This window comes from Brachymonas sp. KE5, from assembly GCF_057773645.1.
Genome location: NZ_CM173463.1, coordinates 1,470,973 through 1,527,432, shown reverse-complemented (window position 1 = coordinate 1,527,432; position 56,460 = coordinate 1,470,973). Strand labels below are relative to the sequence as shown.

50 protein-coding genes and 4 tRNA genes (2 of these 54 cut by a window edge) are annotated in these 56,460 nt (G+C 64.0%); 31 read left to right on the top strand and 23 right to left on the bottom strand.

From position 1 onward, the window contains the following. Positions 1 to 1,191 carry the 3' portion of a bifunctional phosphopantothenoylcysteine decarboxylase/phosphopantothenate--cysteine ligase CoaBC gene (coaBC, locus tag ACX36O_RS07200; protein ID WP_488360234.1) on the top strand. It extends 69 nt beyond the left edge of the window, so the window shows 1,191 of its 1,260 coding nt (coding positions 70-1,260); its start codon lies beyond the left edge, outside the window; the stop codon is at positions 1,189 to 1,191. Positions 1,192 to 1,229: 38 nt separating this feature from the next. Here coaBC and earP read toward each other — a convergent pair whose 3' ends face one another. After that, positions 1,230 to 2,459 (bottom strand): elongation factor P maturation arginine rhamnosyltransferase EarP, encoded by a 1,230-nt coding sequence (gene earP / locus ACX36O_RS07195; RefSeq protein ID WP_488359556.1) that lies wholly within the window; start codon positions 2,457 to 2,459, stop codon positions 1,230 to 1,232. Positions 2,460 to 2,515: 56 nt separating this feature from the next. On the opposite strand from earP, the gene uvrC reads away from it, so the two are divergent. After that, the gene (gene uvrC, locus ACX36O_RS07190) at positions 2,516 to 4,732 is read left to right on the top strand and encodes an excinuclease ABC subunit UvrC (protein WP_371686675.1); all 2,217 of its coding nucleotides are present in this window, start codon (positions 2,516 to 2,518) and stop codon (positions 4,730 to 4,732) included. A 147-nt stretch (positions 4,733 to 4,879) separates the two neighbouring features. Here uvrC and ACX36O_RS07185 read toward each other — a convergent pair. From ACX36O_RS07185 to ACX36O_RS07140, 10 genes are all read right to left on the bottom strand, one after another. Next, positions 4,880 to 4,955 (bottom strand) — tRNA-His (locus tag ACX36O_RS07185). A 52-nt stretch (positions 4,956 to 5,007) separates the two neighbouring features. Beyond that, on the bottom strand, positions 5,008 to 6,948 hold the full coding sequence (locus ACX36O_RS07180; protein WP_488359555.1) for a SurA N-terminal domain-containing protein: 1,941 nt from the start codon (positions 6,946 to 6,948) through the stop codon (positions 5,008 to 5,010). Positions 6,949 to 7,027: 79 nt separating this feature from the next. Next, positions 7,028 to 7,103 (bottom strand) — tRNA-Val (locus ACX36O_RS07175). Positions 7,104 to 7,117: 14 nt separating this feature from the next. Next, complete coding sequence (locus ACX36O_RS07170; RefSeq protein WP_371686676.1) at positions 7,118 to 7,390, bottom strand: HU family DNA-binding protein; 273 nt, start codon at positions 7,388 to 7,390, stop codon at positions 7,118 to 7,120. A gap of 291 nt (positions 7,391 to 7,681) precedes the next feature. Then, positions 7,682 to 8,779, bottom strand: a complete 1,098-nt coding sequence (locus ACX36O_RS07165) for a tartrate dehydrogenase (RefSeq protein ID WP_371686677.1) — start codon at positions 8,777 to 8,779, stop codon at positions 7,682 to 7,684. Next, positions 8,776 to 9,675, bottom strand: coding sequence for an alpha/beta fold hydrolase (locus tag ACX36O_RS07160; RefSeq protein ID WP_213360770.1), 900 nt, complete (start codon positions 9,673 to 9,675; stop codon positions 8,776 to 8,778). The genes ACX36O_RS07165 and ACX36O_RS07160 overlap by 4 nt, the downstream gene beginning before the upstream one ends. A gap of 69 nt (positions 9,676 to 9,744) precedes the next feature. After that, positions 9,745 to 10,311, bottom strand: coding sequence for a CDP-diacylglycerol--glycerol-3-phosphate 3-phosphatidyltransferase (pgsA, locus tag ACX36O_RS07155; protein ID WP_213360768.1), 567 nt, complete (start codon positions 10,309 to 10,311; stop codon positions 9,745 to 9,747). Between the two features lie 102 nt (positions 10,312 to 10,413). Continuing rightward, positions 10,414 to 11,427 carry a P1 family peptidase gene (locus ACX36O_RS07150; RefSeq protein ID WP_213360766.1) on the bottom strand — a complete coding sequence of 338 codons (1,014 nt, stop codon included), beginning with the start codon at positions 11,425 to 11,427 and terminating at the stop codon, positions 10,414 to 10,416. Beyond that, positions 11,424 to 12,044: an energy-coupling factor ABC transporter permease gene (locus tag ACX36O_RS07145; protein WP_213362684.1), complete on the bottom strand. Its 621-nt coding sequence runs from the start codon at positions 12,042 to 12,044 to the stop codon at positions 11,424 to 11,426. The genes ACX36O_RS07150 and ACX36O_RS07145 overlap by 4 nt, the downstream gene beginning before the upstream one ends. A gap of 83 nt (positions 12,045 to 12,127) precedes the next feature. Then, positions 12,128 to 12,646: a hemerythrin domain-containing protein gene (locus tag ACX36O_RS07140; RefSeq protein WP_371686680.1), complete on the bottom strand. Its 519-nt coding sequence runs from the start codon at positions 12,644 to 12,646 to the stop codon at positions 12,128 to 12,130. Between the two features lie 168 nt (positions 12,647 to 12,814). Between ACX36O_RS07140 and ACX36O_RS07135 the strand changes: the two genes are divergently transcribed. Next, on the top strand, positions 12,815 to 13,270 hold the full coding sequence (locus tag ACX36O_RS07135) for a universal stress protein (RefSeq protein WP_213360762.1): 456 nt from the start codon (positions 12,815 to 12,817) through the stop codon (positions 13,268 to 13,270). 66 nt (positions 13,271 to 13,336) lie between these two features. Further along, positions 13,337 to 13,412: transfer RNA gene (locus ACX36O_RS07130), tRNA-Gly, on the top strand. 64 nt (positions 13,413 to 13,476) lie between these two features. On the opposite strand, the gene alkB is transcribed toward ACX36O_RS07130, so the two are convergent. Next, on the bottom strand, positions 13,477 to 14,130 hold the full coding sequence (gene alkB, locus ACX36O_RS07125) for a DNA oxidative demethylase AlkB (protein ID WP_213362683.1): 654 nt from the start codon (positions 14,128 to 14,130) through the stop codon (positions 13,477 to 13,479). Between the two features lie 87 nt (positions 14,131 to 14,217). Here alkB and ACX36O_RS07120 point away from each other — a divergent pair, with 87 nt between their 5' ends. Next, positions 14,218 to 16,074 carry a choice-of-anchor I family protein gene (locus ACX36O_RS07120; protein WP_371686682.1) on the top strand — a complete coding sequence of 619 codons (1,857 nt, stop codon included), beginning with the start codon at positions 14,218 to 14,220 and terminating at the stop codon, positions 16,072 to 16,074. 91 nt (positions 16,075 to 16,165) lie between these two features. Here ACX36O_RS07120 and ACX36O_RS07115 read toward each other — a convergent pair whose 3' ends face one another. The 5 genes from ACX36O_RS07115 to ACX36O_RS07095 all read right to left on the bottom strand — a co-directional run bounded on the left by ACX36O_RS07115 (position 16,166) and on the right by ACX36O_RS07095 (position 19,913). After that, positions 16,166 to 17,311, bottom strand: a complete 1,146-nt coding sequence (locus ACX36O_RS07115; protein ID WP_488359554.1) for a glycosyltransferase — start codon at positions 17,309 to 17,311, stop codon at positions 16,166 to 16,168. After that, on the bottom strand, positions 17,312 to 18,097 hold the full coding sequence (locus ACX36O_RS07110; RefSeq protein WP_371686685.1) for a UDP-2,3-diacylglucosamine diphosphatase: 786 nt from the start codon (positions 18,095 to 18,097) through the stop codon (positions 17,312 to 17,314). It abuts the gene before it with no gap. 199 nt (positions 18,098 to 18,296) lie between these two features. Then, positions 18,297 to 18,387: transfer RNA gene (locus ACX36O_RS07105), tRNA-Ser, on the bottom strand. Between the two features lie 71 nt (positions 18,388 to 18,458). After that, positions 18,459 to 19,373, bottom strand: coding sequence for an SPFH domain-containing protein (locus ACX36O_RS07100; protein WP_213360757.1), 915 nt, complete (start codon positions 19,371 to 19,373; stop codon positions 18,459 to 18,461). An 87-nt stretch (positions 19,374 to 19,460) separates the two neighbouring features. After that, on the bottom strand, positions 19,461 to 19,913 hold the full coding sequence (locus ACX36O_RS07095) for an NfeD family protein (RefSeq protein WP_213360756.1): 453 nt from the start codon (positions 19,911 to 19,913) through the stop codon (positions 19,461 to 19,463). Between the two features lie 195 nt (positions 19,914 to 20,108). Between ACX36O_RS07095 and ACX36O_RS07090 the strand changes: the two genes are divergently transcribed. Further along, on the top strand, positions 20,109 to 22,490 hold the full coding sequence (locus ACX36O_RS07090) for an Orn/Lys/Arg family decarboxylase (protein ID WP_371686686.1): 2,382 nt from the start codon (positions 20,109 to 20,111) through the stop codon (positions 22,488 to 22,490). Between the two features lie 185 nt (positions 22,491 to 22,675). On the opposite strand, the gene fabI is transcribed toward ACX36O_RS07090, so the two are convergent. Beyond that, the gene (gene fabI / locus ACX36O_RS07085; protein ID WP_371686687.1) at positions 22,676 to 23,476 is read right to left on the bottom strand and encodes an enoyl-ACP reductase FabI; all 801 of its coding nucleotides are present in this window, start codon (positions 23,474 to 23,476) and stop codon (positions 22,676 to 22,678) included. A 405-nt stretch (positions 23,477 to 23,881) separates the two neighbouring features. Here fabI and rimP point away from each other — a divergent pair, with 405 nt between their 5' ends. The 9 genes from rimP (at position 23,882) to ACX36O_RS07040 (ending at position 35,898) form a co-directional block, all read left to right on the top strand. After that, positions 23,882 to 24,499 (top strand): ribosome maturation factor RimP, encoded by a 618-nt coding sequence (gene rimP / locus ACX36O_RS07080; protein ID WP_371686688.1) that lies wholly within the window; start codon positions 23,882 to 23,884, stop codon positions 24,497 to 24,499. Between the two features lie 6 nt (positions 24,500 to 24,505). Then, entirely contained in the window at positions 24,506 to 25,993 is a 1,488-nt protein-coding gene (gene nusA, locus ACX36O_RS07075; RefSeq protein ID WP_371686689.1) for a transcription termination factor NusA, read from the top strand. A 20-nt stretch (positions 25,994 to 26,013) separates the two neighbouring features. Next, positions 26,014 to 28,971 carry a translation initiation factor IF-2 gene (infB, locus tag ACX36O_RS07070; RefSeq protein ID WP_371686690.1) on the top strand — a complete coding sequence of 986 codons (2,958 nt, stop codon included), beginning with the start codon at positions 26,014 to 26,016 and terminating at the stop codon, positions 28,969 to 28,971. Continuing rightward, a complete protein-coding gene (gene rbfA, locus ACX36O_RS07065; RefSeq protein WP_213360752.1) occupies positions 28,972 to 29,343 on the top strand; it encodes a 30S ribosome-binding factor RbfA in 372 nt (123 codons plus the stop codon). A 3-nt stretch (positions 29,344 to 29,346) separates the two neighbouring features. After that, the gene (gene truB, locus ACX36O_RS07060; protein WP_488359553.1) at positions 29,347 to 30,351 is read left to right on the top strand and encodes a tRNA pseudouridine(55) synthase TruB; all 1,005 of its coding nucleotides are present in this window, start codon (positions 29,347 to 29,349) and stop codon (positions 30,349 to 30,351) included. A 49-nt stretch (positions 30,352 to 30,400) separates the two neighbouring features. Then, on the top strand, positions 30,401 to 32,233 hold the full coding sequence (gene typA, locus ACX36O_RS07055; protein ID WP_091814674.1) for a translational GTPase TypA: 1,833 nt from the start codon (positions 30,401 to 30,403) through the stop codon (positions 32,231 to 32,233). A 129-nt stretch (positions 32,234 to 32,362) separates the two neighbouring features. Then, positions 32,363 to 33,337, top strand: a complete 975-nt coding sequence (locus ACX36O_RS07050; protein WP_091815543.1) for a DMT family transporter — start codon at positions 32,363 to 32,365, stop codon at positions 33,335 to 33,337. Then, on the top strand, positions 33,334 to 34,464 hold the full coding sequence (locus ACX36O_RS07045) for an enoyl-CoA hydratase/isomerase family protein (protein ID WP_091814677.1): 1,131 nt from the start codon (positions 33,334 to 33,336) through the stop codon (positions 34,462 to 34,464). Before ACX36O_RS07050 ends, ACX36O_RS07045 begins: the two co-directional genes overlap by 4 nt. 63 nt (positions 34,465 to 34,527) lie before the next feature. After that, on the top strand, positions 34,528 to 35,898 hold the full coding sequence (locus tag ACX36O_RS07040; RefSeq protein ID WP_371686693.1) for a TrpB-like pyridoxal phosphate-dependent enzyme: 1,371 nt from the start codon (positions 34,528 to 34,530) through the stop codon (positions 35,896 to 35,898). A 98-nt stretch (positions 35,899 to 35,996) separates the two neighbouring features. Here the strand turns inward: ACX36O_RS07040 and smpB are convergent, their stop codons facing one another. Beyond that, a complete protein-coding gene (gene smpB / locus ACX36O_RS07035; RefSeq protein WP_091814683.1) occupies positions 35,997 to 36,476 on the bottom strand; it encodes an SsrA-binding protein SmpB in 480 nt (159 codons plus the stop codon). 205 nt (positions 36,477 to 36,681) lie between these two features. On the opposite strand from smpB, the gene ACX36O_RS07030 reads away from it, so the two are divergent. From ACX36O_RS07030 to ACX36O_RS07000, 7 genes are all read left to right on the top strand, one after another. Further along, positions 36,682 to 37,122: a type II toxin-antitoxin system RatA family toxin gene (locus tag ACX36O_RS07030; protein ID WP_091814685.1), complete on the top strand. Its 441-nt coding sequence runs from the start codon at positions 36,682 to 36,684 to the stop codon at positions 37,120 to 37,122. Next, a complete protein-coding gene (locus ACX36O_RS07025) occupies positions 37,115 to 37,474 on the top strand; it encodes an RnfH family protein (RefSeq protein ID WP_091814688.1) in 360 nt (119 codons plus the stop codon). Before ACX36O_RS07030 ends, ACX36O_RS07025 begins: the two co-directional genes overlap by 8 nt. A gap of 37 nt (positions 37,475 to 37,511) precedes the next feature. Next, positions 37,512 to 37,859 carry a hypothetical protein gene (locus tag ACX36O_RS07020; RefSeq protein ID WP_371686694.1) on the top strand — a complete coding sequence of 116 codons (348 nt, stop codon included), beginning with the start codon at positions 37,512 to 37,514 and terminating at the stop codon, positions 37,857 to 37,859. 128 nt (positions 37,860 to 37,987) lie between these two features. After that, positions 37,988 to 39,457: an IMP dehydrogenase gene (gene guaB, locus ACX36O_RS07015; protein WP_371686695.1), complete on the top strand. Its 1,470-nt coding sequence runs from the start codon at positions 37,988 to 37,990 to the stop codon at positions 39,455 to 39,457. Positions 39,458 to 39,535: 78 nt separating this feature from the next. Beyond that, positions 39,536 to 41,155, top strand: coding sequence for a glutamine-hydrolyzing GMP synthase (guaA, locus tag ACX36O_RS07010; RefSeq protein ID WP_213360748.1), 1,620 nt, complete (start codon positions 39,536 to 39,538; stop codon positions 41,153 to 41,155). A gap of 137 nt (positions 41,156 to 41,292) precedes the next feature. Further along, a complete protein-coding gene (locus ACX36O_RS07005; protein WP_213362682.1) occupies positions 41,293 to 41,556 on the top strand; it encodes a helix-turn-helix domain-containing protein in 264 nt (87 codons plus the stop codon). A gap of 1 nt (position 41,557) precedes the next feature. Continuing rightward, positions 41,558 to 42,898: a type II toxin-antitoxin system HipA family toxin gene (locus ACX36O_RS07000; RefSeq protein WP_371686696.1), complete on the top strand. Its 1,341-nt coding sequence runs from the start codon at positions 41,558 to 41,560 to the stop codon at positions 42,896 to 42,898. Between the two features lie 100 nt (positions 42,899 to 42,998). On the opposite strand, the gene ACX36O_RS06995 is transcribed toward ACX36O_RS07000, so the two are convergent. After that, positions 42,999 to 43,205, bottom strand: coding sequence for a hypothetical protein (locus tag ACX36O_RS06995; protein ID WP_213360746.1), 207 nt, complete (start codon positions 43,203 to 43,205; stop codon positions 42,999 to 43,001). A 283-nt stretch (positions 43,206 to 43,488) separates the two neighbouring features. Between ACX36O_RS06995 and tadA the strand changes: the two genes are divergently transcribed. Beyond that, the gene (gene tadA / locus ACX36O_RS06990) at positions 43,489 to 44,883 is read left to right on the top strand and encodes a tRNA adenosine(34) deaminase TadA (RefSeq protein ID WP_371698567.1); all 1,395 of its coding nucleotides are present in this window, start codon (positions 43,489 to 43,491) and stop codon (positions 44,881 to 44,883) included. Positions 44,884 to 44,885: 2 nt separating this feature from the next. Continuing rightward, positions 44,886 to 45,818: an LD-carboxypeptidase gene (locus tag ACX36O_RS06985; protein WP_371686697.1), complete on the top strand. Its 933-nt coding sequence runs from the start codon at positions 44,886 to 44,888 to the stop codon at positions 45,816 to 45,818. A gap of 84 nt (positions 45,819 to 45,902) precedes the next feature. Here ACX36O_RS06985 and ACX36O_RS06980 read toward each other — a convergent pair whose 3' ends face one another. Then, positions 45,903 to 46,538: a riboflavin synthase gene (locus tag ACX36O_RS06980; RefSeq protein WP_371686698.1), complete on the bottom strand. Its 636-nt coding sequence runs from the start codon at positions 46,536 to 46,538 to the stop codon at positions 45,903 to 45,905. A 64-nt stretch (positions 46,539 to 46,602) separates the two neighbouring features. On the opposite strand from ACX36O_RS06980, the gene ACX36O_RS06975 reads away from it, so the two are divergent. From ACX36O_RS06975 to ACX36O_RS06965, 3 genes are read left to right on the top strand one after another with little or no spacing between them, the layout of a single operon-like run. Beyond that, positions 46,603 to 47,994 carry a paraquat-inducible protein A gene (locus tag ACX36O_RS06975; protein WP_213360742.1) on the top strand — a complete coding sequence of 464 codons (1,392 nt, stop codon included), beginning with the start codon at positions 46,603 to 46,605 and terminating at the stop codon, positions 47,992 to 47,994. Between the two features lie 32 nt (positions 47,995 to 48,026). Beyond that, the gene (locus tag ACX36O_RS06970) at positions 48,027 to 49,901 is read left to right on the top strand and encodes a PqiB family protein (protein ID WP_213360741.1); all 1,875 of its coding nucleotides are present in this window, start codon (positions 48,027 to 48,029) and stop codon (positions 49,899 to 49,901) included. A gap of 9 nt (positions 49,902 to 49,910) precedes the next feature. Then, a complete protein-coding gene (locus tag ACX36O_RS06965; RefSeq protein ID WP_488359552.1) occupies positions 49,911 to 50,639 on the top strand; it encodes a PqiC family protein in 729 nt (242 codons plus the stop codon). Positions 50,640 to 50,695: 56 nt separating this feature from the next. Here ACX36O_RS06965 and ACX36O_RS06960 read toward each other — a convergent pair whose 3' ends face one another. Together ACX36O_RS06960 and hemH are read right to left on the bottom strand one after the other, a co-directional pair. Next, on the bottom strand, positions 50,696 to 51,559 hold the full coding sequence (locus tag ACX36O_RS06960; protein ID WP_488359551.1) for a YdcF family protein: 864 nt from the start codon (positions 51,557 to 51,559) through the stop codon (positions 50,696 to 50,698). Then, on the bottom strand, positions 51,556 to 52,665 hold the full coding sequence (gene hemH, locus ACX36O_RS06955; RefSeq protein ID WP_371686700.1) for a ferrochelatase: 1,110 nt from the start codon (positions 52,663 to 52,665) through the stop codon (positions 51,556 to 51,558). The genes ACX36O_RS06960 and hemH overlap by 4 nt, the downstream gene beginning before the upstream one ends. 201 nt (positions 52,666 to 52,866) lie before the next feature. On the opposite strand from hemH, the gene hfq reads away from it, so the two are divergent. The 4 genes from hfq to hflC all read left to right on the top strand — a co-directional run. Continuing rightward, positions 52,867 to 53,127 (top strand): RNA chaperone Hfq, encoded by a 261-nt coding sequence (gene hfq / locus ACX36O_RS06950; protein ID WP_213360738.1) that lies wholly within the window; start codon positions 52,867 to 52,869, stop codon positions 53,125 to 53,127. Between the two features lie 63 nt (positions 53,128 to 53,190). Then, positions 53,191 to 54,387, top strand: coding sequence for a GTPase HflX (gene hflX, locus ACX36O_RS06945; protein WP_371698944.1), 1,197 nt, complete (start codon positions 53,191 to 53,193; stop codon positions 54,385 to 54,387). Positions 54,388 to 54,661: 274 nt separating this feature from the next. Beyond that, on the top strand, positions 54,662 to 55,981 hold the full coding sequence (hflK, locus tag ACX36O_RS06940) for an FtsH protease activity modulator HflK (RefSeq protein ID WP_371687068.1): 1,320 nt from the start codon (positions 54,662 to 54,664) through the stop codon (positions 55,979 to 55,981). A gap of 45 nt (positions 55,982 to 56,026) precedes the next feature. Beyond that, a protein-coding gene (gene hflC / locus ACX36O_RS06935) for a protease modulator HflC (protein ID WP_213360735.1) crosses the window boundary here: on the top strand, positions 56,027 to 56,460 show its beginning. It continues 469 nt past the right edge of the window; 434 of the gene's 903 nt are visible here — the first part of the coding sequence; it begins with the start codon at positions 56,027 to 56,029; its stop codon lies beyond the right edge, outside the window.

Genomic DNA, 56,460 nt, shown 5'->3' with positions numbered 1-56,460 from the left:
GGGCTGACCGGCGGCGTGGCCTGCTACAAATCGGCCGAGCTGTGCCGCCTGCTGATCAAGAGCGGCGCTACCGTGCAGGTGATGATGACCGAGGCAGCCTGCCAGTTCATCACGCCGGTCACCATGCAGGCGCTGTCCGGCCGGCCGGTGGTGCTGAGCCAGTGGGACGCGCGCAGCCCGGACAACATGCCGCATATCCGGATGGGCCGCGAGGCTGACATGATCGTGCTGGCCCCCTGCAGTGCCGATTTCATTGCCCGGCTGGCGCAGGGCAGGGCGGACGAACTGGTGAGCCTGACCTGTCTGGCGCGCCCGGCAGGCAAGCCGCTGCTGGTGGCGCCGGCCATGAATCGCGAGATGTGGGCGCATCCGGCCACGCAGCGCAATCTGGCGCAGATCATGCAGGATGGCGCGCAGGTGCTGGGCGTGGGCCATGGCGAGCAGGCCTGTGGCGAGGTGGGCGATGGCCGCATGCTCGAGCCGCAGCAACTGCACGACCTGATCGTGGCCAGCTTTGCGCCCAAGGTGCTGGCGGGGCAGAACGTGCTGGTCACTGCGGGACCGACCTTCGAGGCCATTGATCCGGTCCGCGGCATTACCAACCATTCCAGCGGCAAGATGGGCTTTGCCATTGCGCGTGCCGCACAGGAGGCGGGTGCCAGGGTCATGCTGGTGGCCGGGCCGGTGCATCTGCCGACGCCGCAGGGCGTGAGCCGCATCGATGTGCAGTCGGCCCAGCAGATGCTGGAGGCGGTGCAGCGTGTGTTGCCGGAATATGGCGTGTTTGTCGCAACCGCAGCGGTGGCCGACTGGCGCACGGCCAATGTGTCGGAGCAGAAGCTCAAGAAGGACGGCAGCGGCCAGCCGCCGGCCCTGCAATTTGTCGAAAACCCCGACATCCTGGCGATAGTGGCACGCACCCCGCAGGCGCAAGCCGGCACGCTGTACTGCGTGGGCTTTGCGGCCGAAAGCCACGATCTGGAGGCCAATGCCCAGGCCAAGCGCCTGCGCAAGCAGGTGCCGCTGCTGGTGGGCAATATCGGGCCGGCCACTTTCGGCAAGGATGACAATGCCTTGCTGCTGGTGGACGAGCAGGGCACAACCGAACTGCCGCATGCCAGCAAGCGCGTGCTGGCGCAGCAACTGGTGGCGGAGATCGCGCGCCGCCTGCCGGATACGCTGCGGGCCTGAGCAAGCCCCAGCCGGAGGGGCTGTCTGTACTGCCTGGCTTATGCCGGCGCAGTGCCTGTGAGTGCGGTGGCGCAAGTCTTCCCGGCCAGTGACAGCACTTGACTCACCAGATCGTCCTGCTCCATCAGGCGGGTACGTGCGGCCTGCACGCAGGATTGCCAATCCAGAAGACGCGCCGGAACGAGTGCCGGCAACGGCCCCTCGGTGATGCCGTTCCAGATCCGGTGAAATTCGCGGAGATCGTCCGGCGCCTGCAGCCAGTCCAGAAACGCCTCCAGCTTGGCATGGTGCGCATCGTCGTCCTGCGGGTAGATGTGCCAGACAAAGGGCTGGCCCGCCCACAGCGCGCGCACCAGCGAATCTTCGCCGCGGACGCAGTTGACATGGCTGCTCCACAGCACTTCGTCAAATCCGCTCTGGTCCAGCCAGGGCAGGGGAGTGAGCCGGCACTGGCCATGGTGTTCGGGCAGTGTGCTGGTACCCAGGATGCGCAGCAGTTCCTGATGGCTACGGCCTTGGAATACCAGCAAGGTGCTCGGGCGTTCGGCAAGCTGTGCGAGCAGCGCCGGCAAGGGCTGTGGCTCGTAGCAGAACAGGCTGACGACCAGAGGCTCGGCTTCGGCTCCCGGCTTCGTGGCGGCCGCCGGATCATGAGCGACAGGCGTGGCACTTTCACCGGTCAAGGCCTCGAGAAACCGGGAGGCCGGGAACCGCTGCTGTCGCTGCGGCAGGGCCATTTCGCGCAACAGGCCGCCTGTGTCAGCGGTAAAGCCGGGGTAGAAGAATTGCTTGACCAAACCCGCAGCGGGCCCCTGCATGACGGGCGAAGGCAGGCCATGGCAGCGCGCCACGTAGGCCTCTGCCGAGAGGTATTCCAGATTCAGCCATAGCCCTGTTCGCTCAGGGGCGGACGAAGCATGCGAGGCGGCCCACCAGGCCTGAACGCTGTCCTCCAGTGTGCAGCCAAAGGCTTCGATCAGCACGTCGCCAGCCCTGTCCGGCAGCTCTTGGGCGTTCAGCGGCGCTTGCCAGCGGCGTATGTCCACGCCGGCTGCCCCTTGCGGCGCCATCCAATGCAGGCACTCCGGCTGGTCGATCCACAGGCGCACGCGTTGCCCGCGCTCCGCCAGCCCGGCCGCCAGCCGCCAGCAGACGCCGGCGTCGCCGTAGTTGTCGATCACGGTGCAGAAAATGTCCCATTGCCAGGACCGAAAATCCGCACACTCTCGGATGCAGGACGGTAGGGGAATGAAAGCCGGAAATCGCATGCCCTGCATTGTCCCTGATTGCATCGTCGGTGTTGCCGCCTTCTACAATCCAGAACATGCCGCGACGATCCTCTGCACCGCCCTCCGAAGCTCCCGAATTGCCTGCGCCGAACCGCGTGCCGCAAGTCGAAGAGGTGTTGGCGGGCGCATCCGAAGGAGCGCATGGAGCGGATCAGGTGCAGGAGCAAGAACAGGCGCCGGCCCCCTCCCGCCACTCCGCCGAACTGCTCGCCCAGGTCGCCGCCTTGCCGTCGCTGCCCGGCGTGTACCGTTACTTCGATGCCGATGACCAGGTGCTCTATGTCGGCAAGGCCGTGCATCTCAAACGGCGCGTGTCCAGCTACTTCCAGAAGGACCATGGCGGCACGCGCATCGGCTTCATGGTCGGCAAGATTGCCCGGCTGGAAGTGACCGTGGTGCGCTCCGAAGCCGAGGCCCTCATCCTCGAGAACAACCTGATCAAGACGCTCAAGCCGCGCTACAACATCCTGTTCCGCGACGACAAGAGCTATCCCTACCTGAAACTCACGGCCGTCACTGCCACGCCGCGCGCCGACGACTCCCCGCAGCCCGGCGACTACCCGCGCATGGCCTATTACCGCGGCGCCACTGACCGCAAGCACAGCTACTTCGGCCCGTACCCGAACGCCTGGGCGGTGAAGGAAACCATCCAGCTGATGCAGAAGGTGTTCCGCCTGCGTACCTGCGAGGACTCGGTGTTTGCCAACCGCACGCGGCCCTGCCTGCTGTACCAGATCAAGCGCTGCAGCGGCCCCTGCGTGGGCCTGATCACGCCGGAAGACTACGCCCAGGACGTGGCCCATGCGCGCGATTTTCTCGACGGCGCCACCGACAGCGTGATGAAGAAGCTGCAGAAGCGGATGATGGCCCATTCCGAACGGCTGGAATTCGAGCAGGCCGGCGAAGTGCGCGACCAGCTGGCGGCGCTCAGCCGCATCCTGCACCAGCAGGCGGTGGAGTCCACCTCGTCCGACAAGGATGTGGACGTGCTGGCGATTCGCCTGCAGGGCGGCAAGGCCTGTGTCAACCTGGCCATGGTGCGAGGCGGGCGTCATCTGGGCGACAAGCCGCATTTTCCGTCACAGCTCGATGACGCCGCCAAGCTGGTGGAACTGGAAGCGCAGGAGGGCGCCCAACAGCCCGAGCACCGGCTGGAGCAGGCCGTGCTGGAGGCCTTCGTTGCGCAACACTACCTGGGGGCCGACATGCCGCCGGTGCTGGTCACGAACGTCCCTTTGTCGCCGGCACTGGTCGAGGCCCTGGCAACACAGGCCGGCCACAAGGTTACCGCCATCCACCAGCCACGCGAGCATCGCCGCGTCTGGCTGCAGATGGCCGAACAGAACGCGGCGCTGCAACTGGCCCGCCTGCTGGCCGAAGAAGGCTCGCAGAAGGCGCGAACCCGGGCTTTGGCCGACGCGCTGGGACTGGAGACCGAGCAACTGGACACGTTGCGCATCGAATGCTTCGATATTTCGCATACGGCGGGCGAGGCAACGCAGGCTTCGTGCGTGGTGTTCGAGCAGCACGCCATGCAGTCCGGCCAGTACCGTCGCTTCACCATCCAGGGCATCACGCCGGGCGACGATTACGCTGCCATGCGCCAAGTGCTGCTGCGCCGCTATGGCAAGCTGGCCGAGCAGATGCGGGAGCTGGGCGGGCAGGAGCAATTGCCTTCAGACGGAGAAGTCGCTGCAGACAATGTGGGCGCAGAGATTGCGCTGGATTCAGCTGCAAGTCCGGAAACGGCGGCAGCGGCCCCTGCAAATGCCGGGGCCGGTAGTACGTCCCGCTCTGCGCTGCGCTGGCCCGACATCGTGCTGATCGACGGTGGCAAAGGCCAGGTGGCGGTTGCGCGCGAGGTGTTCCAGGAACTGGGCATCGAACTGTCCCGCATTGTCGGTGTGGAAAAGGGGGAGGGACGCAAGGTCGGCCTGGAAGAACTGGTGTTTGCCGATGGCCGCGACAAGGTCTGGCTGGGCAAGGACTCGGCCGCGCTGATGCTCGTGGCGCAGATACGGGATGAAGCGCACCGGTTTGCCATTACCGGCATGCGTGCCCGCCGGGCCAAGGTACGCACGGGTGGCAGCCGGCTGGAAGACATTCCCGGTATCGGCCCCAAGCGCCGTGCACGCCTGCTGCAGCGCTTTGGCGGTGTGGCGGGGGTGGCGCGAGCCTCCGAGGCAGATCTGGCGAGCGTCGAGGGGATTTCCGAGGAGCTGGCAGGTCAGATTTACCGGGCATTGCATTGAGGGGAGCCGGCTGGACGTGGTCGGCGCGGCGGCGTTGGCGATCGGATTTAGCCAAAACGGCAAAGCAGGGCGGCCGGCCAACCGGATTCAAGCCATCCTGAAAAAGAAAAAGCCTTGCAACTCATTGAATTGCAAGGCTTTTTTATCTGGGGTGGCTGATGGGGCTCGAACCCACGACAACAGGAATCACAATCCTGGACTCTACCAACTGAGCTACAGCCACCAGAAAGAAAGAATTATAGCCTGATTTTTACCAGTTTCCAAAATTTTTGCGATCAGGCAGCAGATGCTGCACTTGCCGGTTTGGCGGCAGGCTTCTGCACCTTGTATTCCACCTTGAGCAGCTTCTTCAGCGACTCGTAGTAGGCCAGCAGTTCCACTTCGTTCTGGGCCTGGGCCACCTGCGGGTATTGTTGCTTCTGCAGCTCGGCCATGCCGCCCTCCGGTGCCAGCACCTTGTTCACACGCACCACAGCGTAGCCCTGCTTGCCCAGGTCAGCTCCTTCGAATCCGGGCAGCTTGGCGCGGTCTGCACGCAGGGCGGCTGTTACCACGGCAGACGGCTGGTTGGTGGTCATCACGCGGGCGACGGTCAGCGTTTCGCCGCCGGCAGCAGCCTGCGCCGGATTGGCGCGCCATTCCTTCAGCTTTGCTTCGCCAGCGGCCTTGGCCAGTTCGGCAGACCTGGTCTGCACAAAGGCCTGGGTGACCTGCGGCTTGATCTCTGTCAGCGGCTTGGTCTGTGCCGGTGCATAGCTCAGGATGCGGCCCACGGCCATCTGGTTGGGGCCGATCTCGATGGCGTTGGTATTGCTCTTCTTGCTCAGGGACTCGGGCGCGAACACGGCCTGCAGGAAGCGCGTGTTGGCCAGTGCGCCCTCGGCGCCGGCAGCGGGAGCGCGGCCAATGCCGGAAGCGGTGTGCACCTGCAGGCCCAGCTTGTCGGCAATGGGCTTGAGTGCCTGCGGATCCTTGAACACGCCGTCGGACAGTTCTTCGGCGGCTTCGGCGAACTTCTGCTGTGCCTGCTGCTTGCGCAGTTCGGCTTCGATTTCGGCCTTGTGGCTTTCGAAATCACCTGCCGCACCGCCCTGGATGCCGGTCAGCTGGATGATGTGGTAGCCAAAGTCGGATTCCACCACACCGCTGATCTCTCCCTGCTTGAGGGCGAAGACGGCGTCGGAGAAGGGCTTGACCATGGCCTGGCGATCGAAGAAACCCAGGTCGCCACCGTTCACAGCGGAACCGGTGTCCTGCGAGTATTTCTTCGCCAGTTCGGCAAATGCTGCGGGATTCTTGCGCACTTCGGCCAGCACTTCCTCGGCCTTCTTGCGTGCGGCGGCACGGGCTGCCGGGTCGACAGCCGCATTGGCTTCGATCAGGATGTGGCTGGCACGGCGCTGTTCGGCCTGGCCCAGGCGATCCTTGTTCTGTTCGTAATAGGTGCGCAGGTCGCCTTCGGCAATGGTCATGCGCTTTTCGACGGCGGGCAGGTCGAGCACCACGTATTCGATGCTGGCCTGTTCGGCCGTCTTGAACTGCGCCGCATGCTGCGTGTAGTAGGCTTGCAGGGCGGCATCATCCACTTTCACCTGGGCGGCAAAGTCGGCCGGGTTGAAGCGCGTTACCTGGATCTCGCGGCGCTCGAAGAATGGGCGCATCACCAGATCGGCAGAAGCCGCCGGAATCCAGCCACCGGCGTTGACGGCGCCCAGCACCACCTGGCGCTGCGCCAGTTGCGCACGCGTCATCGCTTCGTAGCCCTGCGGGGTCATGCCCTGGCGCTCCAGCAGTTCCTTGTAGCGGGCATCATCCAGCTTGCCATCGGGGCCACGCAGCGCAGCGATGGCGGGATCGGCCATCAGTTCCTTGGCCAGGCGCTGGTCGCTCACGTAGAGCTTGAGCTTGTTGGCGGCGCCGGCCAGCACGCGCTGCTGGATCATGCGTTCAAGCGTGGCGAACTTGGCTTCGGGCGAATCCAGCAGGGCTGGGTCGATGCCGGGGTTGGCGGCACGCAGCTGCTCGGCCTCGCGGCGGTGCTGTTCGTCCCATTCGCCCTGGGTGATCTTGTTGCCATCGACCAATGCCACGGCGGCATGGCTGGCATCGTTCATGCGCTGGTAGTTTTCGATGCCGAAGAACACGAAGGAGGGAATGATGAGCGCGAACAGCAGGATCATCATCCACTTGTTGTGCTTGCGAATCGTTTCAAACATGCATTGAATCCTGCGTTTTGGGTGTGTGGGGCAATAAAAAAGGCGAACCGATGTTCGCCTTTTTTTACATTCAGATGGATGGTGGGTGCTGACGGGGTCGAACCGCCGACCTACGCCTTGTAAGGGCGCCGCTCTACCAACTGAGCTAAGCACCCCATCTGAAAACCGATCAATTCAGGGCGTCTTTCAGGCCTTTACCGGGACGGAATTTCGGAATTCTAGCAGCTTTAATGTCGATTTCTTCGCCGGTGCGAGGATTGCGACCCGTACGAGCAGCGCGCTTGCCGACGGCAAACGTGCCAAAGCCCACCAGCGACACTGTGCCGCCCTTTTTCAGGGTGGTGGTCACTGCGCCGATGGCAGCGTCCAGCGCGCGCGTGGCAGCAGCCTTGGAGATGTCGGCATTTTTGGCAATGTGCTCGATCAGTTCGGTCTTGTTCACAAAAATCCCCTTGTGTTCTTTGTTGCCCGTCGGGTGCTTCCGGCAAGGGAGGCACCGCGGGAAAGTCGGCTAGTATAGCAACGAAACCGGTACTTCCGAGGGCGCGTTGCGCACAGGCAAGGGCGGCTGGGCGAACCGCTTGCCGGCTTGTGCCAGCGCTCGGCAGTATGACGCATTGTAGCCGGCTTTCTGCCTCTCTCCGGGCCGGGCTGGCAGGGGGTTGCGACATGCCTGTGACAAACGCACGGACAGCTTGACGCAAGTCAATCTTACGCTCCCGATAAACCGTCTTCAGCCACGCTCCAGCTGTTCCGCGATGCTGCGCCCCAGGTCGCCGGTACGGGCATTGCCGCCCAGATCAGGCGTGCGTGGCGCCCCGCTGTCCGGCTGCAGCACCGCTTCGATGGCGCGCACGATGGCATCGTGTGCAGCGCGATAGCCGAGGAAATTCAGCATCATCGCCCCGGCCCAGATCTGGCCGATTGGATTGGCGATGCCGCGCCCTGCAATGTCCGGCGCCGAGCCGTGCACCGGCTCGAACAGCGAGGGAAGGCGCCGCGTGGGATTGAGGTTGGCGCTCGGTGCAATGCCGATGGTACCGGTGCAGGCCGGGCCCAGGTCACTCAGGATGTCGCCGAACAGGTTGCTTGCCACCACCACGTCGAAATAGTCCGGCCGCTGCACGAAGTGGGCGGTCAGGATGTCGATGTGGAACTTGTCCACCACCACTTCCGGATACTGCTTCGCCATGGCCGCCACGCGCTCGTCCCAGTAGGGCATGGTGATGGCAATGCCGTTGGACTTGGTGGCGCTGGTGAGGTGCTTCTTGGGGCGCGAAAGCGCCAGCTCGAAGGCGAAGCGCAGCACCCGGTCCACCCCCACACGCGTCATGACAGTTTCCTGCATCACCAGTTCGCGTTCGCTGCCCTCGAACATGCGCCCGCCGATGGCGGAATATTCCCCTTCGGTGTTTTCGCGCACGATCAGCATGTCGATCTCGCCGGGCTGGCGCGGGCTTCCATCCTTGCGCACCACGGGGGCGATCACGCCCGGCATCAGGCGGGCAGGGCGCAGGTTGATGTACTGGTCGAACTCCCGGCGGAACAGCAGCAGTGATTCCCACAGCGAGATGTGGTCCGGAATCTTCTCCGGCCAGCCAACAGCGCCAAAGAAGATCGCGTCATGCCGGCCGATCTGCTCCTTCCAGTCGTCCGGCAGCATGCGGCCGTGACGCTCGTAGTAATCCCAGCAGGCAAAGTCGAAATGGTCGAACGCCAGCGGGATGTCGAAACGGCGTGCTGCCACCTGCAGCACACGCAGGCCCTCGGGCATCACTTCCTGGCCGATGCCGTCGCCGGGAATCACGGCAATGCGGTGTGCCTTGCTCATGCGGAAGTCTCCAGAAAGAATGCGAGGGCTTCGTCCAGCAGGGGCTGCGGTGCCTCTTCGGGAATGTAGTGGCCGCTGGGCAGCGTGCCGTAGCTGACGTTTTCGGCGCGCTGCTGCCAGAGCGCCAGCACGTCGAAGCTGGGATGCACCACGCCTTGCGCACCGCACAGCACGCGCAGGGTTTGCGTGAGCTTGCGCCCTGCGGCCACGTCTTCGCGGTCATGCTCCAGGTCGATGCTGGCGGCGGCGCGGTAGTCTTCGCACATGGCGTGCACAAAGCCTTCCTGCAAGGCACAGCGCTCGTATTCGCGCAGGGCTTCGGGCGCAAAACCCTCCATGCCCGCGTGGCGACTGCCCATCACGCTGTGCAGATAGGCCACCGGATCGGCGCCGATCAGTGTTTCGGGCAAGGGCGCAGGCTGGATCAGGAAGAACCAGTGCCAGTAGGCACGCGCAAAGGCCTCTGTTGTGCCCTGGTACATGGCAAGCGTGGGCGCAATGTCCAGCAGCATCATGCGTTCGACTGCATGGGGGTGATCCACGCCCAGGCGATGCGCCACGCGTGCGCCGCGGTCGTGCGCCAGCACATGAAAGCGTCCGAAGCCGTGGTGCAGCATTACGGCCAGTACATCGAGCGCCATTTCGCGCTTGCTGTAGGGCAGGTGCTGGGCATCGGATGGCGGCTTGTCCGAATCGCCATAGCCGCGCAGGTCCATCAGCACCACGTGGAAATGCTGTGCCAGCGGAGCTGCGATCCGGTGCCAGATCGCATGGGTCTGCGGGTGGCCGTGCAGCAGTACCAGCGCGGGCGCATGGTCATCGCTGTGGCGGCGGATGCGGCTGTGCAGCCGCACGCCGCGGCGTGTCACATCAAAGCGGGTGAATCCTTCGAACATCTCCCCCTCCCGATGCGGCGGGACGGGTCCGGCCGCTGCAACTGGACGACGCGCCCGGCAGCGCGCCGCTTATTTCACCTTGGCGCGGATTTCGGGCAGCGCCTTCTGCAGGTAGTAGCCCATGGACCACACCGTGAGAATCACCGCAGCCCACAGCAGCCAGTAGCCCCACAGGCGCGTGTCGATCCTCTCGAGCAGCACGCCGTCGTACAGCAGGAACGGAATGGCCACCATCTGCACCGTGGTCTTGAGCTTGCCGATCATGTGCACGGCCACGCTGCGCGAAGCGCCGATCTGCGCCATCCATTCACGCAGCGCGGAGATGGCGATTTCGCGGCCGATAATGATGAGGGCGGCAAAGACGTCGGCACGGCCCAGGTGCACCAGGATCAGCATGCTTGCGCAGACTAGAAACTTGTCGGCGACCGGATCGAGAAAGGCACCGAAGGCCGACGTCTGGTTCAGGCGGCGGGCCAGAAAGCCGTCGAACCAGTCGGTGACGGCAGCCGCAATGAACAGGCCGGCGGCCAGCACGTTCTGTGCGCCCGGCGACAGAGGCAGATAGAACACCGCAACTAGCAGCGGTATGGCAACAATGCGCGCCCAGGTCAGGCTGGTGGGAAGATTGAGGAACATGCGGTATCAGGGTGGGGCAATGCAGACTGCCGTACTAGTTGCCGATTGTGTCACGGATTTGCGTGCGCCCCGGATGCACGGCAGCATTTGTCCCTTCGGCTCTTACACCGTCTGCCAGTCGCTGGCCGCCGGCAAGGCCAGATCCCCCACGTGCACCGTGCGCGCACTGCGCAGAGCCACCTGCACTGCTCGCTGAGTGGCTTCGGCGGCCATGGCGCCCAGGGTGATCATGTCGGGCGCCTGCTCCGCACCGGCAGCGCCGGTGGACAGAGCGAACAGGGTGTCCCCGTCCAGCATCGTATGCACCGGCGTGATGCAGCGCGCCAGGCCGTCATGCCCGGCCAGCGCCAGGCGTTGCAGTTGCGCCTTGTCCAGGCGTGCATCGGTGGCAATCACGCCGATGGTGGTATTGGTGCCGGGCAAGGCAAACTGCGGATGCTCTCCCTCCAGCAGGCTGCGCGTAGTGTCGCGCAGGGCACTGCCATCGGCCGTACGCGCGCCGGCCAGGATGCTGCCGTCCGGTGCCAGCACGTCGCCCACGGCGTTGACCGCCACCAGGGCGCCCACCGTCACGCCATGCACCGTCACACTGGCGGAGCCGATGCCGCCCTTCATGGCGCAACCATGGCCGAACAGCTTGCCCACCGTGGCACCGGCACCGGCGCCGACGTTGCCGGTCGCGCAGGGCGTGTTTCCGGCTGCCTGGCAGGCGGCACGCCCGGCTGCAGCGTCCGGCCGGATTGCCGCATCGCCCACGGTAAGGTCGAACAGCACTGCCGCCGGCACGATGGGGACACGGCCAACGCCGACATCCAGGCCGTAGCCCTGTTCTTCCAGCCATTCGGCCACTCCGGTGGCGGCTGCCAGTCCCCAGGCGCTGCCGCCGCTGAGCACGACGGCGTGCACCTGTTCCACCAGATTGCCGGGGCGCAGCAGATCGGTTTCGCGCGTGCCGGGCGCGGCGCCGCGCACATCCACGGCGGCGACCGCTCCTTGCGGCGTCAGCACCACGCTGCAACCCGTCGGGCGCAGATCCGAAGTGAAGTGCCCCACCTGCAATCCCCGCACCCGGGTGATGCAGCCAGTGTCAGGGAGGGTGGAGGCAGTGTGTGTCATTTGTGCAGATAGAGGTTGTCGGACCAGGTGGCCAGCCACTGGGGGCGGAAAGCAACGAAGATGGCACTGAACATGCCGGTCATGAAGGCTTCGCCCCAGGCCATCATCCAGTGCGCGGTAGTGACCAGGCCGGGCTCTATATTGGGGAGATCGGCACCCGCCCATTCGCCCAGCAGACTGGCGCCAAAAGTGCTCACTGCCGTCACGATGAAGCCGCGGCCCAGCGTATACACGAATACATGCGGGCCGATATAGCGCCGCAGCAGGGCTCCCAGCCACAGCGCAATGGTGGCGGGAAGCACGCCGATCCAGAAGGCGTTGGCGATCAGCGCTTCAACCGGAGCCGGGGCTACCAGGCCGGACAAGGCGGCAATCAGGCAGATCACCGGCACGGCCAGCGGCCAGCCCAGCATCAGCAGGATCAGGCAGGAGCCCGACAGGATCAGCGGGATCGGCATGCTGTGCATGCGCGGCAGCGCCCACAGCCACGGAAAGAACACCAGGCTGGCCAGCAGCGGAGTGGCCAGATTGCCTCCGCTCAGCATGCGCCAAGGACGCAGGCTGAAAGCCAGCGCCAAGGCCGCCAGCAGAGGCAGCCATTCCCAGTTGAGTTCCATCATGGCGTGGATGATACAGCGCGGCGCAGGCACGCAGCCTGCGCATCAGGGGCACAGCAATCTGGCCGGCAGGCGGCGGCGGGTCAGGCGCTGGCAGGAGTGGGGGCCGTGTCTGCGGCAGGCACGTTTTCGTCGGAACAGGTTTCGCCGCCGCAGCCATGGATCAGCTCGCCGGGCAACAGCTCGGGGTGGGCGATGCTGCCGCTGACCGGGTCGTAGCCCACGCGCTTGAGGTGCCAGGCCAGCGCGGCGTCCATGCTGTCGGCATGCTGCGGGAACCAGGTGGTCAGTTCGGCGGCCATCTGGCGCACGATGTTGCGGTGGCCTTGCTGGCCATAGCGCAGGCCGTCGCGCATCACGTCGAGCACCGCCTTGTGGTGCGTGGTGTGGCAGTTGCCGGCGGCAAAACGGGTTTCCACCATCCAGCGGTTTTCGTTGTCGAAGTGCACCTGGGTGTGATCGATCAGTTCTTCCCACTTGGCCAGCAGGGTGTCGTCGGGGGCCTGCTGCACCTCGGCCAGCAGATCCACGAATTCGATGTGGGTCTGGTCCATGGCGCCTACGCCCAGCGCCAGATCATCGCTCCATTGCAGTGTGCTCACATGCTTCTCCCTATGCATTCCGGATGTCAGTCGATAGTGTAATCACAGCGTTGTGCACGTCGCTTGATGCCGGTCAGGAACAGGGGGACGGCTGCGGTTACACTAGGCACAGAAACAACGCATTGGCTGGCTCTGTGCGCAGCCCTTCAACTATAGAGAGGAGTCAACATGTTCAAGCACATTCTTCTGCCGGTCGATGGTTCCAGCACTGCATCGCTGGCCGTTACCAAGGCTCTTGCCATGGCCAAGGCCTTCGGCAGCAAGGTGACGGCGCTCTACGTGCTCGATCCGTATCCCTTCGCCAGCGCAGGCCCCGACTTTGCCTTCGGCCAGGCCCAGTACCTGTCCGCAGTCAATACCGAAGCCGAGCAGGCCCTGAAGGAAGTGGCAGAAGCATTCGCAGCCGAAGGCGTGACGGTCGACACCGTGACGGTGGATGCCTACGCCGTGTGGAAGGGCATCATCGACACCTCCGACGAAGTCGGCGCCGACGTGATCGTGATGGGCTCGCATGGTCGCCGCGGCGTCGAGAAGCTGATGCTGGGCAGCGTGGCACAGCGCGTGGTTTCGCACGCCCACAACTCCGTGCTGATCGTTCACCACGGCGCCAAGGCCGCCGCCTGAGATTTTTCCGGAATTTTTTGCCTTGCTTGCAAAAATCGAAAAAATCAGCATACAATAGCGGCTTCCGCGGGAATAGCTCAGTTGGTAGAGCGCAACCTTGCCAAGGTTGAGGTCGCGAGTTCGAGCCTCGTTTCCCGCTCCATACAAGAAAAGCCAGTGCAAGCAATTGCACTGGCTTTTTGCTTTGTGGTCGGCAACAAAGGTGTTCAGAGCGCCTTGCGGAAGGTCAGGTTGAGCCGGCGCGCGCCGGTTTGCGGGTGCGGCTCGCCCCGCACGGCCAGCACGCCGTGGTAGCGCAGCCGGTCTGCGCCTCCCCACACCACCACATCGCCATGGTGCAGCAGCACGCGCTGCACGGGATCGCTGCGTCGCAGGCCGCCAAACTGGAAAGTGGCGCTCATGCCCAGCGAGACGGACACGATGGGCGCCTGCAGGTCGCGTTCGTCACGATCCTGGTGCAGGCCCATGCGCGCGCCCATCGGGTATTCGTTGATCAGGCAGACGTCGGGTTCGTAACCGGCAAAGCCGGCTGCCTGTGCGGCGGATTGCGCCAGCACTTTCCAGCTCTCAGGCAGCGCCGGCCAGGGATTTCCGCTGGCGGGATCGGTGGCGGTATACCGATAGCCGCGCGTGTCCGATGTCCAGCCTGCGGCACCCGCGTTACTGATGCCGACGGACATGGTTTTTCCTCCTGGAACCTGCATGCAGCGCGGAGGCGTTTGGGCATGCAGGCGGGCGATATCCCGCAGCAGTTGCTCGGCCTGCGGCAGCGCGAAGCCACGCAGCAGCACGGCCTGGGCCGCAAGCGGAATGCGCTCGGCAGCGTCGGCGGGCTCGAAAAGGTCGGCAGTGAAGGACATGGACGGAGAGATGTCACCGGACTGAAACATGGAGTGGTTACTGTATGTAACCATTCCCGAACTTCATCCAGCAAAGAGGTCATTTCAATGCAAGTACGCTCCATTGTCCAGGCGTTTTCCATCAGCGTGTTGTCTGCTGCAGCTCTTGTTGCCTGTGGCGGGGGAGGAGGTGTCGGTCCGGTCAAGCCGGCCGAGGAGGCAACGCCGGTCTCTTTCACGCTGGAGAAAATCGGTGGCTTCGAAACTGGGGTGTTCGGCAAGAGTGCGGCGGAAATTCCTGCCTATGATGCCGCCTCCAGGCGCGCGTTCGTGGTCAATGCGCAGTCCGGCAAGGTGGATGTGCTGGACCTGAGCAACCCTGCCAAGCCGAAGAAAGTGGGTGAACTGGCATCCGCAGCGGTACTGGCTGATTCCGAAATCAACAGCGTTGCAGTGCATGGCGGCATTGTTGCCGTAGCCATCCAGGCGCAGCCCAAGACGGAAGGCGGCCGCGTTGCGTTTTTCCGTGCTTCCGACCTGACGCTGCTCAGCCATGTTGCCGTTGGCGCGCAGCCCGACATGATCACATTTACGCCGGATGGACGTCGCGTACTCACGGCCAACGAAGCCGAACCCAGCAACGATTACCAGACCGATCCGGAAGGCTCGGTCAGCATCATCCATATCGACAACGTCCGGAATCCGGTCGTGCGCACCGCCGACTTCACTGCCTACAACGGGCGTGAAGATGAGCTGCGCGCCAAGGGTATCCGCATCTTCGGTCCTGGCGCCAATGCCGCCAGCGATTTCGAGCCCGAGTACATCGCCGTCTCCGCAGACGGCAAGACGGCCTGGGCCACCTTGCAGGAAAACAATGCCCTGGCCATCATCGACATCGATGCCGCCAAGGTGCGCGATGTGGTGCCGTTTGGCTACAAGGACCATGGTGCCGAGGGCAAGGGCCTGGATGCATCGGATGCCGACCTGAAGGCCGATATCCGCACCTGGCCGGGCGTGCTGGGCATGTATCTGCCCGATGCCATTGCCTCCTACAGTGCAGGTGGCAAGACCTATCTGGTGACCGCCAACGAAGGGGATGCCCGCGCCTGGGGCGAAGACGACGACGCCTACTGGACAGGGGATGCCGGCAAGGGGTTTGTGGAAGAATTCCGCGTCAAGCACCTGATCAATGCCAAGGGCTGGAGCGGCCGTGCCGGAGACGATTTGCCGCCGCAGCTCAATGCGCTGGCCAAGGGTGGTTTGCTCAATCCGGCTGTCTTCGGTTATTGCGGCGCCATCGCCGGCAATCCGGGTGCCTGCCGTGATGATGGCAACCTCGGCCGCCTGACGGTTACCTGGATCCAGGGTTACCAGAGGGGTGCCGATGGCAAGCCGGTGTATTACAACGCCAAAGGAGTGCAGGATCCGGCTGGCGATCGCCTGATGTACGACAAGCTGTACGCCTACGGTGCGCGCTCCTTCTCGATCTGGAATGACAAGGGCGAGCTCGTCTGGGATTCGGGCGACGCCATCGAGAAGTTCTTTGCCAGCGATGCCTGCAAGCTGGGGGCGGGGCGTACCGTCGCCTGCAAGGACTTTTTCAACTCCAACCACGAAGCAGGCAGTTCGATGGACAACCGCAGCGACAACAAGGGTCCGGAACCCGAGGGCGTGGTGGTTGGCAAGATCGGCACCAAGACCTTTGCCTTTGTCGGCCTTGAGCGCATGGGGGGTGTGCTGGCCTATGACATCACCAATCCGTCCGCGCCGACGTTTGTCGACTACCTGAATACGCGCGAGGACTGGACGACCAAGGATCCATCCACCGTGGCGGCAGGCGATCTGGGCCCGGAGGGCCTGGCATTCATCCCGGCAAAGCAGTCGCCCAATGGCAAGCCGCTGCTGCTGGTGGGCAATGAAGTGAGCGGCAGCACTACGGTGATGCAGCTCAACCTCAAGTATTGATGTTCTGATTGCGGGGGCGTGGGCGTTACGCCCTTGCTTCCGCGCTCTCGGGGTGCAGGGCGCTTCGTCTGCGAGGCCTGATGCTGATCAGTCAGGCTTCGGCCAGCGAGCGGTACAGCCTGGCCAGCTTGCCCGCCATGGCGCTGTCCGACCAGGCATTGGCATAGGCGTGTGCCTGCTGACGCAGCCGGTCCAGGCGCTGTGGCTTGTTGAACAGCTCGCCCAGTTGCTGGCCGAAAGCGGCGGGATCCGCCGGTGGAACGATAGCGCAGGGGGCAGCATCCAGAATGTCGGCGGTGCCCATTTCTGCCAGGGCGATCACGGGCGTGCCCGCGGCCATGGCCTCCAGCAGCACCAGACCCTGCGTCTCGGTGAGCGAGGCAAAGGCAAACACGTCGGCGGCGGCATAGCAGGCAGGCAGTTCGCGCTCGCGCTCCAGATAGCCGATAAACTGCACGGAATCCTGCAGCTGCATCCGTGCCACCTGCTGCTGCAGTTCGGTGCGTGCCGGGCCTTCGCCGGCAATCACGAGCAGCAGATCCGGGCGGAGGGGCAGGGCGTGCTGAAGCGCCTGCAACAGGAAGCCGATATTTTTCTCGTGCGCCACACGGCCGATGAACAGCGCCACGGGCCGCGTTCCCGCAATGCCGTGCCTGGCACGAAACGCGGTACCGTCGGCATTGGCGAAGTTCTGCACCGGTATGCCCGTGGGCAACACATGCATGGCGCTGGTCACGCCGTATTCCTGCAGGCGCGCACGCATGGCGGAGGAGGGCACCACGACGGCATCGAGCGCATTGCACTGCCGGCGCGACCAGGCGCGCGCCTGTCCGCGCAGCCAGCGTGCAGGGAGCATGGGCGCATAGTGGTGCAGATATTCCTCGAACAGCGTGTGGTAGGTGGCAATGACAGGCTTGTTCAGGGCGCGTGCCGCCTTCAGGCCTGCATAGTGGGCCACGAAGGGGGTCTGGATATGGATCAGATCGCAATCCCCGGCGGCAAGCAGCACGGCGCGATGCATGGCACGCCAGTGCAGCAGACGGTCTTCGGGATCGCCGGGCACCTGCCAGCCGCGGACCCGTTCGATGTCTGCGGTGTCGGCTTCGTTGCCGTAGCGCGGAGCCACCATGTGCACCTGCACGCCATGCCTGGGCAGGCTGGTGCGGAAGGTTTCTATCGAGGTGGAGACGCCGTTGACACGCGGAAAATAGACATCCGATACCATCAGGACCCGCATTCAGGCCTCGACCGTAGCACCCATGGGAGTTGCGGGCGTGCGCGAGGTTTCGCGGTCATCCCAGGTAATCTGTTCCAGACGGCCGTCCAGATGCTCCACGATGGCGGTGCAGGAGTCCACCCAGTCGCCGCAATTGACGTACTGCAGGCCGTCGATTTCGCGGATGGTAGCCCAGTGGATGTGGCCGCAGATCACGCCATCCAGATTGCGCTCGCGCGCGTGATAGGTGGCGGACTCCTCGAAATCGAAGATGAAGTTGAGCGCCGTCTTGACCTTGCGCTTGGCGTAGCCGGCCAGGGACCAGTAGCCAGAAATGCCCAGCTTGCGGCGCACCCACGACAACCAGGTATTGAGGTTGACCAGGGCTTCATAGGCCTTGTCGCCAAGCACGGCGACCCACTTGTGGTGCTGCGTTACCTGATCGAACTGGTCGCCGTGGATCAGCAGGTAGCGCTTGCCATCGACCGTCTGGTGGACCAGTTCGCGCTGCACGTCGATCTCGAGGAACACGGTCTGGCAGTATTCGCGCAGGATTTCGTCGTGGTTGCCGGGAATGAGCACTACGCGGGTGCCGGCGCGGGCGCGCTGCAGCAGTTTTTGGACGACGTGGTTCTGCGTTTGTGTCCAGTAGATGCTGCGGCTCATGGCCCAGAAGTCCACCACATCGCCAATCAGGAAGATGTTTTCCGCGTGGTGCTCCTGCAGGAAATCCAGCAGGCGATCGGCCTGGCAGGCACGCGTGCCCAGATGAATGTCGGAGATGAAGATGGACTGGACTTGTTGCATGTCCGGTAAGTTACCGGCGTGGTATTAAATCGGGGTGACGCTTCTGTGGCAGAACTGTGAAGCGTGGTGGCGATGCTGCAATGCAATATCAATTCGGATTGCATTGATCCGCCACGTGGGAGCTTTCGAGCGGCGAGGCGAGCCATTGCCAAAATAAAAAACCCTCACAAATCAATGATTTGCAAGGGTTTTCGTGTTCTGGCGGAGAGGGCGGGATTCGAACCCGCGGTAGGCTATTAACCTACACACGCTTTCCAGGCGTGCGACTTAAACCGCTCATCCACCTCTCCAGAAGACCGCTATTCTAGCAGGGAAAAACCCTGCTTGTCACCGGCCGCGCAAGTTTTCTGAAAAAAGACACTCACTGTGGCCGCTGCGCCTGCACCATCTTCATGGCGGAGGCAATCAGGGTCGACACTTCCGTCATGTTGCCGGGCACCACCAGCGTGGTGGTCGCGTCCGCCGCCACGCGGCTGTAGGCTTCCACGGCCTTTTCGGCCACCTTCAGCTGCACGGCCTGCTCGCCACCCGGCTGACGGATTGCTGCAGCCACGCGTTCGATCGCCTGGGCCGTGGCATCTGCCACCGCCGTGATGGAAGCCGCCTCACCCATTGCGTTGTTGATCACAGCCTGCTTCTCGCCCTCGGAGCGGGCAATGAAGGCCTCGCGCTCACCGGTGGCGATGTTGATCTGCTCCTGGCGACGTCCTTCGGACGCGGCAATCAGGGCGCGCTTTTCGCGCTCCGCCGTGATCTGCGCCTGCATGGCACGCAGGATCTCTGCCGGCGGCGTCAGGTCCTTGATCTCGTAGCGCAGCACCTTCACGCCCCAGTTCAGCGCGGCTTCGTCGATCGCATTGACCACCTGCGCGTTGATCATCTCGCGCTCCTCGAAGGTCTTGTCCAGTTCCAGCTTGCCGATCACGCTGCGCAGCGAGGTCTGCGCCAGTTGCGTCACGGCCATGATGTAGTTGCTCGAGCCATAGCTGGCGCGCATGGCGTCGGTCACCTGGAAGTAGAGGATGCCGTCCACGGTCAGCTGCGTGTTGTCGCGCGTGATGCAGACCTGGCTGGGCACGTCCAGCGGAATTTCCTTCAGGTTGTGCTTGTAGGCCACGCGGTCGATGAAGGGCAGCAGGAAGTTGAGGCCGGGGTTGAGCGTGGCATGGTATTTGCCGAGGCGCTCCACCACCCAGGCATTTTGCTGGGGCACGACCTTGAGCGTCTGTGCGATGAAGATGACGGCGACGGCGAGCAGGACGATGGCGTATTCCATCTGCAAATCTCCGGTTTGGAAACAGGAACGCCGTTCACAAGGACGGCACAAGGCTTGCACTATAGCCTACGCACGTGACAAGCCTCGTCACACGGGCCCGGCAGGCGCAATTGGCTCGACCACCAGCCGGTTGTTCACAATGTCGACCACCCGGTGCTGGCCGGGCTGCCCACCGGCGTCGGCATGGGCGGCAACTGCCGTCCACGGTGCACCGCGGTAGAAGACCTGCGCCGTAGCATCGGGCAGCCATTGCTCCACCATCACCGTGCCGCCTATATCCAGCTTGTTGCGCGTTGCGTTGGCACGCGTTGGTGCAGGCGTTCCCTTGCGCCGGCTGCGCAACACAAACCAGATCACCACGGCCAGGCTGCTGACGATGGCTGCACTGGCAATCTGCCCCGACAGCGGCAGCCCGAGATAGGAGAGCAGGGCGGCCATCACGGCGCCCAGCGAAATCATCAGCAGGAAAAAGGTTCCGGTCAGCAGCTCCGCACCAACCAGCAGTGCGGCAGTGATCCACCAGAGAGTCGCGTTGTCCATGCAGGCTCCTTGTCCACGGAAAAAGGCCACTGCGGCCGCGCATCCGGCCGCCATGGTGGCATGCTTGCTGCAACCCGGGGCGTTTACCACTGCCCGAGGGTACGAAATTGCAGTTTGCGGCGCTGCAACACGGTGCACGCACGTATCATTCTGCCTTATCCCCCTATTGCTGTTTTCCAGAACTGGAGTCATCCCGTGAAATTCCGTTTTCCCATCGTCATCATTGACGAGGATTACCGCGCCGAGAACATCTCCGGCCTGGGCATCCGCGCCCTGGCCGAAGCCATCGAGAGCGAGGGTTTCGAAGTGCTGGGCGTCACCAGCTATGGCGACCTGAGCCAGTTTGCCCAGCAGCAAAGCCGCGCCAGTGCCTTCATTCTGTCGATCGATGACGAGGAATTCTCCACCGGCCCCGATCTGGACCCGGCCGTGCTCAGCCTGCGCGCCTTCATCGAGGAAGTGCGCCGCAAGAACGAAGACGTGCCGATTTACGTCTACGGCGAGACCAAAACCAGCCGCCACCTGCCCAACGATGTGCTGCGCGAGCTGCACGGCTTCATCCACATGTTCGAGGACACGCCCGAGTTCGTGGCGCGCCACATCATCCGCGAAGCCAAGGCCTACCTGGAAAGCATCCAGCCGCCGTTCTTCCGCGCGCTGCTGGACTATGCCGAAGACGGCTCCTACTCCTGGCACTGCCCGGGCCACTCCGGCGGCGTGGCGTTCCTGAAGTCGCCCATCGGCCAGATGTACCACCAGTTCTACGGCGAGAACATGCTGCGCGCCGACGTCTGCAACGCCGTGGAAGAACTGGGCCAGTTGCTGGACCACAACGGCGCCATCGGCGAGAGCGAGCGCAATGCGGCGCGCATCTTCAATGCCGACCACTGTTTCTTCGTCACCAACGGCACCTCCACGTCCAACAAGATGGTGTGGCACCACACCGTGGCCGCTGGCGACGTGGTGGTGGTGGACCGCAACTGCCACAAGAGCAACCTGCACGCCATCATCATGACCGGCGCGATCCCGGTGTTCCTGCGTCCCACGCGCAACCACTACGGCATCATCGGCCCGATTCCGCAGAGCGAGTTCGAACCCGAGGCGATCATGGCCAAGATCAAGGCCAACCCGCTGCTCAAGGACGTGGATCCGAAGAAGGTCAAGCCGCGCATCCTGACGCTGACGCAGTCCACCTACGACGGTGTGCTCTACAACACCGAAACCATCAAGAACCTGGTGGACGGCTATGTGGAGAACTTGCACTTCGACGAAGCCTGGCTGCCGCACGCCTCGTTCCACCCGTTCTATGGCACGTACCACGCCATGGGCCGCAAGCGCGAGCGCCCGCAAAAGACCATGGTGTATTCCACCCAGTCCATCCACAAGCTGCTGGCCGGCATCAGCCAGGCCAGCCACGTGCTGGTGCAGGATTCGCAGGAACGCAAGCTGGACACCTACCTGTTCAACGAAGCCTACCTAATGCACACCTCCACCTCGCCGCAGTACAGCATCATCGCCAGCTGCGACGTGGCCGCGGCCATGATGGAGCCGCCCGGCGGCACCGCTCTGGTGGAAGAGAGCATCGTCGAGGCGCTGGACTTCCGCCGCGCCATGCGCAAGGTGGAGGAAGAATTCGGCAAGAACGACTGGTGGTTCCAGGTCTGGGGCCCCGATGAGCTTGCGGATGAGGGCATCGGCCGCGCCGATGACTGGGTGATCCGCTCCAAGGGCAAGGGCAAGAAGGCGCAGCAGTGGCACGGTTTCGGCGAACTGGCTGACGGCTTCAACATGCTGGACCCGATCAAGTCGACCATCGTCACTCCAGGCCTCAAGCTGGATGGCACCTTCGAGCAGAACGGTATTCCGGCCAGCATCGTCACCAAGTATCTAGCCGAGCACGGCGTGGTGGTGGAAAAGACCGGCCTGTACAGCTTCTTCATCATGTTCACAATCGGCATTACCAAGGGCCGCTGGAACACGCTGCTCACCGCGCTGCAGCAGTTCAAGGACGACTACGAAAAGAACCAGCCGATGTGGCGCATCCTGCCGGAGTTCTGCCAGCAGCATCGCCGCTACGAGCGCATGGGCCTGCGCGACATGTGCCAGTACGTACACGAGATGTACGCCAAGTACGACATCGCGCGCCTGACGACCGACATGTATCTGTCCGAGCTGACGCCGGCCATGACGCCTTCGGATGCTTACGACCACATCGCCCGCCGCCAGACCGAGCGCGTGGAGGTCGATCACCTGGAAGGTCGCGTCACGGTGGGCTTGGTCACACCGTATCCGCCGGGCATCCCGCTGCTGATTCCGGGCGAGGTGTTCAACAGCCAGATCGTGGATTACCTGAAGTTCGCGCGCGAGTTTGCCAAGCAGTGCCCGGGCTTCGAGACCGATATCCACGGCCTGGTCAAGCAGCTGGACGACAAGGGCGAAGTCCGCTTCTATGCCGACTGCGTGATGGAGCAGCCGGTTCCCGGACGCCGCCGTTCGCGCTCCAAGGCGGCCCGCCCGCTGACCATGGATGACATGATCGCGGCGCAGCAGCATACGCCGTTCACGAACCAGTTCTGACAAACGGTTCAGCCAAGAAAAAGCGCCTGATGTCCTTGCACGTCAGGCGCTTTTTTTCCGGGGTGAGTCACTGCGCCTTGCACTGACGCCGCTTGAAGCACGCCTCCCGCAGGGGCGGGTGCGGCGAGCCACGCCAGAGGCGCGTGGACCGCCAGGACGCCGCGGCATCCTGGCGGTCCGGATGCTTATTGGTAGTCGGAGCTCAGGCCGGCCGTCTGGCTGAAGCCACAGTCCACATAGCTGATCTCGGCCGTCATGCCGGAGGCCAGGTCGGACAGCAGGAAGGCGGCCACGTTGCCCACTTCCTCGATCGTCACGTTGCGGCGCAGCGGGGCGTTCGTGGCCATGAAGGCCAGCAGCTTGCCGAAGTCCTTGATGCCGCTGGCCGCCAGCGTCTTGATCGGGCCGGCGCTGATGCCGTTCACGCGGATGGTACGGCCATCGTCGGTGCGGCCCAGGGCTTCGGCCAGATAGCGCACGGAGGCTTCCAACGAGGCCTTGGCCAGGCCCATGGTGTTGTAGTTGGGAATGGTGCGCATGGCACCCAGGTAGGTCAGCGTCAGCAGCGCGGACTTGTCGTTCAGGTAGGGCAGGGCGGCCTTGGCCATGGCCGGGAAGCTGTACGCGCTGATCTCGTGCGCGATCTTGAAGGCATCGCGACTCAGACCGTCGAGGAAGTTGCCGGCAATCGCCTCGCGCGGCGCAAAGCCGATGCTGTGCACGAAGCCATCGAACTTGGGCCACACTTGCGACAGGTCGGCAAACAGCTTCTCGATCTGGGCATCATCGCCCACGTCGCAGTCAAACACCAGATTCGAGCCGAAGTCGGCGGCAAACTCGGTGATGCGGTCCTTGAAGCGCTCGCCCACATAGCTGAAAGCCAGTTCGGCACCTTGTTCGTGGCAGGCCTTGGCGATGCCGTAGGCGATGGAACGGTTGGAGAGCACGCCGGTAATCAGCAGTTTCTTGCCGGACAGGAAACCCATGGATTCTTCCTCTTGTCTTGTCTGAGTGGGATGGTTGCAATATTCGGGTGGCGCAAAAATTGCCGCGAGAGCCCATGTTCCATGCCCCACGCGCGCGCCTGCAAAAAGCGCATTGTCGCACGGCGGCAAGGGGTATCGGTACAGTCGGCAAACGAAGGCATGCATATTCCCCGTGCAGGGCATGGCGTCCTCGCAACGCAATCGCATGCGCGGCACCTTGTACAGAAGGCTGCTCTGGGCTATAATTTCGCCCATCACCACCAAGCGTGCACGCAAAATGGGCCGGTTTTTACCCGCCCATTTTTTTTGTTCACGCTCGGAAATGGGGGCTGGGCGGCCTGAAGTTTGTTTGCAGAATCAACAGGTTGCCGTAAATTTTGAAACACGGGAACATAAAGGCAAGGCGTGTCGCTACAAAGTCTGGTCGAGCAAACAGTACAAGGATTGGGCCTGGATCTGGTCGAGATTGAACGCTCGGCAGGCGGATTGCTGCGCATTACCATTGATTTGCCCTGGACGCCCGAGCAGGCCGCATTGCCCGAGCAGTTCGTCACCATCGAGGACTGCGAGAAGGTCACACGCCAGTTGCAGTACGCGCTGGAAGTGGACGGTATCGACTACAACCGCCTCGAGGTGTCCTCGCCCGGCATCGACCGCCTGCTGCGCCATGGCAACGATTTCCTGCGCTTTGTCGGCGAAGAGGTCGACATCACGCTGAAAGAGCCGATCGGCCCGAACGAGTCCAGCATTGCCGCCAACCGCAAGAAGTTCCGCGGCACGCTGGAGCAGACCGAAGCCGGCTGGCAAATCGTCTGGAGCGATGCGCCGCCGGTCAAGCCCGGCCAGCGCGTGAGCAAGAAAAAGGCGCCGCCGCCGCTGCAGGCCCTGGGGTTCGTGCTCGATGAAGTGCGCGAAGCCCGCCTGGCACCGGTGGTCGACTTCAAGGGGCGCCGCAAGCCGGCACCCGCCCATCCCGAACAAGAACAAGCCCGTCCCGGAAACGACGCACAAGATACGGAGTAAACCACAATGAATCGCGAACTGTTGATGCTGGTCGAGGCGATTGCCCGCGAAAAGAACGTCGACCGTGACGTGGTGTTCGGTGCCATCGAAATGGCGCTGGCCCAGGCCACCAAGAAGCTGTACAACGGCGAGGTCGACATCCGTGTCGCCATCGACCGTGAAAGCGGCGAATACGAAACCTTCCGCCGCTGGCTGGTCGTGCCCAACGAGGCCGGCCTGCAGAATCCCGATGCGGAAGAGCTGCTCATGGATGCGCAGGATCGTATCGCCGACATTGCCGTGGATGACTACATCGAGGAGCAGGTCGAGTCCGTGCCGATCGGCCGTATCGGTGCCATGACGGCCAAGCAGGTCGTGCTGCAGCGCATCCGGGATGCCGAGCGCGAAATGCTGCTGCGCGAGTTCATGGAGCGTGGCGAGAAGATTTTCACCGGCACCGTCAAGCGCATGGACAAGGGCGACCTGATCGTCGAGAGCGGCCGCGTGGAAGGCCGCCTGCGCCGTAGCGAAACCATCCCGAAGGAAAACTTCCGCACCGGCGACCGCATCCGCGCCATGATCATGGAAGTGGACACCACGCTGCGTGGCGCTCCCATCCTGCTGTCGCGTTCCGCGCCCGAGTTCATGGTCGAGCTGTTCCGCCAGGAAGTGCCCGAGATCGAACAGGGCCTGCTGGAGATCAAATCCTGCGCCCGCGATCCCGGCAGCCGTGCCAAGATCGCCGTGGTGGCGCATGACCAGCGTATCGACCCGATTGGCACCTGCGTCGGTGTGCGCGGCAGCCGCGTGACGGCCGTCACCAACGAGCTGGCCGGCGAGCGCGTGGACATCGTGCTGTGGAGCGAGGATCCGGCCCAGTTCGTGATCGGCGCACTGGCACCGGCCAACGTGCAGTCCATCGTGGTGGACGAAGAAAAGCATGCCATGGACGTGGTGGTGGACGAGGAAAACCTCGCCGTTGCCATCGGCCGTGGCGGCCAGAACGTGCGTCTGGCCTCCGACCTGACGGGTTGGAAAATCAACATCATGGACGCGGCCGAATCTGCCGAGAAGCAGGCCACCGAGCAGCAGGAGCTGCGCTCGCTGTTCATGAGCAAGCTGGATGTGGACGAGGAAATCGCCGACATCCTGATCGAAGAGGGCTTTACCAGCCTGGAAGAAGTCGCCTACGTTCCGCTGCAGGAAATGCTGGAAATCGAGGCGTTCGACGAGGACACCGTCAACGAGCTGCGCGCCCGTGCCAAGGATGCCCTGCTGACCATGGAAATCGCCCGCGAAGAGAGCGTCGAGGAAACCTCGCTCGATCTGCGCGACCTGGAAGGCATGACGCCCGACCTGCTGGCCAAGCTGGCCCAGGGTGGCGTGCATACACGTGACGAACTGGCCGATCTGGCGACCGACGAGCTGGTCGAGATGACCGGCCAGACCGAGGATGAGGCGACTGCGCTCATCATGAAAGCCCGCGAGCACTGGTTCGACCAGGATCAGGCCTAAGGAAAGGGGTGAGCAACCATATGTCAACAAATACAACCGTCGCCGAATTTGCCGCTGAACTGAACAAGACGCCCCAGGCCCTGCTGGACCAGCTCCAGAGTGCCGGCGTGAACAAGAACGCTGCCTCCGATATCCTGAGCGAAACCGACAAGCTGAAGCTGCGTGACTACCTGCGCGCTGCCCACGGCATGGGTGGCGAGCGCAAGAAGATCGTGCTGACCAAGAAGTCCACCAGCGAGATCAAGCAGGCCGATGCCACCGGCAAGGCCCGCACCATCCAGGTGGAAGTGCGCAAGAAGCGCACGTTGATCAAGCGTGACGATTACGAGACCGAAGCACCGGAAGCCGCTGCTCCGGCCGTGGATACCGAAGAGCTGCTGCGCCGCGAGGAAGAAGCGCGCCGCCAGGCCGAGCTGATCCGCCGCCAGGAGGAAGAGCTGGCCGAGCGCCGCCGCCAGCGCGAAGAGCAGGAAGCGCGCGAAGCCGAGGAGCGTGCCCGTGCCGAAGCCGAGGCTGCTGCCCAGGCGCGCGCCGCTGCCGAGGCTGAAGCGGCCCGCAAGGCCGCCGAGCCGGTGGATCCGGAAAAGGCCCGTGCCGAAGCCCGCGCCCGCGCCGAGGCCGAAGTGGCTGCCATCCAGAATGCACGTGCTGCCAGCGCCGAGCGTGAAGCGGCTGCGCGTGAGGCTGCCGAAGCACGCCAGCGCGCTGCTGCCGATGCCAAGGCCCAGGCGGAAGCTGCCGTGGCCGAAGCCAAGGCCAAGGCCGAAGCCGAGCGCCAGGCACGCGTGGACGAGGAAGCCAAGCGCGCCAAGGAACTGGAAGAGCGTCGCCGCAAGGCCCTGGCCGAGGCAGAAGCCATCCGTGCCATGATGAATGCGCCGGCCAAGGTGCTGACGGCCAAGAAGCCGGAAGAACCCAAGCCTGCCAAGGGCACGCTGCACAAGCCGGCTGCCAAGGCCGATGCCAAGCCCGCCCCCAAGGCGGGTGCCACAGCCGCTCCCGCCGCTGGCGCAGGCGCCAAGGAAGTCAAATCCGCCAAGCTTTCCTCCAGCTGGGCCGGCGACGGCGACAGCAAGAAGAAGGGCGAAATCAAGACCCGTGGCGACACCTCTGCCGGCAACCGTGGCGGTGGCAACTGGCGCTCCGGCCCGCGTGGCGGCGGTCGCCGCAACGACCGTGGCCGTGACGAGCGTCGCGAGCCGCAGGCACCGGCCGAGTTCAAGCAGCTCGAGATCCACGTGCCCGAGACCATCACCGTGGCCGAACTGGCACACAAGATGGCCATCAAGGCCTCCGAAGTGATCAAGGTGCTGATGAAGCTGGGCCAGATGGTCACCATCAACCAGCCGCTGGACCAGGACACCGCCATGATCGTGGTGGAAGAAATGGGCCATGTGGCGGTGCAGGCGGCGCTGGACGATCCGGAAGCTTTCACCCAGGAAGAGGTGGAAGCACAAAATGCCGAACTGCTGCCGCGCGCCCCGGTCGTGACCGTGATGGGACACGTTGACCACGGCAAGACCTCGCTGCTGGACTACATCCGCCGCGCCAAGGTTGCGGCCGCAGAAGCTGGCGGCATCACGCAGCACATTGGTGCCTACCACGTCAAGACCGAGCGTGGCATCGTCACCTTCCTGGATACTCCCGGCCACGAGGCGTTTACTGCCATGCGTGCCCGCGGTGCCCAGGCAACCGACATCGTGATTCTGGTCTGTGCGTCCGACGACGGCGTGATGCCGCAGACGCGTGAAGCCATCAAACACGCCAAGGCGGCCGGTGTGCCGATCGTGGTCGCACTGACCAAGGCAGACAAGCCCGAAGCAAACCCCGAGCGCGTCAAGGGCGAACTGGTGGCCGAAGAAGTGGTGCCGGAAGAATTCGGTGGCGACTCCCCGTTCGTTGCCGTGTCCAGCAAGACCGGCATGGGCATCGACGAGCTGCTCGAGAACGTGCTGCTGCAGGCTGAAGTGCTGGAACTGAAGGCGCCGATCGATGCCATGGCCAAGGGCCTGGTGGTGGAAGCCCAGCTCGACAAGGGCCGCGGTCCGGTCGCCACCGTGCTGGTGCAGTCCGGTACGCTCAAGACCGGCGACGTGGTGCTGGCTGGGCAGACCTGGGGCCGTGTGCGGGCCATGAACGACGAAAACGGCAAGCCGACCAAGTCGGCCGGCCCGTCCATCCCGGTGGAAATCCAGGGCCTGACCGAAGTGCCGCAGGCCGGCGACGAATTCCAGGTGCTGGCCGACGAGCGCCGTGCGCGCGAAATCGCCACCTACCGTTCCGGCAAGTTCCGCGATACCAAGCTGGCCAAGCAACAGGCCGCCAAGCTGGAAAACATGTTCGCCAACATGGAGGCGGGCGAGGTCAAGACCCTGCCCATCATCATCAAGGCCGACGTGCAGGGTTCGCAGGAAGCGCTGGCATCCTCGCTCATCAAGCTGTCTACCGACGAAGTCAAGGTGCAGGTGGTGTACGCGGCCGTGGGTGGTATCAGCGAAAGCGATATCAACCTGGCCATCGCTTCCAACGCGGTGGTGATCGGCTTCAACACGCGTGCCGACGCCAACGCCCGCAAGGCGGCCGAAGGCAACGGCATCGACATCCGCTACTACAACATCATCTACGACGCCGTGGATGACGTGAAGGCGGCCATGAGCGGCATGCTGACGCCGGACAAGAAGGAAGAGATCATTGGTCACGCCGAGATTCGTACCGTGTTCGTGGCGTCCAAGATCGGTACCGTGGCGGGCTGTATGGTCACCTCCGGCCATGTCACGCGCAGCGCGAACTTCCGCCTGCTGCGCGACAACGTGGTGATCTATACCGGCGAGCTGGACTCCCTCAAGCGCATGAAGGACGATGTGCGCGAGGTCAAGGAAGGCTTCGAGTGCGGTATCAAGCTCAAGAACTACAACGACATCAAGGAAGGCGACCAGCTCGAATTCTTCGAAGTCAAGGAAGTGGCGCGTACGCTGTAAATGGCACAGAAGAAATCCCCGACCAACCGCAGCTACAAGGTTTCCGACCAGATCCAGCGCGATCTGGCGGAACTGATCGCGCGCGAGCTCAAGGATCCCCGCGTCGGCATGATCACGCTGCAGGGCGTGGAAGTCACGCCTGACTACGCCCATGCCAAGGTGTACTTCAGCGTGCTCACCGGCGACCCGGTGCAGACCGAGGAAGCCCTCAACCACGCGGCCGGCCATCTGCGCAACGGCCTGTTCAAGCGCCTGCACATCCATACCGTGCCGACGCTGCACTTCATCTACGACCGCACGCAGGAGCGCGCGGCCGACATGAACGCACTGATTGCCAAGGCAGTCTCTTCCCGTTCCAAAGACGAGGAATAAACCATGACTGCTGCTCCACGTACCAGGGTGCAGCGCCGCCCTGTGCATGGGGTGGTGTTGCTCGACAAACCGCTCGGACTGTCCAGCAACCAGGCCTTGCAGAAGGTCAAGTGGCTGCTGCGCGCCGAGAAGGCCGGCCATACCGGCACGCTCGATCCGCTGGCCACCGGCGTGCTGCCGCTGTGCTTTGGCGCGGCGACCAAGTTCAGCCAGATGCATCTCGATGCCGACAAAGCCTACGAGGCGACGCTGCGTCTGGGCATTACCACGACCACCGGCGATGCCGAGGGCGAGGTGTTGCAGGAGCAGCAGGTTGCCGTGAGCGATGCCGATATCGCTGCCGTGCTTGAGCGTTTCACGGGCGCGCAGCAGCAGGTGCCACCCATGCATTCGGCCCTCAAGAAGGACGGCAAGGCGCTGTACGAATACGCGCGTGCCGGCGAGACGGTGGAACGACCGGCACGCTCTATCACCGTGTTCCGCCTGGAGCGCCAGGCAGTGCCGGAGAACATCCTGCAGGCTCATCCCGAGGGCACCGTCATCAAGCTGTATGCCGCCGTCAGCAAGGGCACCTACATCCGCACGCTGGCCGAAGACATCGGCGCCGCACTTGGCTGTGGCGCCCACCTGATCGGCCTGCGCCGCGTGCAGACCGGCGTGTTCGGTCTGGAGGGCTGCGTCACGCTGGAAGCGCTCGAAGCCATGAACGAGGCGGAGCGCCTGCAGGCGTTGCAGCCGGTGGACATTCTGCTCACCGGCCATGCTCCTGTCATGCTCGCTGCAGATGATGCAGCACGCTTTCTGACCGGCCTGCGCCGTCGCGGCACATGGCCGGATGCCGACCACCTTGCTGTGTACGGACCGCCGCCTGCGCCCGGTGTTGCCGTGGAGCGTGTGTTGCTGGGCACCGCCCATGCCCACGCCGGCCAGCTGATTCCGACTCGGCTGCTGAGCCCGCTCGAAATCACCCAGGCCTTGGCGCAGCACCCTCCCGACTTGCCGGCCTGAGCCACCCTATAACAAACAAATCTCCCATCTTCCAAAAAGCATTGTTTCCATGAGTACCCAAATCCGCAATATCGCCATCATCGCCCACGTCGACCATGGCAAGACCACGATGGTCGACCAGCTCCTGCGCCAGTCCGGCACCTTTGCCGATCACGAAAAAGTCGTCGACACCGTGATGGACAACAACGCCATCGAGCGCGAGCGTGGCATCACCATCCTGGCCAAGAACTGCGCCGTGAGCTGGGAAGGCACCCACATCAACGTGATCGACACCCCCGGCCACGCGGACTTCGGTGGCGAGGTGGAGCGCGCGCTGTCCATGGTGGACGGCGTGGTGCTGCTGATCGACGCCCAGGAAGGCCCGATGCCGCAGACACGCTTCGTGACCAAGAAGGCGCTGGCGCTGGGCCTAAAGCCCATCGTGGTGGTGAACAAGGTCGACAAGCCGGGCGCCGATCCGGACAAGGTGATCAACGCCGCTTTCGACCTGTTCGACAAGCTGGGCGCGACTGATGAGCAGCTGGACTTCCCGGTGGTGTACGCTTCCGGCATCAACGGCTGGTCGTCGCTGGAAGAGGGCGTGCCGGGCGAGCAGTGGGGCAAGGATATGTCGGCCCTGTTCAACACCATCCTGAAGCATGTGCCGTCGCACGAAGGGGATGCCAGCGAGCCGCTGCAGCTGCAGATTTCTGCCATCGATTTCTCGACCTTCGTGGGCCGCATCGGCGTGGGCCGTGTCAACTCCGGCACCGTGCGCCCCGGCATGGATGTGCTGGTGATGGAAGGCCCGGACGGCAAGCAGACCAAGGGCCGCATCAACCAGGTGCTGACCTTCGAGGGTCTGGACCGCGTGCAGGTCAAGGAAGCCCGTCCCGGCGACATCGTGCTGATCAACGGGATCGACGAGATCGGCATCGGCGTGACCGTGACCGACGTCAACGATCCGCGCCCGCTGCCCATGCTGAAGGTCGACGAGCCGACGCTGACCATGAACTTCTGCGTCAACACCAGCCCGCTGGCCGGCCGCGAAGGCAAGTTCGTGACCAGCCGCCAGATCTGGGACCGTCTGCAGAAGGAACTGCAGGCCAACATGGCGCTGCGCGTGAAGGAAACCAACGAGGACGGCATTTTCGAAGTGTCCGGCCGTGGTGAACTGCACCTGACCATCCTGCTGGAAAACATGCGCCGCGAAGGCTACGAGCTGGCCGTGTCCAAGCCGCGCGTGGTGTTCCGCGAAATTGACGGCGTGCTGTGCGAGCCGATCGAGCTGGTCACCGCCGACATCGAGGAAGGCCACCAGGGCGGCGTGATGCAGGCCCTGGGCGAGCGCAAGGGCGAACTGGTGAACATGGAGCCGGACGGCCGTGGCCGTGTGCGCCTCGAATACCGCATTCCGGCGCGCGGCCTGATCGGCTTCACCAACGAATTCCTGAACCTGACGCGCGGTTCCGGCCTGATCGCCAACATCTTTGACGGCTACGAGGAGCACCGTGGCGAGATCGGCAGCCGCAAGAACGGCGTGCTGATTTCCATGGATGATGGCGAAATCTTCACCTACGCGCTGGGCAAGCTGGACGACCGCGGCCGCATGTTCGTGAAGGCCGGCGACCCGGTGTATGAAGGCATGATCGTCGGCATCCACAGCCGCGACAACGACCTGGTGGTGAACGCCACGCGCACCAAGCAGCTGACCAACTTCCGCGTGAGCGGCAAGGAAGACGCGATCAAGATCACGCCGCCGATCGAGCTGACGCTGGAATACGGCGTGGAGTTCATCGAGGACGACGAGCTGGTGGAGATCACGCCCAAGAGCATCCGCCTGCGCAAGCGTCATCTGAAAGAGCACGAACGCAAGCGCGCCAGTCGCGAGAGCGCCGTCTGATCCCGACCGGGAGGATTCCCGGTTTCCTGAATCTGCGGAGCCTCGGCTCCGCTTTTTTCCGTCTGGTGTGCGATGTTGTTGCGTTCCCTGTTGCCTGCCGCCATGAGCCACCGGCGCGCGGTTGTCGTGATGACGCTGGCCACGCTGCTGTGGGCTACGGCGGGGGTGTTCACGCGCCAGATCACGGGGGCACAGGGTTTCGAGATCACCTTCTGGCGCAGCGTGCTGGCGCTGGCTTCCATGCTGCTGTTGCTTCGCTGGTGGCGCGGGCCGGGATTTTTCGGCCGCATTCCATGGCGCGAACCGGTGCTGTGGCTGTCCGGTTTGTGCTGGGCCACCATGTTTACCGCCTTCATGATGGCGCTGAGTTTTACCACCGTGGCCAACGTGCTGGTGCTTTCGGCGCTCGGGCCGGTATTCACGGCGCTGGTGAACCGCTTCGTACTCGGCAACCCCTTGCCGCGCCGCACCTGGATGGCCATTGCGACGGCAGGAGCTGGAATTTTCTACATCTACGCCGCGCAGCTTACCTTGGGGCACGATCGCAAGCTGATCGGTTCGCTGATTGCGCTGTTGGTTCCGGTGGGCGCTTCCGCGCAATGGATCCTGATGCAGCGCGAGCAGCAGCGCGTTCGTAGACTGACGCCACAGCGGCTTACGACCGAATTGCTGATCGAGCAGGGCGTTATGCCGGATCAAGGGAGCAAGGCGCAAGTGCTACCAACAGAAGACGTCCTGCCTCAACAGATGCCCGCTCCGGCCATCCGCGACATGGTTCCTGCACTGCTGATCGGCGCCGCGCTTTCGGCACTGATATGTCTGCCATTTGCCATTCCCTTTCAGGCCACTCTTGCGGACATGGGCTGGCTCGCGCTGCTCGGCATGGTGCAGTTGGCCATTCCTTGCAGCATGGCGGTGGTGGCTTCGCGCGTATTGCATGCACCGGAACTGTCGCTTCTGGCTTTGCTCGAGATAATTTTTGGCATACTTCTGACTTGGTGGGGTGCGGGCGAAATTCCTGGCCCCAACGTAGCCATCGGCGGCGCGCTGGTCATAGTCGCGCTCGCCCTCAATGAAATCCTCGGATGGAGACAATCGGAATGACGCAAGCGAGACAATGGGCCACCACGGACGTGCTGGAAGAAGTACGAGGTGGTGTCGGTTTCATCACCCTCAACCGTTCGAAGGCGCTCAATGCCTTGTCGCTCGCCATGGTGCGCGCCATGTACGAGATCCTGCTGGACTGGAAGGACAACCCGGCAGTCAAGGCCATCGCGATCCGCGGCAGCAACAAGGAAGGCCCCTTCGGCGCCTTCTGTGCCGGTGGCGACATCCGCTTTTTCCATGAGCAAGCCGAGCATGGCAACCCCGAGATCGAGGACTTCTTCACCGAGGAATACACCCTCAACAATCTGATCCCGAACCTGGGCAAGCCCTATATCGCCTTCATGGACGGCATCGTGATGGGTGGCGGCATGGGCATCAGCCAGGGCGGTACCGACCGCATCCTGACAGAGCGCACGCGCATGGCCATGCCCGAGACCCTGATCGGCCTGTTCCCCGATGTGGGTGGCGGCTATTTCCTGAGCCGTTGCCCGGGCCACACAGGAGAGTGGCTGGGTCTGGCTGGCGACCACGTGATGGGCGGCGACGGTCTGAGCATCGGCTGGGGTGACCATTTCCTTTCCAGCAGCCGCCAGGCTGAAGTGTGGCAGGCGCTGGGCGAGCAGGACTTTTCGTCCGGTGAGGCGGCCCGGCAATGGCTGCGCGGCCAGTGCGAACCGGCTCCCGCCGTGAGCGAGGCTTTTACCAAGGCGCGCGAGGAGGCCGAGCAATTCTTCGGTGCCGGCGATTTCAACGCCATCCTGAAGGCTCTGGAGGCCGCTACCGACAACGCATGGGCACAGAAAACCGCCCAGGCACTGCGCAAGCGTTCGCCGCTGATGCTGCATGTGGTGTTCGAGCAGATCCGCCGCGCCCGCGGCATGACGCTGGCCGAAGACCTGCGCATGGAGCGTGATCTGGTGCGCCACTGCTTCTTCCCGCAGCACATGGGCCGCAAGGCGGTGAGCAGCGAAATCATCGAGGGCATCCGCGCCCTGGTGGTGGACAAGGACAACAACCCGCAGTGGGATCCCCCGCGCGTGGAGGACGTCACGCCCGAGATGATCGAGGCCTTTTTCGAGAGCCCCTGGCCGGCCAGCGTGCACCCGCTCGCATCCCTGAAGTAAACGCCGGAACCGGGAGCCACAGCGCTCCCGGTTGCGTCCTTGCGCCGATTTTGAAAGTTCCCCATGAGCAAGCAAACCAAGTACGTGCTCGACGAAGAGCAGATTCCCAAGTTCTGGTACAACATCCAGGCCGACCTGCCAGTGCCGCTGCCGCCCGTGCTGCACCCCGGCACCATGCAGCCGGTGGGTCCGGATGACCTGTCGCCGCTGTTCCCCATGTCGCTGATCCAGCAGGAAGTCAGCACCGAGCGCGAGATCGAGATCCCCGAACCCGTGCGTGACGTGTTCCGCCTGTGGCGCCCGGCGCCGCTCTACCGTGCCCATGGCCTTGAAAAAGCGCTGGATACGCCCGCCAAGATCTTCTACAAGTACGAGGGCGTGAGCCCGGCTGGCAGCCACAAGCCCAACTCTGCCATTCCGCAGGCCTTCTACAACAAGGAAGCCGGCGTGAAGCGCCTGACCACCGAAACCGGTGCCGGCCAGTGGGGCACCTCGCTGGCGTTTGCCGGTTCGCTCTATGGCCTGGACGTGGAAATCTTCCAGGTACGCGTGTCGTACGACCAGAAGCCGTACCGCCGCGCCGTGATGGAAACCTACGGTGCGCGCTGCATCGCCTCGCCGTCCAACGAGACGGAATACGGTCGCAAGGTGCTGGCCGAGAGCCCGGACCATACCGGCAGTCTGGGCATCGCCATCAGCGAAGCCGTGGAAATTGCCGCACAACGTGACGATACCAAGTACGCGCTGGGCTCCGTGTTGAACCACGTGCTGCTGCACCAGACCATCATCGGCCAGGAAGCCATGCTGCAGATGGAGATGGCCGATGCCTATCCGGACGTGGTGCTAAGCTGCACCGGCGGCGGCTCCAACTTTGCCGGCATTGCCTTCCCGTTCATGGGCCAGGCGCTGCGTGGCGGGCCGAAGCCGCGCATCGTGGCGGTCGAGCCCACGGCCTGCCCGTCGCTCACGCGTGGCAAGTACGCCTACGACTTTGGTGATACCGGCCACATGACGCCCATCACCAAGATGCATACGCTGGGCTCCACCTTCACGCCGCCGGGCTTCCACGCTGGTGGTCTGCGCTACCACGGCATGGCGCCGCTGGTGTCGCATGTGAAGGAACTGGGCCTGATGGAAGCGGTGGCTTACGGCCAGCGCGAGTGTTTCGAGGCCGGCGTACTGTTCGCTCGCCACGAAGGCATCGTGCCGGCGCCTGAATCCAACCACGCCATCAAGGGCGCGATCGAGGAAGCGCTGCGCTGCAAGCGTGAAGGCAAGGCCGAGACGATCCTGTTCTGCCTGAGCGGCCACGGCCACTTCGACATGGCGGCCTACACCCGCTACTTCGAAGGCGATCTGCAGAACGAGGTGTACGCGGAAGAGGCGATGGCCGAGGCCATGGCGCATCTGCCGGAAGTGCCCGAGAACGTCTGACGCTGAAGCCCGGTCAAGAAAGCCCCGCAAGCAATTTGCTGCGGGGCTTTTTCATGGTGAACGGCTGGGCCGGTCGTCCTGCGGCGCAGGACGCGTTTTCAGCGGTTGCGGCTCTTCATCGCGCGTTCCACCTCGCGCTTGCCCTCGCGTTCCTTGATGGTGTCGCGCTTGTCGTGCTCGGCCTTCCCCTTGGCGAGGGCGATTTCGCATTTGACGCGGCCGTTCTTCCAGTGCAGGTTGAGTGGCACCAGCGTGTAGCCTTTCTGCTCGACCTTGCCGATCAGGCGCTCGATCTCGTTCTTGTGCATCAGCAGCTTCTTGGTGCGAACGGCATCCGGCGTGACGTGGGTGGACGCCGATTTGAGCGGGTTGATCTGGCAGCCGATCACGAACAGTTCACCATCGCGCACCACCACGTAGCCGTCGGTGAGCTGCACCTTGCCTTCGCGCACGGCTTTCACTTCCCAGCCCTGCAGCACCATGCCTGCCTCGTATTTCTCCTCGAAGAAATAGTTGAAGGCAGCTTTCTTGTTCTCTGCAATGCGGGTTTGCGGGGGGGCTTTTTTCTTGGTGGCCATGACGGATGCGCGAATCTTGTTGTTCTGGTCTGCCGCGCCGGAAACGTGGAGCGGGTGCTTCTGTGGCAGGTGGGGGCTATGTGCCGAGGATCAAGCCGACTGCACCGGTCCGGGAGGACACAGGTCACGGCCGCCCGAGCCACAGGGAAAGCCGGCCATACTACCTGTCATATGCCGTGTTTACAATGGCATAAAGCAGCATTCTATGAAAACAGTCCACAAATCCGTTCTCATCTGGTACAGCCCGGCGGAAATGTACCAGCTCGTCATCAAGTGCGAAGACTATCCGCAGTTTCTGCCGTGGTGCGATTTCGGCCGTGTGCTCGAGCATACGCCCGATGGCATGGTGGCGGAAATCGGCATTGCCATGGCGGGCCTGAAGCAGAGCTTCGTCACGCGCAATGTGCACGTTCCCGACCGCGAGGTGGAACTGAATCTGGTGCGCGGCCCGTTCTCGCACCTGAAGGGGCGCTGGCGCTTCGAGCCGGTGGGTGATGGTACGCAGCGCGCCTGCCGCGTCCATTTCGATATCGAATACGATTTCTCCAGCCGCACCTTGGCCATGCTGGTGGGGCCGATCTTCGAGAAGATTACCAGCACCTTTGTCGACGCCTTTATCCAGCGCGCCAAGAAGGTCTATGGCTGAGACTGGCTGCATTCCGGTGGAACTGGCCTATGCGCCGGCGCCGCGCTCGGTGATCAGCCAGCATGCCGATCTGCCTGCGGGCAGCACGGTGCGGGAGGCACTGGCGCTGTGGCAGCATGCTGAAGTCCAGGCTTGGCTGGCTGCCGATGGTGCGGATGAAACGCTGCAATGCGGCATCTGGGGCCGCAAGGTGGCGCTGGACCATGTCCTACGTGCGCAGGATCGCGTAGAGTTGTATCGTATGCTCCAGGTGGACCCCAAGGTGGCGCGGCGCGAGCGCTTTGCCAGCCAGGGCGCCCGCACGGCTGGCCTGTTTGCCCGCCGCAGGGCAGGGGCCAAGCCCGGATACTGACAAACCCCGCGTGCCTGCACGCAGAAAAGGACTGTTCATGCTGCATCCCTTCGCTTTTCGCAAGAGTCTCGCTCTGTCTGCGCTTGCCGCTGTCGCCTTGCTCGCGGGCTGTGCCAGCACCCTGCCGGGCCAGGGCCCTGTGCCTGCGGCTGCCGAAACCTGGACCAAGCCCGGTGCCACGCTGCAGGATACGCAACAGGCGCTGCAGGCCTGCGGCTACGTCGACCGCTTCAGCATCGGCACCAAGGCCATCGCCAGCCAGTTTGCCTGCATGAACGACAAGGGCTACACCTTCAACGTCAACCGCCAGCTCAGGCGCGAGCACTGCGTCGCCCCGGAAATGCCGGCCGGCTGCGCGGTCTACTGGCATACGCTGAACCGCTGAACGGTGCATTGCATCGCCGGTAAACCGGCCCGTGGTTGACCGCCTGCAACACCCCGGCAGGCGCGAAAGCCTCCGTTGTTACAGGGACAGACGCCTGCGAGTACAATCTTGCTTTTGGAGGAATCCCCATGCGCCTGCTCGGCAAAGCACTCACGTTCGACGACATTCTCCTGGTGCCCGCATACTCCGAAGTCCTGCCCAAGGACACCTCGCTGCGCACCCAGTTCACCCGCAACATCCAACTCAACCTCCCGCTCGTGTCGGCCGCCATGGATACGGTCACCGAGGCACGCCTGGCCATCGCCATGGCGCAGGAGGGTGGCATCGGCATCATCCACAAGAACATGACGGCGCAGGACCAGGCCGCGCATGTGTCCAAGGTCAAGCGCCACGAAAGCGGCATTCTGCGCGACCCGGTGGTGATCACACCGACCACGACCGTGCTGGAAGTCAAGCGCCTGTCCGAGGAGCTGGGCGTGTCCGGCTTCCCGGTGCTGGATGGCGGCAAGGTGGTGGGTATCGTCACCAACCGCGACATCCGCTTCGAAACACGCCTGGATGTGCAGGTCAAGGACATCATGACCCCGCGCGAGCGCCTGGTCACCGCGCCTGAAGGCATTTCGCTGGAAGATGCCAAGGCCAAGCTGCACGAGCACAAGCTGGAGCGCCTGCTGCTGGTGAACGATGCCTTCGAACTGAAGGGTCTCATCCTGGTCAAGGACATCAACAAGCAGACCAATTTCCCCAATGCCGCCCGTGACGACAACGGCCGCCTGCTGGTAGGCGCGGCGCTGGGAGTGGGCCCGGGCACCGAAGAGCGCATCGAGGCGCTGTCTGCCGCTGGCGTGGACGCCGTGGTGGTCGATACGGCCCATGGCCACAGCGCCGGCGTGATTGACCGCGTGCGCTGGGTCAAGCAGAACTATCCGCATATTCAGGTCATCGGCGGCAACATTGCCACCGGTGCTGCTGCCAAGGCACTGGTCGAGGCGGGCGCAGACGCCGTCAAGGTCGGTATCGGCCCCGGCTCCATCTGCACCACGCGCATCGTGGCCGGCGTGGGCGTGCCGCAAATCATGGCGGTAGACAGCGTCGCCACCGCGCTCAAGGGCACGGGCGTGCCGCTGATCGCCGACGGCGGCATCCGCTTCAGCGGCGACATCGCCAAGGCCATTGCTGCCGGAGCCAACACCGTGATGATGGGTGGCATGTTCGCCGGCACCGAAGAGGCACCGGGCGAAGTGATCCTGTTCCAGGGCCGCAGCTACAAGAGCTACCGCGGCATGGGTTCCATCGGCGCCATGCAGCAGGGCAGTGCCGACCGCTACTTCCAGGAAGCGACCAGCGGCAACCCGAACACCGACAAGCTGGTGCCCGAAGGTATCGAAGGTCGCGTGCCCTACAAGGGCTCGGTGCTCAACATCATCTACCAGATGGCCGGCGGCCTGCGTGCATCCATGGGCTACTGTGGTTGCGCCACCATCGACGAGATGCGCGAAAAGGCCGAGTTCGTGGAGATCACCGCAGCCGGTATCCGCGAGAGCCACGTGCACGACGTGCAGATCACCAAGGAAGCGCCGAACTATCGCGCGGACTGAGTCGCCATGCGGCGTCAACACGGGCTGGGACGCACCTGAAATGGTGGCTCAGCCCTTTTTGGTTTAACGGACATTCCCATGCAACACGACAAAATCCTCATTCTCGATTTCGGCTCCCAGGTGACGCAGCTGATTGCCCGCCGCGTGCGCGAGGCGCATGTGTATTGCGAGGTCCATCCCTGCGACGTGAGCAGCGACTGGGTGCGCGAGTTTGCCGCCGACGGCAAGCTCAAGGGCGTGATCCTGTCCGGCAGCCATGCCAGCGCGTATGAGGAAAGCACCGACAAGGCACCCGACGCCGTGTTCGAACTGGGTGTGCCGGTGCTGGGCATCTGCTACGGCATGCAGACCATGGCGCTGCAATTGGGCGGCAAGGTGGAAAGCGGGCACCAGCGCGAGTTCGGCTACGCCGAAGTGCGCGCCCATGGCCACACCGCATTGCTGAAGGACATCGCCGACTTCACCACGCCCGAAGGCCACGGCATGCTCAAGGTGTGGATGAGCCATGGCGACAAGGTGACCGTGCTGCCGGAGGGCTTCAAGCTGATGGCGTCCACGCCGAGCTGCCCGATTGCCGGCATGGCTGACGAGGCGCGCGGCTACTACGCCGTGCAGTTCCACCCCGAGGTGACGCACACGGTGCAGGGCAGGGCGATGCTGGATCGCTTCGTGCTGGACATCTGCAAGACCAATCCCGACTGGATCATGCGCGACCATATCGAGGAGGCCGTCAAGGCCATCCGCGAGCAGGTGGGCGACGAGGAAGTGATTCTGGGCCTGTCCGGCGGCGTGGATTCTTCCGTCGCCGCGGCGCTGATCCACCGCGCCATTGGCGACCAGCTCACCTGCGTGTTCGTGGATCATGGCCTGCTGCGTTTGAACGAAGGCGACATGGTGATGGAGATGTTCGAGGGCAAGCTGCACGCCAAGGTGGTGCGCGTGGATGCCAGCGAACTGTTCCTGGGCGAACTGGCCGGCGTGAGCGATCCGGAGCAGAAGCGCAAGATCATCGGCCGCCTGTTCGTGGATGTGTTCAAGGCCGAGGCGGAGAAGCTGAAGGCGGGCGATGGCGGCCACAAGGGTGCCACCTTCCTGGCGCAGGGCACGATCTATCCGGACGTGATCGAATCGGGCGGCGCCAAGAGCAAGAAGGCCGTGGTCATCAAGAGCCACCACAACGTGGGCGGCCTGCCCGAGCAGCTGGGCCTGAAGCTGCTGGAGCCGCTGCGTGACCTGTTCAAGGATGAAGTGCGCGAACTGGGCGTGGCGCTGGGCCTGCCGCACGACATGGTGTACCGCCATCCCTTCCCCGGCCCGGGCCTGGGTGTACGCATTCTGGGCGAAGTGAAAAAGGAATACGCCGATCTGCTGCGCCGTGCGGATGCGATCTTCATCGAAGAACTGCGCTCCACCATCGAGCCGAACAGCGGCAAGAGCTGGTATGACCTGACTTCGCAGGCATTTACCGTGTTCCTGCCCGTGAAGAGCGTGGGCGTGATGGGCGATGGCCGCACGTATGACTACGTGGTGGCGCTGCGTGCGGTGCAGACGAGCGACTTCATGACGGCGGACTGGGCGGAGCTGCCGTACAGCCTGCTGAAGCGGGTGAGCGGGCGGATCATCAATGAGGTGCGGGGGATTAACCGCGTTACGTACGATGTGAGTTCCAAGCCGCCGGCGACGATTGAGTGGGAGTGAATTTAGGTCCTTCAAGGATTGGCGAAGCTTGACAGCGGGCGCTGGGGGCTGTGAACGCATCGTAGTTGAATTTCAGATATTTGACATATATTTGTTTTTCGGATATCTTGCATTTATTTGCATCTCGGGTATTGGCCATGCCGCCGACGTCACATCCGCTGGTCACTACAGGTCAACTTGGGTCGATGCTGCAGGCTGCGCGCAAGGCTCAGGGGCTGACCCAGTCGGCGCTGGCCAGTCGTATCGGTCTGAGCCAGTCACGGGTCTCTCATCTGGAGCTCAACGCCCACGAACTGAGTGTGGAGCAGCTTCTGGCATGGTGCGCAGCGTTGGACCTGGAATTGGCAATCGGGACCCGGGGTAGCGCAGCAGTGTCGCCAATACCGACCACGGATTGGTGACATGGGACGTCGATCGCACAGCCGCAGCCTGTCTATCTGGACCAACGGTGTTCGCGTGGGGCGGTGGACGATCCCCGCCCGCGGTGAGATGGAGCTGCAGTACGACTCGGGCTGGACGGGGGCTGATATCGGCCGACCGCTGTCGTTGTCGCTGCCGTTCAATCTCCAGAATCTGCCGGTCAAGGGCCAGAAGGTTGCCAACTACTTCGACAACCTGCTTCCGGACAGCGACACGATCCGCCGCCGTGTGGCCGAGCGATTCCGGACGGGCTCGACCGACCCGTTCGATTTGTTGAAGGCCATCGGGCGCGATTGCGTGGGCGCCGTCCAAATCCTGGATGAGGACGAGGTGCCCGCCGACTTCGATCGCATAGAGGGCGTGCCATTGTCCGAGGACGATATCGAGCGGCACCTGATCGAAACCGTTTCGCCGCAGGCCTTCGCTGCGGGCCAGGACCCGGATGCCGATTTCCGTATCTCTCTGGCCGGAGCGCAGGAGAAGACGGCCTTTCTGTGGTGGGGCGGGCAATGGCTCGTGCCGCGTGGTGCCACGCCAACGAGCCACATCTTCAAACTCCCGCTCGGCCTGATGGGCGGGCGGCGGGCGGACTTCAACACGTCCGTGGACAACGAATGGCTGTGCCTGCGACTGCTGAAAGCCTATGGATTGCCCGTGGCTGACGCCCGCATTGCGACCTTTGGGCGACAGCGTGTGCTGGTGGTGGAGCGTTTCGACCGGCGGGTCGCGCCCAATGGGCAGTGGCTCATGCGTCTGCCACAGGAAGACTTTTGCCAGGTCCAGGGCTGCTCGCCATTGCGCAAGTACGAGAACGAGGGCGGTCCGGGGCTCAAGGTCTTGTTCGGCACGCTGCGGCAATCGGTGAACGCCGAGGCCGACATGAAAACGCTGATGGCGGCGCAGGTGCTGTTCTGGTTGCTGCGAGCGCCCGACGGCCATGCCAAGAACTTCAGCATCCAGCTCCTGCCACGCGGGCGTTTCCAGTTGACTCCGCTGTATGACGTGATGTCGGTCTACCCCGTGTTGGGCGATGGCCCCAACCAGTGGTCTCAGTATGAGATCAAGTTGGCCATGGCGCTGCTCGGCAAAAACCGGCACTACGACATGCACGGTATCCAACGCAGGCTCTTCAATGGCACTGCACAGAAAGTTGGCTATGCCGCGACTGCCGAGCCGATCATCGAAGAGCTTCTCGCCCTGACTCCAGCGGCCATTGCCGAAGTGCAAGCCGAAATGCCACCGGACTTCTCACCGCGTGTCGGCGATGCCATCCTGGGCGGGCTTAAGCAGGCGGCGAGAACGCTCGGTGCGATGCCGCCGTAAGCAGGCGGCGAGCAGTATGTTCCAAGGCAAGTTCGAGGGCGTCAAGACTCAGCGGGCTTTGTGCTTTCAGTGAGATTTGCTCTGTAGTCATCCCGCACGATCAGGCGGGCAAGTTCAAGGCGCCATCAATAGCCTCACGCAAGCGCAACAACTCGTCGGTGGAAAGAATGCCGCTGAAGCGCACCCGGTGGTCGGCCCAGCAAGCGGAAGGCACAAACGACGAAATCAGCAGATGGTGTTGATCTCCGTCGATACGCTTGACGATGGCGTCGAGCTGACAGGCCGGGGTGGTTTGGGTGTTTGCCATGAGGTGCTCCGTGGATCCCCGCGAGCCTTGATTCAGGAGGCATGCGAGGCGGGGAGGAGCTCGGCGTGCGACCTTTAGGCGTTGGTGACGCGGCGCCAAGTAGTGCAATAAAGCCCGCGATCAGCTGAAAACTGATGGGGCCAGTGTAGCATTTGGCAGAAGGCAATGCGAAAACGCAGGATGAAATCCTCTCACAGCATGGTTGACGCAGTCTTTGGCCGCGAGGGCGAATTTGGCGCTTTGGCAGTCGGTTGAGTGAACCAAGTTGCGATAGAGTCATGCCATGTCCAGCAGGCAGACTCCCTTGACCCTGAGCCACATGCAAGAGGCGCTGGCCCAGGCACGCCAGGCCGCTGCCGAAGGCGAAATCCCCGTAGGTGCTGTCGTCGTTGCTCCTGACGGAGAAATCATTCTGGGCAAGGGACACAACCGTTGCATTGCCGATCATGATCCGTCTGCCCACGCCGAGATCCAGGCACTGCGTGAAGCAGCGCGCACACTGGGCAACTACCGGCTCGACGGCTGCACCCTCTACGTGACGCTCGAGCCTTGTGCCATGTGCAGTGGGGCCATGCTGCACGCGCGTCTGGAGCATGTCATCTACGCCGTGCCTGATCCGCGTACGGGCGCTGCAGGGTCTGTGCTTGACCTGTTCGCTCCATCTGGCATCAATCATCAGACCACGGCCAGCTTGCTGTCAGACACTGAGGGCGGCTTGCAACTCAGGCAGCAATGCGCCGATCTGCTCACCGGCTTTTTCCGCGCGCGCCGCCAGCAGCAGGCGCAGCAGCGTCAGCACGCAGCCAGTGCGCCGCTGCGGGAAGATGCGCTTCGCCCATCGGCCAAGTCGCTGAAAGAAGAGGGCGTTCTGCAGCCCGGGTCGCGATGGACGCTGGTACCAGACCCCGGTACCCCGACAACTGCTGCCTGGCGCGTGCATCACCTGGAGCAGGGCGATCCTGCTGCACCCACTGTGGTGCTGCTGCATGGCTACGCCGGCCACGCCGGACTCTGGCAGGAGCTCAGTGATGAACTGGCCCACGCCGGTTGGCGCACGCTGGCTCCTGATCTGCCCGGCCATGGCCTCAGTGACAAGCCACGCCAACCGGCCTTGCATAGTCTGCCGTGGCATCAGGCGATGCTGCAGACGTGGCTGGAGCGCCAGAATTTGCCGACAGGCTGGTTGCTGGTCACTCTTGATCAGGCCGCCTTGCTTGTACCCGGGGATCTTCCCCCCAGCCGTGTCCTGGCACTCGAATCGGGGGAGGCACCCATTGCGTGGCCAGACGACCCAATCCTGGCTTCTTCTGACCACACGACGGGTCGGGCAGCCGCCCAGGACTGGCGCCTGCGCTGCCAACGCAGCCCGCGCTTCGATCTGCCGCAGCACTGGGCGCTCGACGATCAGCCTGCGCTGGAAGTTCTGTGTCAAGCATGCTATCCCGACCCGGGCCACCGTGGCGCGCTGCGCTGGCCGCTGTTTGCTGGCCAGCCTCCGAGCGCGGATGATTTCGATTGGTGGCAGCACCACGGCCGACGCCTTCCCGTGCAGCCGCTGGAGCCGGCCCCGGTCAAGCTCCCGCAACCCGGCGCTCGCATCCGCGCCGCCCTGCGGCACAATACTCCCCAGATCCTTCAATGGCTGGAGCAGCACCGCGCTGCCCGGTCCGCATCCTGACCATGGCCCACATCTACATCTATTCCCCCTCCGGCGCAGTGCGCGACAAGACGGCATTCCGCCGCGGCATCAAGCGCCTGCAGACGCTGGGGCACGAGGTGGAGGTGGATCCTGATGCGCTCACCAGCTTCCAGCGCTTCGCCGGCGACGATGCCACGCGCCTCGCTGCCATTGGCCGGGCTGCCGCCAGTGGCGCCGATGTGGCGCTGACCACGCGCGGCGGCTATGGCCTCACGCGCATCCTGCCCGACATTCCCTACCAGCAGCTAGCCAAGGCCATTGACAAGGGGACCCGCTTCGTCGGTCTGAGCGATTTCACGGCGCTGCAACTGGCGCTGCTGGCGCAAGTCGGCAACGAGGCCGTCACCTGGGCCGGCAATCTGCTGATCGACGACTGGGGCAAGACCGAAGAGCCGGACGAAATCACGCAGGCCTGTTTCGAGGAGATGCTGGACGGTAGCAGCGAAGGTGCTGGTTGGTACGTGACGAAGCGCGAAGAGCCGGATGCCGAACTGGTGACCCTGCGCGAGCCGATCGACAACGCAACGCTGTGGGGCGGTAACCTGTGCGTGCTGACCAGCCTGCTGGGCACGCCCTATTTCCCGAAGGTGGAGCAGGGTGTGCTGTTTCTGGAGGATGTGGCCGAGCATCCCTACCGCGTCGAGCGCATGCTCACGCAACTGCTGCTGGCCGGTGTGCTGGACAGGCAGCAGGCCATCGTGCTGGGCCAGTTCAGCGATTACAAGCTGATTCCGCATGACAAGGGCTTCGGCATGAAGGCCGTGGTGCAGTGGCTGCGCACGCGCACCAAAACTCCTGTCTTTACCGGCCTGCCGCATGGCCATGTGCCGACCAAGGTGCTGCTGCCTGTGGGCGCCAAGGTGGAGATGGCCGCCGAGGGCCGTGATCGCTTGCTGGTGTGGGGCCACCAGTAAGGGCAGCCAGGCATCCGCGGGCCGCACAAAGCAAAGAGCCGGGCAGGGCCGGCTCTTGCGTTCATGCAGGGCTGAACCGCCTGCTTACTTGCCCGCCGTCAGCATCCGCTCCACATAGCGCGCAATCAGGTCAATCTCCAGATTTACCCGGCTGCCTGCTTTCAGCACATGCAGCGCAGTGTTCTGCACCGTGTGAGGAATCAGGTTGATGCTGATTTCGCAGCCAAAGCCGTCCGCTCCCACCGGCATGTCCTGCACGTGGTTCACGGTCAGACTCACGCCATTGACGGTGATCGAGCCCTTGTAGGCCAGAAAACGCGCCAGCGCAGCCGGTACGCGAATGCGCAGTTCCATGCTTTCGCCCACCGGCTCGAAACTGGCCACTTCGCCAATGCCGTCCACATGGCCGCTCACAATATGCCCGCCCAGGCGGTCATGTGAGCGCAGTGCCTTTTCCAGGTTCACGGGGCCAGCGGCGGTCAGTCCCGCCGTCTTGTCCAGCGATTCCGCCGAAATGTCGATGCTGAAGCGGTTGGCCGCCGCGTCGAATGCCACCACCGTCATGCAGGCGCCGTTGAGCGCAATGCTGTCGCCCAGCGCCACGTCGTCCAGATAGCCGGCAGGCGTATCGATGGCCAGGCGCTTGCCGTGGGCGCTGCTTGCGCCCAGATCCTGCACATCCACGATTTTTCCAACTCCGGTAATAATGCCTGTAAACATGGTGCTCGCTGTCCGATGAAAGAGGGCTTTCATTGTATGCCGGGCGCCCCCATTTAACGGAACCATGCCTGTTCAACCCTCCGCCGCCATGCCCCCGCTCGCCGACGACATCACGCGGCTGGAGGTGTGTTCGCAATGCGATAGCGTGGTGGGCCTGAGCGCGCTGCAGAAGGGCGAAACCGCCTGCTGCGGCCGTTGCGGACACGAACTGGAGCGTTTCCACGGCTGGAGCCCGCGCCAGTTGCTCGCCGTGTGCCTCACCGCCTGGATCATGCTGGTGCACGTTCTGGCCTATCCGCTGGTCACGCTCGACGTGCGCGGCAATCTGCAGTCCACCTCGATCTGGGAGAGCATCCTGTTCGCCTGGGAAAGCGGCAACATGGTGGTGGGCTGGATGACCTTCCTCACGGCCGTATTGCTGCCGGTGTCGGAACTGGCAGTAATTACCAGTGCACTCTGGTGCATCAGCGCGCGCGCCTACCCGCGCGTGCTGGTGTGGGCGCTGCGTGCGGTGGAGGTGGCACGCAACTGGAACATGCTGGCGGTGTTCCTGCTCGGGGTGCTGGTGGCGCTGATCAAGCTGACCACGATCGGTTCTCTGGATATCGGCTTGGGCTTGGTGTCGATGTCCGTGCTGGTCGTGCTGCTGGCCGTGCTGGCACGCGTGGATGCACATACCCTGTGGCGCATGGCAGAAGAAAACGGCCTGGTGCCGCAAAGCCATCTCCCGCTCGATCTGGACACCAGCGATCCGCGCTGGCATCGCAGGTACCTGATCTGCCACAGTTGCGGCATGGTGCACAGCGCCCCGCAGGAGGATCTGCAGGAGCAGGGCAAGATGCCCGCCTGCATGCGTTGCGGCGCCACGCTGCGCCACCGCAAGAAGCACAGTCTGGCGCGTTGCTGGGCCTTGCTGCTCACTGCCCTGGTGTTCTACATCCCGGCCAACCTGCTGCCCATCATGGCCACCGGCACGCTTAACGAGCCGCCTACCGAGCACACCATCCTCTCCGGCGTGGTCGACCTCTATCGCTCCGGATCCTGGGGCATTGCCATCGTGGTGTTCGTGGCGAGCCTGGCGGTGCCGGTGATCAAGTTCCTGGTGCTTGGCTGGCTGCTGCTCTCCATCCAGTTCAAGTGGTTGGGCAATGTGTCGCAGAATGCCGTGCTGTTTCGTGCCATGGAGCTGATCGGGCAATGGTCGATGCTGGACGTGTTCGTCGTGGTGCTGCTGGCCGCACTGGTGCACTTCGACGGACTGATGGAAGTCAGGATCGGTGCCGCGGCCTGGTCTTTCGGCACCATGGTGGTGTTCACCATGCTCGCAGCCCAGCATTTCGATCCGCGCCTGTTGTGGGATGCCTACGACGAGGCCTGCGCCGACGCGCAGAACGGCGACTCTCGCGGCACAATGGACCGTTCGCATCCGGCTTCGGATATGCATGAAAGGGCATGAAGCCTGCGCTTCGAGCCCGCTGATCTGCCGACATGGACCCACGTCAAGATTCTTCCACCCCGAACGATGCACCGCAGCCAGCCAGTGCAGCGCCGGCCCGGACCGTGCCAGGCCCGCAGGCAGCACAGCAGGGCACGGATGCCGCCAGCTGCAGCATCGACGGACAGCGCAATGGCGAGCACGACACGGTGCTGCCGCCGCAACCCGTCATCCGCGCCCAGACGCGTCGTCCGCGTTTCTCGCTGATCTGGCTGCTGCCGCTCGTTGCCGTGCTGATCGCACTGTCGATGGCCGTGCACAACTGGTTGCAGACCGGGCCGGTCATTTCCATCCACTTCCAGACGGCCGAAGGGCTGGTGGCCGGCAAGAGCCAGGTGCGCTACAAGGAGGTAGTGATCGGCACCGTGCGCGCCATTTCCCTGGCGGAGCGGGGCGATGGCGTGGTGGTGCAGGTGCAGCTGGAAGGCACGGCGGCCAAGGTGGCCAACTCCGGAACGCGCTTCTGGGTGGTGCGCCCGCAACTGGGCCTGGGCGGCGTGACCGGGCTGAGCACCTTGCTGTCCGGCTCCTATATTGGGACGGACGCAGGCGACTATGCCAATCCCAGACAGACCGAATTCACCGGGCTGGAGCAGCCCCCCGCCGTCACGCGTGACAGCAAGGGCAAGCGCTACTACCTGATGACCAACACCTTGGGCTCCCTGGGCATCGGTTCGCCCGTGTTCTACCGCCGTGTGCAGGTCGGCCGTGTCACGTCCTACGCCCTGGCAAAGGATGGCAAGGGTCTCGGGGTCGAAATTTTCATCGATCAGCCCTACGATGCCTACGTGACGCCGCGCACGCGTTTCTGGAATGCCTCGGGGATCGACTTCTCGGTTGGCTCAGATGGCGTCAAGGTCAATACGGAATCGCTGGCCGCCATCGTGGCAGGCGGTGTGGCGTTTGGCGAGCCGCCCGAGCCCGCGGTGCCGGTCGCTGCCGAACAGGCTGCCCGGGCGCAGGCCGACACCGCGCCGGAAGGCACGCGCTTCCAGCTGTATGACAATCCCAAGATTGCCATGACCAGCCGTGCCGAAGCCCCGGTGGTGGTGCGCATGCGCTATGACCAGTCGGTGCGCGGCCTGACCATTGGCGCTCCGGTCGAGTTGGGCGGCAAGCCCATCGGCGAAGTGCTCGAAACCAGTCTGGACTTCGATCAGGAGCGCAAGAATTTCTTCGTCTGGGTCGATGCGCTGCTGTACCCGCGCCAGATGGGCGATGCCTTCCTGCGCCTGATCGAGGAGGCGGGTGCGAAAAGCCAGGATGCCAGGTCCCAGGACCGTGCCTTCATCCGCTATCTGGTGGAGCACGGCTATCGTGCCAAGCTCAAGACCGGCAACCTGCTGACCGGCCAGCTCTATGTGAATATCGAGCGCGTGCCCAAAGCGCCTGTGTTCGCCGGCCGCTATGACGTGCTGCCGGTGCCATTCCCGACGGTGCAGGGCGCAAACATGGAGCAATTGCAGACGCAACTCTCCAACATCGCCAACCGTCTGGAAAAGGTCAAGTTCGACGAGATCGGCAGCGATCTGCAGAACAGCCTCAAGTCGGCCAGCCGTGCGCTCGATACGGCCAACCGCTCGCTCAACAACCTCACGCCCGAGGCGCGAGTGATGTTGCTCAATGCGCAGAAGGCGCTCAAGTCGGCCGAATCCACCATGGTTGCCGTGCAACCCGCCATGGGCCCAGGCGGCGTTCCGGATCAGGCCAACGAAGCACTGCTCGAGGTGCGCAAGGCCGCACAATCACTGCGCAGCCTGACCGACTATCTCAAGACCCATCCGGACGCGCTGCTGCGTGGACGCAGCGGCTCGGCTCCTGCGCCGGCGCCTGTTCCGATGAACAATGCCCCGCAAGGCGGCGAGTAAGGAGTCGCCATGCGAATACACGAAACCGCAGAACAGCAAGTGGGCACAAGGGCTGCATGTGCCGGGCGCCGCTGCGTTCAGGGGGTGGCCGCGCAAGGTCTGACGCGCTCTCCGCTGCTGGCAGTGGTGGCCTGCATGGCCGTGCTGGCGCTGGTGGCCTGTGCCGGTGGCAAGGAGCCCAGTTTCTACACCCTGCAATCGCCCGCGGAGGCGACCATGACCCCCGCCGTGCGCGCCGCCAGTGTGCTGGTGATTCCGGGCCCGGTGCGTGTTCCGGATGCCCTGGACAAGCCCGAAGTGGTGGTGCTGAGCGGTGCCCAGCAGGTGATTCCCCTGCCGACCGATCTCTGGCGCAGCCAGTTCGGCGAAGAAGTCAGGACGGCCGTAATAGGAGCCGTCCTGGCCGATGGCCGCATCGCCCAGGCGCCAGCGGCCGGCTATGCACAGGGCAGCGCCATCCCCCAATACGCGCTGCATCTGGGTGTGGACCGCATGGATCTGGCTCTGGGCCAGTACGCGCGGCTGGACGCCACCTGGAGCCTGCAGCGCCTGCCTGCCGGAATGTCGGGTGCACCTGTCGTTTGCCGTGCAAGCTGGCAGCGCCCGTTGTCCGGCAACACCGTGCAGGATGCAGTGGCGGCCCAGCAGCAACTCATGCAGGATTGGGGATCACGCATCCGCCGCCAGCTGCTGGGGCAAGCCGGCCTGGCTGGTAGCGTCAGCGGATGTGGGAGCTGAGCACGGCCCGGTCAGCCGCGCGCATGAAGGGTGCTGAACGGCGCTGACGCGCCGGCTCAATGTGCTCCCAGCCGGAGCCCCAGCCACTCCCGGAGCACGCGCCGGCTCGCTGCCAGGCCATGGCCGCTGGGCAGAGCATCCAGCAGCGGGCGCTCATACGGGCAGGTAAACCCCATCGGAGCCGGCACCACGTCCAGCCCCTTGCCCGCAAAGGCCGCCATGCTGCGCGGCATATGCCATGCGTGGGTGACCAGGGCGATCCGGGTGATGCCGCGCTCGCGCAGCAGTTGCGCCATGTTCTCGCCATTCTCCCGCGTGTCGCGCGAACGGGCGTCGGCAAACGCCACCGAAATGCCATAGGTCTGCGGCGCAGCCTGTTCGGCCAGCGTTGCTTCTGCCAGGGGCGCCGTGAGCGTACCTGCGCTCGTCTTGTCGGCATTGCCCCAGCCCACACCGCCTGCGTAGCCCAGTGGCAGCTTCAGCGCACGTGCCAGCAGCGCGCCGTAGCGCAGGCGCTCCATGCTCATGGCGTTGAGTTGCGGACCGGCATATTCGTGAGTATCCACCGATATGCCGCCTCCGAGTACCACCACGGCCTGTATCTGCCGCTGCTGCAATTGCGCCGCGGTTTGCGCCGGATATTGCGGCAGCAGGGTGCGGTCCAGCCACACCGCCACGCTCTGGCACGACAGCAGCCACAGCGCGGCAAATCCGGTGAACACCAGCAGACGCCCTGGCCAGTACACCAGAGGCCGTGCACGCCACAGCAGCCAGAAGCCCGCGAGCAGCACCAGCAGGGGCAGTGTGGGAGGCAGGACAAGCGCTGTCAGCACCGGCTTCCAGGCGCCCAGCGAGAGCAGCCAGGCGCCTGCGTCCGGCAGCTGGAAGCCCGGCAGCAGCGAAGCGCCTGCATCACTCACTGCGCGGCACCCAGAGCCCGCGCCCTGGCGGCGGAAGCGGCCAGGGCGTCACGCTCCTGCTCCCTTGCAAGTGCGTTGCCCTGCAGCGTCTCCCAGCCTGCCAGATGCTGCACGCTGATCGCGCCCAGCGCCTCTATCCAGTCGGCATCGGCATTCAGGCAGGGGATGTAGCCAAAGCGCTCGCCACCCGCCCCGGTAAAGGCATGGCGTACTTCCATGTTGATCTCTTCCAGCGTTTCCAGACAATCGGCAGTAAATCCGGGGCACATCACGTCGATATGGCGCACGCCTTGCTGTGCCAGCGCAATCACGGAAGGTTCGGTATAGGGCTCCAGCCACTTGGCTTTGCCGAAGCGCGACTGGAACGTCATCAGCACGCGTTCGGACGGCAGGCCGAGCGCTTCCTGCAGCAGCCGCGCCGTCTTGCGGCACTCGCAGTGGTAGGGATCGCCGAGCACGTGGGTGCGTTCGGGCACGCCATGAAAACTCAGCACCAGGCGCTCGCCCTGGCCGTTCGCTTCCCAATGCCGGCGCACGCTGTTGGCAAGCGCCTGGATATACAGGGGATGGTCGTGGTAGCGGTTGACGAAGCGCCACTCCGGCACCGAGCGTGCCTGTGCGCTCCACTGGAATACCTTGTCCAGCACGCTGGCCGTGGTCGTGCCCGAATACTGCGGGTAGGCCGGCAGCACGAGGATGCGCTGCACCCCTTCGGCCTTGAGCGCATCCAGCGTGGCATCGAGCCCGGGCTGCCCGTAGCGCATGGCTGCGCGCACCGTCACCGCGTGGTTGCGTGCCTGCAGCCATTCCTGCAGCAGCTGCGCTTGCCGCTGTGTCCAGACCAGCAATGGAGAACCCTCCGGCATCCACACCGATTCGTATTTCTTTGCAGAAACGGCCGGGCGGGTGCGCAGGATCACCCCGTGCAGAATGGGCTTCCAGATCGCGGCAGGGATTTCCACCACGCGCGGATCGCCGAGGAATTCGGCCAGATAGCGGCGCACTGCCGCGGGCGTGGGGGCATCGGGCGTGCCCAGGTTGCAGAGCACAATGGCCGTTCCGGCCTTGCGGCCGTGTTGGTAGGCAGGTTCAGCGCGAAAAGCCATACAGAGGGAGACGATAAGAATGGAGGCCGGACGGCGCCGGCAGAAGAGGCCTATTGTCGCAGACGGGCAAATCACCCGCCGACACGCCGCATTCGCAGCCTGTTGCACAAAAAGTGGGACTATCTGCTTGCAGCGCAGGCAATTGTCCCCAGCTATGTTATCGTGTGCCTCTTTCCACAATAAACAAACACGGAGAATATCGTGAGTAATAAAGGTCAATTGCTGCAGGATCCCTTTTTGAATACCCTGCGTCGCGAGCACGTGCCGGTGTCCATCTACCTGGTCAACGGCATCAAGCTGCAAGGTCAGATCGAGTCCTTCGACCAGTATGTCGTGTTGCTGCGCAACACGGTCACGCAAATGGTCTACAAGCACGCCATTTCCACCATCGTTCCGGGTCGCGCGGTCAATTTTTCCGTCGCGCCCGAGGCCAGCGAATCTGCCGGTTCCGCTGCTGCGTGATTTTCAGCCCCGGCCGCGTTCGCGCGGCGGGCTCCACCTTCCTCCTGGTGCCCTGATTCCCTGATGCAAGACAAGAATGCCGCCCCTCTCGCCGTTCTGGTGGGGGTGGATTTTGGCCTTCCGCATTTCGATGCGGAACTCGAAGAACTCGGCCTGCTGGCCCAGACTGCCGGCCTCGAACCGGTCGCGCGGGTCACCTGCAAGCGCCGCGCGCCCGATCCAGCCCTGTTCGTGGGCAGCGGCAAGGCCGACGAGATCAAGCTGCTCGCCGAGCAGACCGGCGCCTCCGAAATCCTGTTCGACCAGGCGCTCAGCCCCGCGCAGCAGCGCAACCTCGAGCGCGCGCTCGGCATGCCGGTCAACGACCGAACCATGCTCATCCTCGAAATCTTCGCGCAGCGTGCGCGCAGCCACGAGGGCAAGCTGCAGGTCGAACTGGCGCGGCTGCAATACCTGAGCACGCGCCTCGTGCGTCGCTGGAGCCACCTGGAGCGCCAGCAGGGCGGCACCGGCACACGCGGCGGCCCTGGCGAAACCCAGATCGAGCTGGACCGCCGCATGATCTCCGAATCGATCAAGCGCATCAAGGAGCGGCTCGAAAAGGTCAAGCGCCAGCGTGCCACGCAGCGCCGCCAGCGCCAGCGCACCGACACCTTTGCCGTCTCGCTGGTCGGCTACACCAACGCGGGCAAGTCGACGCTGTTCAATGCCCTGGTCAAGGCGCGCAGTTATGCGGCCGACCAGCTGTTTGCCACGCTCGACACCACCACGCGCCAGCTGTTCCTGCCGCAGATCGGCCGCAGCATCTCGCTGTCCGACACGGTGGGCTTCATCCGCGATCTGCCGCACGGCCTGGTCGAGGCCTTCGAGGCCACGCTGCAGGAAGCCGTCGATGCCGACCTGCTGCTGCATGTGGTGGATGCCTCCAGCCCGGAATGGGTGGAACAGATCAACGAGGTGCAGCGCGTGCTGGCCGAAATCGGCGCCGACAAGATCCCGCAGCTGCTGGTGTTCAACAAGCTCGATGCCCTCACGGCCGACCGTGCGCCGGTATTGCTGGCAGACACCTATGCCATCGACGGCGTGCAGGTGCCGCGCCTGTACCTCAGCGCCTGGAAGGGCGTCGGGCTGGATGCGCTGCGCGACCGGATGGCCGAGGCGGCCCAGGCCAAATGGGAACAGGCCTGGCCGGGGCAGGGCGATGGCGATGGCGATGGCGATGGCGATGGCGATGGCCGCGCGAATCCTCCGGCGCCCTGATCCCTGCGCAGAATTTGTCTTTTCCCTGCTGGTATAGTCTTTAGTTCCGGCGGATCGGCCCCATATCCCTTCGCATACCGGTGCATGGCACCGGCCGTGCTGGAGCGTCCTGCTTCGCGCGAAACATGCGCACCTGCCTGCCAGCTCCTGAGAAGTCGCCCCAGACACCATGGATTCAATGAACGAGACCACTTACTCTTCCTCTGGTCGCGCCAAACCTGGCGCTTCCGGGCTGCGCCGTCTGGCGCTGGCCCTGCCGCCCGCATTCCAGCGCATGTTCAACCTGAACGATCCCCGCTGGGGGCGCAACGAGGATGACGCGGACGACCGCCCGGCTGCCGCGCACGAACCGCGCAACCAGCAGGACGACGACCGCCCGCAGCAGCGTCCCGGCAAGCGCCCCGAGCAGGGCCCGCCCGATCTGGACGAGTTGTGGCAGGACCTGAACCGCAAGCTGGGCAACCTGTTCGGCGGCCGTGGCGGCCAGGGTGGTAGCGGCGGCGGTGGCGATCCGCGCTGGAACCCGTTTGCCGGTGGCCAGCCTCCAAGCGGCAAGGGCGCCGGCATCGGCATCGGCATGATCGCCGGCGCGGCGCTGGTAATCTGGCTGCTGAGCGGCTTCTTCATCGTGCAGGAAGGGCAGCAGGCCGTGGTCACGCGCTTCGGCAAGTACCAGTCCACCGTGGGCGCCGGCATCAACTGGATCCTGCCGTATCCCATCGAGCGCCACGAAACCGTCAACGTCACGCAGATCCGCTCCGTCGACATCGGCGGCGACGCCGTGATCAAGAGCACCGGCCTGCGCGACTCTGCCATGCTTACCGCCGACGAGAACATCGTCGAGGTGAAGTTCGCCGTGCAATACCGCCTGAGCAATGCGCGCGACTATCTGTTTGCCAGCCGCAACCCCGACCAGGCCGTGGTGCAGGCCGCCGAAACCGCCATCCGCGAAGTGATCGGCAGCATGCGCATGGACGCCGCCCTGGCCGAAGAGCGCGACCAGATCGCCCCGCGCGTGCGCAAGCTGATGCAGGTCATCCTCGACCGCTACAAGCTGGGCGTGGACGTGGTCGGCGTGAACCTGCAGCAGGGCGGTGTGCGTCCGCCCGAACAGGTGCAGGCCGCGTTTGACGACGTGCTGAAAGCCGGCCAGGAGCGCGAACGCGCCAAGAACGAGGCGCAGGCCTATGCCAATCGCGTGATTCCGCTGGCCGTCGGTACTGCTTCGCGCCTGAAGGCCGAGGCCGAGGGTTACAAGGCCCAGGTGGTGGCACAGGCCGAGGGTGATGCCTCGCGCTTCTCCGCCATCCTGCCCGAATACCAGAAGGCGCCGCAGGCCACGCGCGACCGCATGTACAACGACACCATGAAGGACGTCTACAGCAAGGTCACCAAGATCCTGGTGGATGCCAAGCAAGGCAGCATGCTCTATCTGCCGCTGGACAAGATCCTGCAGAACCAGGCCGCGGCATCCGGCTCCACGCCGGCGCCCAAGCCCGCAGCCCCGGCGGCTGAAACGCCGGCTCCGGCCCCTGCCGCAGCGCCCGCAGCCGACGCCCGCGCGCGCGACTCCGACCGCTCGCGCGAACGCTGAGCCATGGCCTCGACAACCGCATTCCGCTGAAAGAGACACTGTCCGATGAATAAACTCATTACTGCCGGCCTGGCCCTCGTGATTGCCCTGTTGGCCGCCAGCTCCGTCCTGTTCGTGGTCGACCAGCGCCAGTTCGGCGTGGTCTATGCCCTGGGCCAGATCAAGCGCGTGGTCACCGAACCCGGCCTCTACGTGAAGATGCCGCCGCCGTTCCAGAACGTGCGCTTCGTCGACAAGCGCCTGCTCATGCTCGACAGCCAGGACAACGAGACCATGCTGACGGCCGAGAAGCAGCGCGTGGTGATCGACTGGTACGTGCGCTGGCGCATTTCCGATCCCCAGGCCTACATCCGCAACGTGGGCACGGACGAAACCGCGGGCGCCAACCAGTTGCTGCGCGTGGTGCGCAACGCCTTCCAGGAAGAAATCAACAAGTACACCGTGCGCGAGCTGCTCTCCGGCAAGCGCGAGGCCCTGAT

What these genes read in the sequence shown, in the direction of transcription:
- hflX (WP_371698944.1), top strand. Translation starts at nt 53,191, where the DNA reads ATGCAAGACAAGAATGCCGCCCCTCTCGCCGTTCTGGTGGGGGTGGAT.
- truB (WP_488359553.1), top strand. Translation starts at nt 29,347, where the DNA reads ATGACTGCTGCTCCACGTACCAGGGTGCAGCGCCGCCCTGTGCATGGG.
- ACX36O_RS07180 (WP_488359555.1), bottom strand. Translation starts at nt 6,948, where the DNA reads ATGTTTGAAACGATTCGCAAGCACAACAAGTGGATGATGATCCTGCTG.
- guaB (WP_371686695.1), top strand. Translation starts at nt 37,988, where the DNA reads ATGCGCCTGCTCGGCAAAGCACTCACGTTCGACGACATTCTCCTGGTG.
- earP (WP_488359556.1), bottom strand. Translation starts at nt 2,459, where the DNA reads ATGCGATTTCCGGCTTTCATTCCCCTACCGTCCTGCATCCGAGAGTGT.
- ACX36O_RS07005 (WP_213362682.1), top strand. Translation starts at nt 41,293, where the DNA reads ATGCCGCCGACGTCACATCCGCTGGTCACTACAGGTCAACTTGGGTCG.
- ACX36O_RS06995 (WP_213360746.1), bottom strand. Translation starts at nt 43,205, where the DNA reads ATGGCAAACACCCAAACCACCCCGGCCTGTCAGCTCGACGCCATCGTC.
- ACX36O_RS06975 (WP_213360742.1), top strand. Translation starts at nt 46,603, where the DNA reads ATGCCTGTTCAACCCTCCGCCGCCATGCCCCCGCTCGCCGACGACATC.
- typA (WP_091814674.1), top strand. Translation starts at nt 30,401, where the DNA reads ATGAGTACCCAAATCCGCAATATCGCCATCATCGCCCACGTCGACCAT.
- ACX36O_RS07100 (WP_213360757.1), bottom strand. Translation starts at nt 19,373, where the DNA reads ATGGAATACGCCATCGTCCTGCTCGCCGTCGCCGTCATCTTCATCGCA.
- alkB (WP_213362683.1), bottom strand. Translation starts at nt 14,130, where the DNA reads ATGTCCTTCACTGCCGACCTTTTCGAGCCCGCCGACGCTGCCGAGCGC.
- ACX36O_RS07095 (WP_213360756.1), bottom strand. Translation starts at nt 19,913, where the DNA reads ATGGACAACGCGACTCTCTGGTGGATCACTGCCGCACTGCTGGTTGGT.
- tadA (WP_371698567.1), top strand. Translation starts at nt 43,489, where the DNA reads ATGTCCAGCAGGCAGACTCCCTTGACCCTGAGCCACATGCAAGAGGCG.
- smpB (WP_091814683.1), bottom strand. Translation starts at nt 36,476, where the DNA reads ATGGCCACCAAGAAAAAAGCCCCCCCGCAAACCCGCATTGCAGAGAAC.
- uvrC (WP_371686675.1), top strand. Translation starts at nt 2,516, where the DNA reads ATGCCGCGACGATCCTCTGCACCGCCCTCCGAAGCTCCCGAATTGCCT.
- ACX36O_RS07120 (WP_371686682.1), top strand. Translation starts at nt 14,218, where the DNA reads ATGCAAGTACGCTCCATTGTCCAGGCGTTTTCCATCAGCGTGTTGTCT.
- ACX36O_RS07135 (WP_213360762.1), top strand. Translation starts at nt 12,815, where the DNA reads ATGTTCAAGCACATTCTTCTGCCGGTCGATGGTTCCAGCACTGCATCG.
- hflK (WP_371687068.1), top strand. Translation starts at nt 54,662, where the DNA reads ATGTTCAACCTGAACGATCCCCGCTGGGGGCGCAACGAGGATGACGCG.
- fabI (WP_371686687.1), bottom strand. Translation starts at nt 23,476, where the DNA reads ATGGGTTTCCTGTCCGGCAAGAAACTGCTGATTACCGGCGTGCTCTCC.
- ACX36O_RS07030 (WP_091814685.1), top strand. Translation starts at nt 36,682, where the DNA reads ATGAAAACAGTCCACAAATCCGTTCTCATCTGGTACAGCCCGGCGGAA.
- nusA (WP_371686689.1), top strand. Translation starts at nt 24,506, where the DNA reads ATGAATCGCGAACTGTTGATGCTGGTCGAGGCGATTGCCCGCGAAAAG.
- ACX36O_RS07025 (WP_091814688.1), top strand. Translation starts at nt 37,115, where the DNA reads ATGGCTGAGACTGGCTGCATTCCGGTGGAACTGGCCTATGCGCCGGCG.
- rbfA (WP_213360752.1), top strand. Translation starts at nt 28,972, where the DNA reads ATGGCACAGAAGAAATCCCCGACCAACCGCAGCTACAAGGTTTCCGAC.
- ACX36O_RS06970 (WP_213360741.1), top strand. Translation starts at nt 48,027, where the DNA reads ATGGACCCACGTCAAGATTCTTCCACCCCGAACGATGCACCGCAGCCA.
- ACX36O_RS07040 (WP_371686693.1), top strand. Translation starts at nt 34,528, where the DNA reads ATGAGCAAGCAAACCAAGTACGTGCTCGACGAAGAGCAGATTCCCAAG.
- ACX36O_RS07165 (WP_371686677.1), bottom strand. Translation starts at nt 8,779, where the DNA reads ATGAGCAAGGCACACCGCATTGCCGTGATTCCCGGCGACGGCATCGGC.
- ACX36O_RS06980 (WP_371686698.1), bottom strand. Translation starts at nt 46,538, where the DNA reads ATGTTTACAGGCATTATTACCGGAGTTGGAAAAATCGTGGATGTGCAG.
- hemH (WP_371686700.1), bottom strand. Translation starts at nt 52,665, where the DNA reads ATGGCTTTTCGCGCTGAACCTGCCTACCAACACGGCCGCAAGGCCGGA.
- ACX36O_RS07145 (WP_213362684.1), bottom strand. Translation starts at nt 12,044, where the DNA reads ATGGAACTCAACTGGGAATGGCTGCCTCTGCTGGCGGCCTTGGCGCTG.
- ACX36O_RS07160 (WP_213360770.1), bottom strand. Translation starts at nt 9,675, where the DNA reads ATGTTCGAAGGATTCACCCGCTTTGATGTGACACGCCGCGGCGTGCGG.
- ACX36O_RS06965 (WP_488359552.1), top strand. Translation starts at nt 49,911, where the DNA reads ATGCGAATACACGAAACCGCAGAACAGCAAGTGGGCACAAGGGCTGCA.
- ACX36O_RS07050 (WP_091815543.1), top strand. Translation starts at nt 32,363, where the DNA reads ATGACGCTGGCCACGCTGCTGTGGGCTACGGCGGGGGTGTTCACGCGC.
- guaA (WP_213360748.1), top strand. Translation starts at nt 39,536, where the DNA reads ATGCAACACGACAAAATCCTCATTCTCGATTTCGGCTCCCAGGTGACG.
- ACX36O_RS07115 (WP_488359554.1), bottom strand. Translation starts at nt 17,311, where the DNA reads ATGCGGGTCCTGATGGTATCGGATGTCTATTTTCCGCGTGTCAACGGC.
- ACX36O_RS07110 (WP_371686685.1), bottom strand. Translation starts at nt 18,097, where the DNA reads ATGCAACAAGTCCAGTCCATCTTCATCTCCGACATTCATCTGGGCACG.
- ACX36O_RS07000 (WP_371686696.1), top strand. Translation starts at nt 41,558, where the DNA reads ATGGGACGTCGATCGCACAGCCGCAGCCTGTCTATCTGGACCAACGGT.
- infB (WP_371686690.1), top strand. Translation starts at nt 26,014, where the DNA reads ATGTCAACAAATACAACCGTCGCCGAATTTGCCGCTGAACTGAACAAG.
- ACX36O_RS06985 (WP_371686697.1), top strand. Translation starts at nt 44,886, where the DNA reads ATGGCCCACATCTACATCTATTCCCCCTCCGGCGCAGTGCGCGACAAG.
- pgsA (WP_213360768.1), bottom strand. Translation starts at nt 10,311, where the DNA reads ATGTTCCTCAATCTTCCCACCAGCCTGACCTGGGCGCGCATTGTTGCC.
- ACX36O_RS07045 (WP_091814677.1), top strand. Translation starts at nt 33,334, where the DNA reads ATGACGCAAGCGAGACAATGGGCCACCACGGACGTGCTGGAAGAAGTA.
- ACX36O_RS07150 (WP_213360766.1), bottom strand. Translation starts at nt 11,427, where the DNA reads ATGACACACACTGCCTCCACCCTCCCTGACACTGGCTGCATCACCCGG.
- ACX36O_RS07020 (WP_371686694.1), top strand. Translation starts at nt 37,512, where the DNA reads ATGCTGCATCCCTTCGCTTTTCGCAAGAGTCTCGCTCTGTCTGCGCTT.